The organism is Neobacillus sp. NPDC058068, from assembly GCF_042885335.1.
GTDB lineage: Bacteria > Bacillota > Bacilli > Bacillales > Cytobacillaceae > Neobacillus.
On the sequence record NZ_JBHVSI010000018.1, the window covers coordinates 10,833 to 63,266 of the forward strand.

At 39.0% G+C, this 52,434-nt stretch carries 81 protein-coding genes (1 of these 81 cut by a window edge); 68 read left to right on the forward strand and 13 right to left on the reverse strand.

Annotated features, from left to right (window positions below; all coding sequences use genetic code 11):
• Positions 1-287: 287 nt before the first annotated feature.
• Both ACFVSW_RS19935 and ACFVSW_RS19940 read right to left on the reverse strand, forming a co-directional pair.
• On the reverse strand, positions 288-488 hold the full coding sequence (locus ACFVSW_RS19935) for a YdiK family protein (RefSeq protein ID WP_387318357.1): 201 nt from the start codon (positions 486-488) through the stop codon (positions 288-290).
• Positions 485-1,207, reverse strand: a complete 723-nt coding sequence (locus ACFVSW_RS19940; protein WP_387318358.1) for a CPBP family intramembrane glutamic endopeptidase — start codon at positions 1,205-1,207, stop codon at positions 485-487. Before ACFVSW_RS19940 ends, ACFVSW_RS19935 begins: the two co-directional genes overlap by 4 nt.
• A 283-nt stretch (positions 1,208-1,490) precedes the next feature.
• Here ACFVSW_RS19940 and groES point away from each other — a divergent pair, with 283 nt between their 5' ends.
• Together groES and groL are read left to right on the forward strand one after the other, a co-directional pair.
• The gene (groES, locus tag ACFVSW_RS19945) at positions 1,491-1,778 is read left to right on the forward strand and encodes a co-chaperone GroES (protein WP_024027274.1); all 288 of its coding nucleotides are present in this window, start codon (positions 1,491-1,493) and stop codon (positions 1,776-1,778) included.
• A gap of 51 nt (positions 1,779-1,829) precedes the next feature.
• Complete coding sequence (gene groL / locus ACFVSW_RS19950) at positions 1,830-3,458, forward strand: chaperonin GroEL (protein WP_387318359.1); 1,629 nt, start codon at positions 1,830-1,832, stop codon at positions 3,456-3,458.
• Between the two features lie 80 nt (positions 3,459-3,538).
• Here groL and ACFVSW_RS19955 read toward each other — a convergent pair whose 3' ends face one another.
• The 4 genes from ACFVSW_RS19955 to ACFVSW_RS19970 all read right to left on the reverse strand — a co-directional run bounded on the left by ACFVSW_RS19955 (position 3,539) and on the right by ACFVSW_RS19970 (position 6,863).
• The gene (locus tag ACFVSW_RS19955) at positions 3,539-4,801 is read right to left on the reverse strand and encodes a tyrosine-type recombinase/integrase (RefSeq protein ID WP_387318360.1); all 1,263 of its coding nucleotides are present in this window, start codon (positions 4,799-4,801) and stop codon (positions 3,539-3,541) included.
• A gap of 226 nt (positions 4,802-5,027) precedes the next feature.
• A complete protein-coding gene (locus ACFVSW_RS19960; protein ID WP_387318361.1) occupies positions 5,028-5,930 on the reverse strand; it encodes a DUF4352 domain-containing protein in 903 nt (300 codons plus the stop codon).
• A gap of 58 nt (positions 5,931-5,988) precedes the next feature.
• The gene (locus ACFVSW_RS19965; protein WP_387318362.1) at positions 5,989-6,420 is read right to left on the reverse strand and encodes an ImmA/IrrE family metallo-endopeptidase; all 432 of its coding nucleotides are present in this window, start codon (positions 6,418-6,420) and stop codon (positions 5,989-5,991) included.
• A gap of 17 nt (positions 6,421-6,437) precedes the next feature.
• Positions 6,438-6,863, reverse strand: a complete 426-nt coding sequence (locus ACFVSW_RS19970) for a helix-turn-helix domain-containing protein (RefSeq protein ID WP_387318363.1) — start codon at positions 6,861-6,863, stop codon at positions 6,438-6,440.
• Positions 6,864-7,028: 165 nt separating this feature from the next.
• Between ACFVSW_RS19970 and ACFVSW_RS19975 the strand changes: the two genes are divergently transcribed.
• From ACFVSW_RS19975 to ACFVSW_RS20095, 25 genes are all read left to right on the forward strand, one after another.
• Entirely contained in the window at positions 7,029-7,253 is a 225-nt protein-coding gene (locus tag ACFVSW_RS19975; RefSeq protein ID WP_387318364.1) for a helix-turn-helix transcriptional regulator, read from the forward strand.
• A 13-nt stretch (positions 7,254-7,266) separates the two neighbouring features.
• The gene (locus ACFVSW_RS19980; RefSeq protein ID WP_387318365.1) at positions 7,267-7,575 is read left to right on the forward strand and encodes a hypothetical protein; all 309 of its coding nucleotides are present in this window, start codon (positions 7,267-7,269) and stop codon (positions 7,573-7,575) included.
• Positions 7,575-8,276 (forward strand): ORF6N domain-containing protein, encoded by a 702-nt coding sequence (locus ACFVSW_RS19985; protein WP_387318366.1) that lies wholly within the window; start codon positions 7,575-7,577, stop codon positions 8,274-8,276. The genes ACFVSW_RS19980 and ACFVSW_RS19985 overlap by 1 nt, the downstream gene beginning before the upstream one ends.
• A gap of 107 nt (positions 8,277-8,383) precedes the next feature.
• On the forward strand, positions 8,384-8,644 hold the full coding sequence (locus tag ACFVSW_RS19990) for a helix-turn-helix domain-containing protein (protein ID WP_387318367.1): 261 nt from the start codon (positions 8,384-8,386) through the stop codon (positions 8,642-8,644).
• A gap of 70 nt (positions 8,645-8,714) precedes the next feature.
• Positions 8,715-9,023 carry a hypothetical protein gene (locus tag ACFVSW_RS19995; protein WP_387318368.1) on the forward strand — a complete coding sequence of 103 codons (309 nt, stop codon included), beginning with the start codon at positions 8,715-8,717 and terminating at the stop codon, positions 9,021-9,023.
• A gap of 104 nt (positions 9,024-9,127) precedes the next feature.
• Complete coding sequence (locus ACFVSW_RS20000) at positions 9,128-9,286, forward strand: hypothetical protein (protein WP_387318369.1); 159 nt, start codon at positions 9,128-9,130, stop codon at positions 9,284-9,286.
• A 202-nt stretch (positions 9,287-9,488) separates the two neighbouring features.
• The gene (locus ACFVSW_RS20005; RefSeq protein ID WP_387318370.1) at positions 9,489-9,623 is read left to right on the forward strand and encodes a hypothetical protein; all 135 of its coding nucleotides are present in this window, start codon (positions 9,489-9,491) and stop codon (positions 9,621-9,623) included.
• An 87-nt stretch (positions 9,624-9,710) separates the two neighbouring features.
• Positions 9,711-9,935, forward strand: coding sequence for a hypothetical protein (locus ACFVSW_RS20010; RefSeq protein ID WP_387318371.1), 225 nt, complete (start codon positions 9,711-9,713; stop codon positions 9,933-9,935).
• Positions 9,914-11,902, forward strand: coding sequence for an AAA family ATPase (locus ACFVSW_RS20015; protein ID WP_387318372.1), 1,989 nt, complete (start codon positions 9,914-9,916; stop codon positions 11,900-11,902). Before ACFVSW_RS20010 ends, ACFVSW_RS20015 begins: the two co-directional genes overlap by 22 nt.
• Entirely contained in the window at positions 11,903-12,829 is a 927-nt protein-coding gene (locus ACFVSW_RS20020; protein ID WP_387318373.1) for a recombinase RecT, read from the forward strand.
• On the forward strand, positions 12,829-13,530 hold the full coding sequence (locus ACFVSW_RS20025) for an MBL fold metallo-hydrolase (RefSeq protein WP_387318374.1): 702 nt from the start codon (positions 12,829-12,831) through the stop codon (positions 13,528-13,530). Before ACFVSW_RS20020 ends, ACFVSW_RS20025 begins: the two co-directional genes overlap by 1 nt.
• A 12-nt stretch (positions 13,531-13,542) precedes the next feature.
• A complete protein-coding gene (locus ACFVSW_RS20030) occupies positions 13,543-14,571 on the forward strand; it encodes a hypothetical protein (protein WP_387318375.1) in 1,029 nt (342 codons plus the stop codon).
• Positions 14,546-15,340: an ATP-binding protein gene (locus ACFVSW_RS20035; protein ID WP_387318376.1), complete on the forward strand. Its 795-nt coding sequence runs from the start codon at positions 14,546-14,548 to the stop codon at positions 15,338-15,340. Before ACFVSW_RS20030 ends, ACFVSW_RS20035 begins: the two co-directional genes overlap by 26 nt.
• A 127-nt stretch (positions 15,341-15,467) precedes the next feature.
• Positions 15,468-15,602 carry a hypothetical protein gene (locus ACFVSW_RS20040; protein WP_387318377.1) on the forward strand — a complete coding sequence of 45 codons (135 nt, stop codon included), beginning with the start codon at positions 15,468-15,470 and terminating at the stop codon, positions 15,600-15,602.
• Positions 15,603-15,626: 24 nt separating this feature from the next.
• Complete coding sequence (locus tag ACFVSW_RS20045) at positions 15,627-15,854, forward strand: hypothetical protein (RefSeq protein WP_387318378.1); 228 nt, start codon at positions 15,627-15,629, stop codon at positions 15,852-15,854.
• On the forward strand, positions 15,854-16,099 hold the full coding sequence (locus tag ACFVSW_RS20050; protein WP_387318379.1) for a hypothetical protein: 246 nt from the start codon (positions 15,854-15,856) through the stop codon (positions 16,097-16,099). Before ACFVSW_RS20045 ends, ACFVSW_RS20050 begins: the two co-directional genes overlap by 1 nt.
• Positions 16,099-16,404 carry a YopX family protein gene (locus tag ACFVSW_RS20055; RefSeq protein WP_387318380.1) on the forward strand — a complete coding sequence of 102 codons (306 nt, stop codon included), beginning with the start codon at positions 16,099-16,101 and terminating at the stop codon, positions 16,402-16,404. The genes ACFVSW_RS20050 and ACFVSW_RS20055 overlap by 1 nt, the downstream gene beginning before the upstream one ends.
• A 54-nt stretch (positions 16,405-16,458) precedes the next feature.
• On the forward strand, positions 16,459-16,614 hold the full coding sequence (locus ACFVSW_RS20060) for a DUF6011 domain-containing protein (protein ID WP_387318381.1): 156 nt from the start codon (positions 16,459-16,461) through the stop codon (positions 16,612-16,614).
• The gene (locus tag ACFVSW_RS20065; RefSeq protein WP_387318382.1) at positions 16,601-17,086 is read left to right on the forward strand and encodes a DUF1064 domain-containing protein; all 486 of its coding nucleotides are present in this window, start codon (positions 16,601-16,603) and stop codon (positions 17,084-17,086) included. The genes ACFVSW_RS20060 and ACFVSW_RS20065 overlap by 14 nt, the downstream gene beginning before the upstream one ends.
• 60 nt (positions 17,087-17,146) lie before the next feature.
• Complete coding sequence (locus tag ACFVSW_RS20070; RefSeq protein WP_387318383.1) at positions 17,147-17,662, forward strand: hypothetical protein; 516 nt, start codon at positions 17,147-17,149, stop codon at positions 17,660-17,662.
• Between the two features lie 12 nt (positions 17,663-17,674).
• Positions 17,675-17,845 carry a hypothetical protein gene (locus tag ACFVSW_RS20075; protein ID WP_387318384.1) on the forward strand — a complete coding sequence of 57 codons (171 nt, stop codon included), beginning with the start codon at positions 17,675-17,677 and terminating at the stop codon, positions 17,843-17,845.
• A 34-nt stretch (positions 17,846-17,879) separates the two neighbouring features.
• Entirely contained in the window at positions 17,880-18,053 is a 174-nt protein-coding gene (locus ACFVSW_RS20080; protein WP_387318385.1) for a hypothetical protein, read from the forward strand.
• 15 nt (positions 18,054-18,068) lie between these two features.
• Positions 18,069-18,425, forward strand: coding sequence for a hypothetical protein (locus tag ACFVSW_RS20085; RefSeq protein ID WP_387318386.1), 357 nt, complete (start codon positions 18,069-18,071; stop codon positions 18,423-18,425).
• A gap of 14 nt (positions 18,426-18,439) precedes the next feature.
• Positions 18,440-20,017, forward strand: a complete 1,578-nt coding sequence (locus ACFVSW_RS20090; RefSeq protein WP_387318387.1) for a PcfJ domain-containing protein — start codon at positions 18,440-18,442, stop codon at positions 20,015-20,017.
• Positions 20,014-20,949, forward strand: a complete 936-nt coding sequence (locus tag ACFVSW_RS20095; protein WP_387318388.1) for a DUF3102 domain-containing protein — start codon at positions 20,014-20,016, stop codon at positions 20,947-20,949. The genes ACFVSW_RS20090 and ACFVSW_RS20095 overlap by 4 nt, the downstream gene beginning before the upstream one ends.
• A gap of 154 nt (positions 20,950-21,103) precedes the next feature.
• Here the strand turns inward: ACFVSW_RS20095 and ACFVSW_RS20100 are convergent, their stop codons facing one another.
• A complete protein-coding gene (locus ACFVSW_RS20100; protein WP_387318389.1) occupies positions 21,104-21,280 on the reverse strand; it encodes an aspartyl-phosphate phosphatase Spo0E family protein in 177 nt (58 codons plus the stop codon).
• Between the two features lie 153 nt (positions 21,281-21,433).
• On the opposite strand from ACFVSW_RS20100, the gene ACFVSW_RS20105 reads away from it, so the two are divergent.
• From ACFVSW_RS20105 to ACFVSW_RS20125, 5 genes are all read left to right on the forward strand, one after another.
• The gene (locus tag ACFVSW_RS20105) at positions 21,434-21,760 is read left to right on the forward strand and encodes a hypothetical protein (RefSeq protein WP_387318390.1); all 327 of its coding nucleotides are present in this window, start codon (positions 21,434-21,436) and stop codon (positions 21,758-21,760) included.
• Positions 21,761-21,821: 61 nt separating this feature from the next.
• Entirely contained in the window at positions 21,822-22,031 is a 210-nt protein-coding gene (locus ACFVSW_RS20110; RefSeq protein ID WP_387318391.1) for an XtrA/YqaO family protein, read from the forward strand.
• On the forward strand, positions 22,012-22,674 hold the full coding sequence (locus tag ACFVSW_RS20115) for a hypothetical protein (protein WP_387318392.1): 663 nt from the start codon (positions 22,012-22,014) through the stop codon (positions 22,672-22,674). The genes ACFVSW_RS20110 and ACFVSW_RS20115 overlap by 20 nt, the downstream gene beginning before the upstream one ends.
• A 245-nt stretch (positions 22,675-22,919) precedes the next feature.
• Entirely contained in the window at positions 22,920-23,153 is a 234-nt protein-coding gene (locus ACFVSW_RS20120; RefSeq protein WP_387318393.1) for a hypothetical protein, read from the forward strand.
• A gap of 53 nt (positions 23,154-23,206) precedes the next feature.
• Complete coding sequence (locus tag ACFVSW_RS20125) at positions 23,207-23,662, forward strand: sigma-70 family RNA polymerase sigma factor (RefSeq protein WP_387318394.1); 456 nt, start codon at positions 23,207-23,209, stop codon at positions 23,660-23,662.
• A 214-nt stretch (positions 23,663-23,876) separates the two neighbouring features.
• Here the strand turns inward: ACFVSW_RS20125 and ACFVSW_RS20130 are convergent, their stop codons facing one another.
• Positions 23,877-24,113 carry a hypothetical protein gene (locus ACFVSW_RS20130; RefSeq protein WP_387318395.1) on the reverse strand — a complete coding sequence of 79 codons (237 nt, stop codon included), beginning with the start codon at positions 24,111-24,113 and terminating at the stop codon, positions 23,877-23,879.
• 89 nt (positions 24,114-24,202) lie between these two features.
• On the opposite strand from ACFVSW_RS20130, the gene ACFVSW_RS20135 reads away from it, so the two are divergent.
• The 26 genes from ACFVSW_RS20135 (at position 24,203) to ACFVSW_RS20260 (ending at position 42,956) form a co-directional block, all read left to right on the forward strand.
• Positions 24,203-24,409 (forward strand): hypothetical protein, encoded by a 207-nt coding sequence (locus tag ACFVSW_RS20135; protein WP_387318396.1) that lies wholly within the window; start codon positions 24,203-24,205, stop codon positions 24,407-24,409.
• Positions 24,410-24,486: 77 nt separating this feature from the next.
• Positions 24,487-25,404, forward strand: a complete 918-nt coding sequence (locus ACFVSW_RS20140) for a terminase small subunit (protein WP_387318397.1) — start codon at positions 24,487-24,489, stop codon at positions 25,402-25,404.
• Complete coding sequence (locus ACFVSW_RS20145) at positions 25,376-26,719, forward strand: PBSX family phage terminase large subunit (RefSeq protein WP_387318398.1); 1,344 nt, start codon at positions 25,376-25,378, stop codon at positions 26,717-26,719. Before ACFVSW_RS20140 ends, ACFVSW_RS20145 begins: the two co-directional genes overlap by 29 nt.
• A 4-nt stretch (positions 26,720-26,723) precedes the next feature.
• Complete coding sequence (locus tag ACFVSW_RS20150; protein ID WP_387318399.1) at positions 26,724-28,103, forward strand: phage portal protein; 1,380 nt, start codon at positions 26,724-26,726, stop codon at positions 28,101-28,103.
• Positions 28,087-29,130: a minor capsid protein gene (locus ACFVSW_RS20155; RefSeq protein WP_387318400.1), complete on the forward strand. Its 1,044-nt coding sequence runs from the start codon at positions 28,087-28,089 to the stop codon at positions 29,128-29,130. Before ACFVSW_RS20150 ends, ACFVSW_RS20155 begins: the two co-directional genes overlap by 17 nt.
• Before the next feature lie 183 nt (positions 29,131-29,313).
• The gene (locus tag ACFVSW_RS20160) at positions 29,314-29,964 is read left to right on the forward strand and encodes a DUF4355 domain-containing protein (RefSeq protein WP_387318401.1); all 651 of its coding nucleotides are present in this window, start codon (positions 29,314-29,316) and stop codon (positions 29,962-29,964) included.
• Between the two features lie 27 nt (positions 29,965-29,991).
• Positions 29,992-30,351 (forward strand): hypothetical protein, encoded by a 360-nt coding sequence (locus ACFVSW_RS20165; RefSeq protein ID WP_387318402.1) that lies wholly within the window; start codon positions 29,992-29,994, stop codon positions 30,349-30,351.
• Positions 30,352-30,379: 28 nt separating this feature from the next.
• Positions 30,380-31,423 carry a major capsid protein gene (locus ACFVSW_RS20170; protein WP_387318403.1) on the forward strand — a complete coding sequence of 348 codons (1,044 nt, stop codon included), beginning with the start codon at positions 30,380-30,382 and terminating at the stop codon, positions 31,421-31,423.
• Positions 31,424-31,616: 193 nt separating this feature from the next.
• Positions 31,617-31,841 carry a DUF7210 family protein gene (locus ACFVSW_RS20175; protein ID WP_387318404.1) on the forward strand — a complete coding sequence of 75 codons (225 nt, stop codon included), beginning with the start codon at positions 31,617-31,619 and terminating at the stop codon, positions 31,839-31,841.
• A complete protein-coding gene (locus ACFVSW_RS20180; RefSeq protein WP_387318405.1) occupies positions 31,825-32,139 on the forward strand; it encodes a phage head-tail connector protein in 315 nt (104 codons plus the stop codon). The genes ACFVSW_RS20175 and ACFVSW_RS20180 overlap by 17 nt, the downstream gene beginning before the upstream one ends.
• Positions 32,126-32,461: a hypothetical protein gene (locus ACFVSW_RS20185; RefSeq protein WP_387318406.1), complete on the forward strand. Its 336-nt coding sequence runs from the start codon at positions 32,126-32,128 to the stop codon at positions 32,459-32,461. Before ACFVSW_RS20180 ends, ACFVSW_RS20185 begins: the two co-directional genes overlap by 14 nt.
• Positions 32,458-32,901: an HK97-gp10 family putative phage morphogenesis protein gene (locus tag ACFVSW_RS20190; RefSeq protein WP_387318407.1), complete on the forward strand. Its 444-nt coding sequence runs from the start codon at positions 32,458-32,460 to the stop codon at positions 32,899-32,901. The genes ACFVSW_RS20185 and ACFVSW_RS20190 overlap by 4 nt, the downstream gene beginning before the upstream one ends.
• Positions 32,901-33,254 carry a hypothetical protein gene (locus ACFVSW_RS20195; protein WP_387318408.1) on the forward strand — a complete coding sequence of 118 codons (354 nt, stop codon included), beginning with the start codon at positions 32,901-32,903 and terminating at the stop codon, positions 33,252-33,254. The genes ACFVSW_RS20190 and ACFVSW_RS20195 overlap by 1 nt, the downstream gene beginning before the upstream one ends.
• Positions 33,255-33,270: 16 nt before the next feature.
• A complete protein-coding gene (locus ACFVSW_RS20200; RefSeq protein WP_387318409.1) occupies positions 33,271-33,687 on the forward strand; it encodes a phage tail tube protein in 417 nt (138 codons plus the stop codon).
• Between the two features lie 72 nt (positions 33,688-33,759).
• A complete protein-coding gene (locus tag ACFVSW_RS20205) occupies positions 33,760-34,110 on the forward strand; it encodes a DUF6096 family protein (RefSeq protein WP_387318410.1) in 351 nt (116 codons plus the stop codon).
• Between the two features lie 44 nt (positions 34,111-34,154).
• Positions 34,155-34,514, forward strand: coding sequence for a hypothetical protein (locus ACFVSW_RS20210; protein WP_387318411.1), 360 nt, complete (start codon positions 34,155-34,157; stop codon positions 34,512-34,514).
• Positions 34,471-36,864 (forward strand): phage tail protein, encoded by a 2,394-nt coding sequence (locus ACFVSW_RS20215; RefSeq protein ID WP_387318412.1) that lies wholly within the window; start codon positions 34,471-34,473, stop codon positions 36,862-36,864. The genes ACFVSW_RS20210 and ACFVSW_RS20215 overlap by 44 nt, the downstream gene beginning before the upstream one ends.
• Before the next feature lie 11 nt (positions 36,865-36,875).
• The gene (locus ACFVSW_RS20220; RefSeq protein WP_387318413.1) at positions 36,876-37,226 is read left to right on the forward strand and encodes a DUF6711 family protein; all 351 of its coding nucleotides are present in this window, start codon (positions 36,876-36,878) and stop codon (positions 37,224-37,226) included.
• 14 nt (positions 37,227-37,240) lie between these two features.
• Positions 37,241-40,819 (forward strand): hypothetical protein, encoded by a 3,579-nt coding sequence (locus ACFVSW_RS20225; protein WP_387318414.1) that lies wholly within the window; start codon positions 37,241-37,243, stop codon positions 40,817-40,819.
• A gap of 5 nt (positions 40,820-40,824) precedes the next feature.
• A complete protein-coding gene (locus tag ACFVSW_RS20230) occupies positions 40,825-41,133 on the forward strand; it encodes a hypothetical protein (protein WP_387318415.1) in 309 nt (102 codons plus the stop codon).
• 23 nt (positions 41,134-41,156) lie between these two features.
• Positions 41,157-41,291 (forward strand): hypothetical protein, encoded by a 135-nt coding sequence (locus ACFVSW_RS20235; RefSeq protein WP_387318416.1) that lies wholly within the window; start codon positions 41,157-41,159, stop codon positions 41,289-41,291.
• Entirely contained in the window at positions 41,291-41,467 is a 177-nt protein-coding gene (locus ACFVSW_RS20240; RefSeq protein ID WP_387318417.1) for a hypothetical protein, read from the forward strand. The genes ACFVSW_RS20235 and ACFVSW_RS20240 overlap by 1 nt, the downstream gene beginning before the upstream one ends.
• Before the next feature lie 30 nt (positions 41,468-41,497).
• On the forward strand, positions 41,498-41,860 hold the full coding sequence (locus tag ACFVSW_RS20245; protein ID WP_387318418.1) for a spike base protein, RCAP_Rcc01079 family: 363 nt from the start codon (positions 41,498-41,500) through the stop codon (positions 41,858-41,860).
• Positions 41,860-42,420 (forward strand): hypothetical protein, encoded by a 561-nt coding sequence (locus ACFVSW_RS20250; RefSeq protein ID WP_387318419.1) that lies wholly within the window; start codon positions 41,860-41,862, stop codon positions 42,418-42,420. The genes ACFVSW_RS20245 and ACFVSW_RS20250 overlap by 1 nt, the downstream gene beginning before the upstream one ends.
• Position 42,421: 1 nt before the next feature.
• Positions 42,422-42,565, forward strand: coding sequence for a hypothetical protein (locus tag ACFVSW_RS20255; RefSeq protein WP_387318420.1), 144 nt, complete (start codon positions 42,422-42,424; stop codon positions 42,563-42,565).
• Positions 42,566-42,692: 127 nt separating this feature from the next.
• Positions 42,693-42,956 (forward strand): hypothetical protein, encoded by a 264-nt coding sequence (locus ACFVSW_RS20260; RefSeq protein ID WP_387318421.1) that lies wholly within the window; start codon positions 42,693-42,695, stop codon positions 42,954-42,956.
• A 153-nt stretch (positions 42,957-43,109) separates the two neighbouring features.
• On the opposite strand, the gene ACFVSW_RS20265 is transcribed toward ACFVSW_RS20260, so the two are convergent.
• Positions 43,110-43,238 (reverse strand): hypothetical protein, encoded by a 129-nt coding sequence (locus ACFVSW_RS20265; RefSeq protein WP_387318422.1) that lies wholly within the window; start codon positions 43,236-43,238, stop codon positions 43,110-43,112.
• 196 nt (positions 43,239-43,434) lie between these two features.
• Between ACFVSW_RS20265 and ACFVSW_RS20270 the strand changes: the two genes are divergently transcribed.
• The 6 genes from ACFVSW_RS20270 (at position 43,435) to ACFVSW_RS20295 (ending at position 47,345) form a co-directional block, all read left to right on the forward strand.
• The gene (locus ACFVSW_RS20270; protein WP_387318423.1) at positions 43,435-43,992 is read left to right on the forward strand and encodes a hypothetical protein; all 558 of its coding nucleotides are present in this window, start codon (positions 43,435-43,437) and stop codon (positions 43,990-43,992) included.
• 639 nt (positions 43,993-44,631) lie between these two features.
• Complete coding sequence (dcd, locus tag ACFVSW_RS20275; RefSeq protein WP_387318424.1) at positions 44,632-45,324, forward strand: dCTP deaminase; 693 nt, start codon at positions 44,632-44,634, stop codon at positions 45,322-45,324.
• Complete coding sequence (locus tag ACFVSW_RS20280; protein ID WP_387318425.1) at positions 45,321-45,677, forward strand: hypothetical protein; 357 nt, start codon at positions 45,321-45,323, stop codon at positions 45,675-45,677. The genes dcd and ACFVSW_RS20280 overlap by 4 nt, the downstream gene beginning before the upstream one ends.
• 21 nt (positions 45,678-45,698) lie before the next feature.
• Complete coding sequence (locus ACFVSW_RS20285; RefSeq protein ID WP_387318426.1) at positions 45,699-45,899, forward strand: DUF1653 domain-containing protein; 201 nt, start codon at positions 45,699-45,701, stop codon at positions 45,897-45,899.
• 52 nt (positions 45,900-45,951) lie between these two features.
• Positions 45,952-46,437, forward strand: a complete 486-nt coding sequence (locus ACFVSW_RS20290; RefSeq protein ID WP_387318427.1) for a phage holin family protein — start codon at positions 45,952-45,954, stop codon at positions 46,435-46,437.
• Positions 46,437-47,345 (forward strand): peptidoglycan recognition protein family protein, encoded by a 909-nt coding sequence (locus tag ACFVSW_RS20295; protein WP_387318428.1) that lies wholly within the window; start codon positions 46,437-46,439, stop codon positions 47,343-47,345. The genes ACFVSW_RS20290 and ACFVSW_RS20295 overlap by 1 nt, the downstream gene beginning before the upstream one ends.
• 42 nt (positions 47,346-47,387) lie before the next feature.
• Here the strand turns inward: ACFVSW_RS20295 and ACFVSW_RS20300 are convergent, their stop codons facing one another.
• The 3 genes from ACFVSW_RS20300 to ACFVSW_RS20310 form a co-directional block, all read right to left on the reverse strand.
• Complete coding sequence (locus ACFVSW_RS20300; RefSeq protein WP_387318429.1) at positions 47,388-48,146, reverse strand: hypothetical protein; 759 nt, start codon at positions 48,144-48,146, stop codon at positions 47,388-47,390.
• 314 nt (positions 48,147-48,460) lie between these two features.
• Positions 48,461-49,687 carry a hypothetical protein gene (locus ACFVSW_RS20305; protein WP_387318430.1) on the reverse strand — a complete coding sequence of 409 codons (1,227 nt, stop codon included), beginning with the start codon at positions 49,685-49,687 and terminating at the stop codon, positions 48,461-48,463.
• A gap of 270 nt (positions 49,688-49,957) precedes the next feature.
• Positions 49,958-50,236, reverse strand: a complete 279-nt coding sequence (locus ACFVSW_RS20310) for a hypothetical protein (RefSeq protein ID WP_387318431.1) — start codon at positions 50,234-50,236, stop codon at positions 49,958-49,960.
• Positions 50,237-50,387: 151 nt separating this feature from the next.
• On the opposite strand from ACFVSW_RS20310, the gene ACFVSW_RS20315 reads away from it, so the two are divergent.
• The 3 genes from ACFVSW_RS20315 to ACFVSW_RS20325 all read left to right on the forward strand — a co-directional run bounded on the left by ACFVSW_RS20315 (position 50,388) and on the right by ACFVSW_RS20325 (position 51,180).
• Entirely contained in the window at positions 50,388-50,609 is a 222-nt protein-coding gene (locus ACFVSW_RS20315; protein WP_387318432.1) for a WYL domain-containing protein, read from the forward strand.
• Positions 50,610-50,612: 3 nt separating this feature from the next.
• Positions 50,613-50,879, forward strand: coding sequence for a LexA family protein (locus ACFVSW_RS20320; RefSeq protein ID WP_387318433.1), 267 nt, complete (start codon positions 50,613-50,615; stop codon positions 50,877-50,879).
• 67 nt (positions 50,880-50,946) lie between these two features.
• The gene (locus tag ACFVSW_RS20325; protein ID WP_387318434.1) at positions 50,947-51,180 is read left to right on the forward strand and encodes a LexA family protein; all 234 of its coding nucleotides are present in this window, start codon (positions 50,947-50,949) and stop codon (positions 51,178-51,180) included.
• Positions 51,181-51,197: 17 nt separating this feature from the next.
• Here the strand turns inward: ACFVSW_RS20325 and ACFVSW_RS20330 are convergent, their stop codons facing one another.
• Entirely contained in the window at positions 51,198-51,416 is a 219-nt protein-coding gene (locus ACFVSW_RS20330) for a helix-turn-helix transcriptional regulator (protein ID WP_387318435.1), read from the reverse strand.
• A 291-nt stretch (positions 51,417-51,707) separates the two neighbouring features.
• On the opposite strand from ACFVSW_RS20330, the gene ACFVSW_RS20335 reads away from it, so the two are divergent.
• Positions 51,708-52,434, forward strand: the 5' portion of a protein-coding gene (locus ACFVSW_RS20335; protein ID WP_387318436.1) for an FtsK/SpoIIIE domain-containing protein. It continues 578 nt past the right edge of the window; 727 of the gene's 1,305 nt are visible here — the first part of the coding sequence; its start codon is at positions 51,708-51,710; the stop codon falls past the right edge of the window.

Consider the following 52,434-nt stretch of genomic DNA (forward strand, 5'->3'; position numbering starts at 1 on the left):
AAGGAAACGAGTTGCATTACCCGAAATGGTCGAAAAAGAGGTAGAGAGGTAAAAGGAAACGAGTTGCATTGCCCGAAATGGTCGAAAAAGAGGTAGAGCGGTAAAAGGAAACGAGTTGCATTACCCGAAATGGTCGAAAAAGAGGTAGAGAGGTAAAAGGAAACGAGTTGCATTGCCCGAAATGGTCGAAAAAGAGGTAAAGCGGTAAAAGGGAACGAGTTACATTGCCCGAAAAGAAGCAAAAATGCGAAAGGGATCCTGCACTCTAATGCATGGATCCCCTTTCGTTATTTTTTCAGTTGGTTCTTATATTTAAAATGAAAGAGTATCATTTTCAGCCCAGAGCCAAAATCAAAGGTCGCTAATAAAACAAGCAGGTAGCTAAAGAAGCCCCAGCCGTTTTTTTGTACATCATCGATGGCGAAGTAAGTAAATAATCCGCCTAACAGGAAGTAAATCAATCCGGAAAACAAGGGTGATCGTCTCATAGGAAGCCTCCGATAAAGTTTTGAACCGCCTCAGCCTCACGTCTTAGCCGGTCAATATCGTCCTTATAAACGGTTTGAACCAAGACAACAAGTGTGTTCATCGTGACATGGGCGAAAATCGGCACGATGATGCGATTCGTTCTGACATATAGAAAAGCAAATGCAAAGCCCATTGCTGAATAAATCAAAATATGCGCAGGGTCTTGATGCGCCAAGGCAAAGATCACTGAACTGATCAAAGCTGAAATAAAGAAGTTAAACCGTTTATGAAGGGCGCCAAAAATAATTTTTCGAAAGACGATTTCTTCTAAAATCGGTCCAATAATGCTCGTTACAATGATGGCTAACGGGAAAAGCTCGATGATCCGAAGAATATTCTCGGTGTTTTCAGAACCCGTTTTGACACCTAAGCGATTCTCAATCATGATGGCGATAGCTTGGGCAAGATAGGCTAAAAAGACGCCCAAAAACGCCCACATGACTGAGGTTCCGAAAGAACTTCCTCTTTCGCTAAAGCTATGTGCCTTTATTTCCTTTCGCAATAAAAAAAGAATAATGAGTAAGGCGAGCATAAAACTGGCAATGAGCCAAATAGGAACAGCAAGATTTTGGCTGATTCCTAAAAAGTTAAAACTAAACATCAATACAGGTAGTCCGATTAAGCTGGAAAACTGCATACCGATGTAGACAATGATGATAATCCAATATTCCCTCTTCAAATTATTGATCTCCTTTGATTCCATCCGTCATTTCCATATTATCTTTTTATTGTACTCATAAATACAGGAAAGTTTCAATTTTGAGCACCATCATAATTGGTTTTTTAAGGTATAGAAATTTCTGTATTTCACATCCTTTTAAAGTTGTAAAAAACGAAAAAAAATTATGCTTCAGACTTGCAAAAAATTTTCAGATTCTTTATTATAATAATTGTGTTAGCACTCAAGGATAGAGAGTGCTAATAAGTTAAAATTACATATATTTTTGAGGAGGTTGTTTGATTTGTTAAGACCATTAGGTGATCGCATTGTCATTGAGCTTGTTGAATCAGAAGAAAAAACTGCAAGCGGTATCGTATTACCGGATTCAGCGAAAGAGAAGCCTCAGGAAGGAAAAGTTGTTGCCGTTGGTACTGGCCGCGTCCTTGAAAGCGGAGAACGCGTAGCACTTGAAGTTGCTGTAGGCGACCGCATTATCTTCTCAAAATACGCTGGTACTGAAGTGAAATACCAGGGTACAGAATATTTACTACTACGTGAAAACGATATCCTTGCTGTAATTGGCGAGTAAGCGATTTTTTTAAAAATAAACGATTAAAAAATATGAGGAGGTTTTTGTACGATGGCTAAAGATATTAAGTTTAGTGAAGATGCACGCCGCGCAATGTTACGTGGTGTTGATACTCTAGCAGATACAGTAAAAGTTACTCTTGGACCTAAAGGACGCAACGTGGTTCTTGAGAAAAAATTTGGTTCACCGCTTATCACAAATGACGGTGTAACAATCGCGAAAGAAATCGAATTAGAAGATGCATTCGAAAATATGGGTGCTAAGCTTGTTGCTGAAGTAGCAAGTAAAACAAACGATGTTGCCGGTGACGGTACAACAACTGCAACCGTTCTTGCACAAGCGATGATCCGCGAAGGCTTAAAGAACGTTACAGCAGGTGCAAACCCAATGGGTATCCGTAAAGGAATTGAAAAAGCAGTTGCTTCCGCTGTTGAAGAATTAAAAACAATTTCAAAACAAATTGAAGGAAAAGAGTCAATTGCACAGGTTGCAGCTATTTCTTCTGACGATCAAGAAGTTGGCCAATTAATCGCTGAAGCAATGGAGCGCGTTGGCAATGACGGTGTTATCACAATCGAAGAATCAAAAGGCTTCACAACTGAATTAGATGTAGTTGAAGGTATGCAATTTGACCGCGGCTACACTTCTGCATACATGGTAACTAACACAGATAAAATGGAAGCTGTATTAGAAAATCCATATATCTTAATCACTGACAAGAAGATTTCTAGTATTCAAGAAATCCTTCCAGTTCTTGAGCAAGTCGTACAACAAAGCAAGCCATTATTGTTGATTGCTGAAGATGTTGAAGGTGAAGCACTTTCTACATTAGTAGTGAACAAACTTCGCGGAACATTCAATGCTGTAGCTGTTAAAGCTCCAGGCTTCGGTGACCGCCGTAAAGCAATGCTTGAAGATATCGCTGCTCTAACTGGCGGCGAAGTCATCACGGAAGAACTTGGCCGTGAATTGAAAACAGCTACAATTGAATCTTTAGGCCGCGCTTCTAAAGTTGTTGTGACAAAAGAAAACACAACAATCGTTGAAGGTGCAGGAGCTACTCAAGAGATTCAAGCTCGTGTGAACCAAATCCGCGTTCAATTAGAAGAAACAACTTCTGAATTCGACCGTGAAAAATTACAAGAGCGCTTAGCGAAATTAGCTGGCGGTGTAGCAGTGATCAAAGTTGGTGCTGCAACTGAAACTGAATTAAAAGAGCGCAAACTTCGCATCGAAGACGCATTAAACGCAACTCGCGCTGCTGTTGAAGAAGGTATCGTATCCGGTGGTGGTGTAGCCCTTCTTAACGTATACAGCAAAGTAGCTGAAGTCCAAGCTGAAGGCGACGTAGCAACAGGTATCAACATCGTATTACGTGCGATGGAAGAGCCAGTTCGCACTATCGCTCAAAACGCTGGCCTTGAAGGATCTGTCATTGTTGACCGCTTAAAGCGCGAAGCAGTAGGCACAGGCTTCAACGCAGCTACTGGCGAGTGGGTAAACATGATCGATGCTGGTATCGTTGACCCAACTAAGGTAACTCGTTCCGCACTTCAAAACGCAGCATCTGTTGCTGCAATGTTCTTAACAACTGAAGCAGTTGTTGCTGACAAGCCAGAAGAAAAAGCTCCTATGATGCCTGATATGGGCGGAATGGGTGGAATGGGCGGCATGATGTAGAAAAGTTGATGGGAATGTTGATATACCATTGGTTCGAGGCACTTTTATAGTGCCTCGACTTTAAAAAAATCACATTTCAATCACATTTCTTGCATTTTTTCGAAATTAAGAATGCTTCCGAAATGATTTTTTATCTTTTCGGTAGCATTCTTTTTCATTTTATCGGTGACATGCGTATAAATTTTCTGGGTCGTATTCATATCATCATGTCCGACTCTTTTCATAATCGTATTGATACCTACTTCAGCTTCGGCCAGCATACTAATATGAGTGTGCCTAAATATATGAGGAGTAGCATGTTTTTTTATAGATGTCTTTTTTAGCAATCGATTCATCCTGGTAATAATGTTTTTCTGAATGTATGGATAGCCATTTTCATGACAGAACACAAAGTTCTTATCATGATAATCAGAATATTTAGCTCTGTTAGCCAATTTGATCTTAGCTTGCTTCTTTTTATAAACTTTTAGCAAATCAATGATGCTATCGTCGATATCAAAGGTCCGGATGGATCCTTTAGTCTTTGGAGGAGTCAGCTCATATTGGCGCATGTTGTTATTCGGATTATACAACGTCTTAGTGATCCGGATTTCATTTGTTTCAAAATTGATATCAGCCCATTTTAGGGCGCATAGTTCACCGCTACGCATGCCAGAAAAAGCTAGTAGATAAAATATTTCTATGTCCTCATGAAGCCCAAATTGTTTTGTTGCATCGAGAAATTCGAACAGCTCATCTTTCTCCAAATATTTCTCTTCTATGGTATTATTCTCAATTTCCTCCACAGTTAATTTCTTTTCGGGAATTACAGCTCCAACGCAGGGATTGTCTCTCCTCAATTTTTCCTTAATGGCATATTTGAATATCATTCCAGCTGTCGTATGCACACCTTCTATTGTTGTTTTGGTATACGGCTTATATATTAAATCGCCATTTTTATCTTTGACGGCATATCCTTTATCATCTAAATCATTGAGCATTTTTTGGTGCATACGAGATGTCACTTTATCAATATTTACATGTGCATAGTGTTTAAGGATAATTTTAATTTCTTTCTCTCGAACGCGCACAGTACTTGCTTTCACTTTTCCCCTTTTATACGTATTCAACCATTCCCAAGCGATCTTATCAAAGGGTAACTTTTTAATCTTTTTTTCATCTATTCCGTGATCTTTGAGTTTTCTGATTGCCTCATCCACCCTGGCTTCGGCTTCTTTTTTTGTATCGCCTCGCCTAGCTACTTGATTTCGTTCTCCTGTTACTGGATCGGCTGGTCCATCTTTAACACAAACCCATTTATACCCTTGTTTATTTTTTGCTTTAACCTGTGTAAAGTAAGCCACGACAATGCTCCTTTCTTGATATCATTCAAATCTTTAACTTATATGGAATAATCCATACATTAGAATCACAACAATAGGAATGTATGTTCTGTTCCGTGTTTAAAAGAAAAGCCCAAAAGGGCATTTCTTAGCGTTAACACGAATAACCATCATTATCTCGATCCATTAAAGATAACGCTATCATGTGGAACACATCACTATCACTATTTAATTCCAAGCAATTAATTTATTTTAGGTCAAGAGTCCACATTGCCTTTGTGTCAGTTGCAAAATCTTTATAATAAATTTCATATGGTCCTTTTCCTGACACGCCAAAAGCACCGCGCCCAGAGGCATTTTTACCTGGCTGTAGTGTTTCCGTTAAATCGTCAATTGGGTATGATTCCATTTTTGTTCCATCTGCATCGTAAACTTCGAAATCAGATGCGCCAAAAAATAATTCTTCTTGAGTAGCATTTTGAACAGTTATATCAAACGTCAACACCTTCGCAGGTTGAGGATCTTGAAATTGATTTCTTTCGTCTGTATATTTGGCACCAGTAATAGTAATTACAGTTCCGGCGACATCTACTTTATCACCGATTTTGAACTTTCCGAGGTCTTTACCTGAAGAACTTGCACCTTTACTATCAAAATCAATAGGCTTGTTATTCTCCATAATTTTAAAGCCAGTTAAATCGAAAAATACTAATGTTGGTTCATCTTTTTTAAAATATGCAGAGTGCTTATAGACTTCACGTACAATTGCATCCATAATTGGTGCTATCATTGCATTGGTAAGATTATCACCATCAGAGTTATTTAAGGTAATTTCAATAATCCGATCATCTTTCATTGTTGCCTTATTAATAGTGATTTCTCCTGTTTTCTCATCCGGAGCAGTCATATTTTTTAAAAATTCTTTGAACTGTTTCTTTGATAAATTAACTTTTTTCCAATCCTCTGCACTCATTGACTCAAGATCTTTTCCTTTTAATGCCTCGAGGCCAGTGCCTTCTTCTTTTTCTGCATTCTCTTTAGAAGTTGCTGGTGCTTCTACCTTTTTCGCAGGCTTATTTTCTGAACCACACGCTGCTAGCAAAATACTTAATATTCCTAAAACCAAGACTAACAAAGCTTTTCTTGTCATTTCAATTGATCCCCTCTTAATAAATTTATGTATATATGGGTGTAATGCCCAGTGATACCTAAAATTTTTTTACATGAGCCAATTCCCGAGGTACCGAATATTGCTCACATATTTCATAGATTGATAGATTGCTATCTTGATATTCATTTATAACTGCATCTGGCATAAGCAATTCCACCGCAAAGCGGTTTGCTTCAATCTCAATGCGGTCAACAGATAATAGAGTATTGTTTCTTAAAAAAGGAGTATTAACTCTAGGATGTAGTTGAGCGTGCCCAAGTTCATGAGCACAAACGAATTTTTGCTCATCCTCATCTAAATTATTGTTAATAAAAATGTACTTGTTTCTCTTATCGTATTTATAGAAACCTTTTATCTCCTGATGCAGATTCCACAGTATAACTTGAATATTCCTTAATTCTGCTATCGCGAAAGGATCATTGGTCTTATGTGTGCCGGTTAATTGTTTTACAATGTCTTTGATCCACATGAAATCGCCCCAAATCCCTATTGTTCTTCATTTTTTCTGTGCTTTTTGGGAATGTACTTTTTATTAATCCTTTGGGTTTGACGAACTATATGTTCCATTGCTTCCATGAGGGATTCTACAGCTTCCTCGCTCAAAGGCTCACCGGAGAACAACAAACCGTCTTCTTTAGTTAGATCATTTTTTATTTCTTCCATGCGTTTGGCGATGTCTTTTTCATCTTTATCTGTTAGCGTCGAAGCATTAGATCCACCTAACAAATAATCAGTTGTTACATCAAAAATTTCTGCTAATTTTTGAGTTGAGGCGAGGTCTGGCTCCCTTTTACTTTTTTCACTCTCATAGTAACCATACGCTTGCCTAGTTATTCCTAATTTGTCCGCAATATCTTGTTGAGTAAGCTTTCTAGCTGTTCTCAAATCTCTTAATCGTCTTTGAAAACTCATTATAATTATCCCCTTAGCTCTATTGAATACTAATATTATACAGCAACAAATAGTTGCAAAACAAAAAGTAACGAAAAATTGCATAATAATATTGACAGTAACATTTTGTTGCGTATAATAAGAATTAAGAGATGCAACAAAACGTTGCCAATTGGAGGTGATTAGATGAGAAATTGGCTAGCGAAAGCTCGAAAACAAAAAATGCTAACTCATCAAAAGGTTGCGGATCTAGCCGGCGTAAAGCGTCAGTATTATGGAATGATTGAAAATGGCGAGCGAACTCCAAGTGTCGGAACAGCCAAGAAAATTGCTGGTATTTTAGAAGTTGAATGGACACTTTTTTTTGATGAAAAAGGTAACAAAACGTTGCGAAAAACAAATACAGCCTAAAGAGGTGATCTAGATGTTCACAATGCAATACGATGAAACCTTTATTGAAAAAATAGCTGAAAAGATTGCTGACCGTGCTACTGAAATCCTTGTTGAAAGAATCAGTACAATAAACGATTTGCCATTGGTTCTAACAAGGGAAGAAGCAATGAAAGTATTGCGGTGTGGTGCCACAACAATGGCTGAGCTTATGAGACGTGCTGATTTTCCAGTAACACGTGAATTCGGAGTAAAAATACCAACTCACATGCTCATGAGGTGGATTGAAAAAAACACTCGCTGGATGGAGCAGAACACTAGCTACTTTAAGGATGTGATTTAATGAATCACATACAACCAATTACTCAAGGTGGGCTACGAGTCTTAACCACAAACCAGCTGGCCGAATCATTCGGTGCGGATTCTAAAATAATCAATCGTAACTTTCAGCGTAACTTTGACCGTTATGCTCATGGTAAACATTATTTTGCTTTATCTGGTGAAGATTTAAGAACTTTCAAAGGGACACGTCAATTTGACGATAGCCTAAAGTTTGCATCAATTCTTTATCTTTGGACCGAAAAGGGAGCATGGCTACATGCGAAATCCTTAAATACTGACCTAGCATGGGATGCTTACGAGAAGCTAGTTGATGAATATTACATGATTAAAGAAAACGTTGTCCCTTTATCGAAAGACCAGGCACTAGTAACAGTCCTAAGAACTACAGCAGATCTTGTTGAGGATACACAAGCCATCAAAGAAGAACAGCATGAAATTCGAAAGCTTGTAACGCATCTTGATAACAAAGTCGAAGAACAAATCACTCTCACCAGTGGTGAACAGCGGCGGCTCCAAAAAGGGATTGCATATAAGATTTATGAAATCTGTGATGATCCAGAACAAAGACCAAGTTTATTCCGGGAACTACATCGTGAAATTAAAGACCGATTCGGTGTCGCTAGCTACAAAGATGTGAAGCAGAGAGAACTTCTAACTGCTTTACGCTACATAGAGAATTGGATACCGAGAAAAGTTTCCTAGCAATCTTTTAGTTTCTTCTTATATGTAAATTTTAAAACTTCTAGAACGCAGTGTCTGTTCCACTGCGGCACAGTTCCAAATTGGAACAAGAAAGGGAGGAGAATAACTTGGCATTTGGAGCAATATTGAAGCAATGCCGGGAGCGTGCAGGATTAACACAAGAACAGATGGCAGAGAAGCTGCATCGTTCCCGGAGTTGTATATCTAAATTTGAATCAGATAAAAAAGGTCTTGATGTAACAACTTTCATGCAATGGGCTGATGCTACATGTGCGAAAGAAGTGATGATTGCCGCTTTATGCGGCGTTGATCCAACAGTTATTGTGCAAAACATTCAAAACATAATGTCGCTGCTCGGCGTAGGTTGAGTACATACAACAGTGGTTAGACCAACAATTCAAGTCATTTAATTTTTCTATTAAAAAGGAGTGAAAAAAATTGGGAGCAAAAATTCCAACGTATCTTTTAAAAGATTGCTATTGGAAAGGAGTTATCCATCTTTTTCAAAATCACTATAAACTGCAAGACGTATTCAATACTAAATATTTTGACCTTGAAAATGGAAATATCAAAATCGCTTCTTTAAAAAAGCTTGCTGGACCTTGGTCTCAGTCCGAGAAATTCATGCTCAACTTAGCCTTACACCTATATAACGAGAGAAACAAGTTTAATCTTTCGGACATGGACTATTTGGATGATTACAATAAAAAACTTGCTATGGAAGCAATCACATTACGTTTTTTCTAAAGGAGAGTAGAAAAGTTGAGTAGTTCAAAAAGAGAAAAGTTGGAGCAGCTGATAAAAAAGCTAAAAGCACAGGGAATAAAAATAGATTGGGCGGTGAGGATTCGATGAAAGTACGGTTATTTACAAGTCCAGTAATGACAAAAAATGAAGTTCAGCTGTGGTGCAAAATAATCCGAGAAAATAAAGGCAAGGTAACGCTTTTCGAAATTCAGTTGAAGGCAGCTTCTAAGCAATTAGTGAAAAATGAAAAAGCAGCTAGTTAGGCGGCTACCTAATCTAACTGCTCGAATCAACACCAAAACCAGAATATAAATCCATTCTACCATACGGTAAATGGAGCGGCAAGGATTCGTTCCTTCCGTCATGGCAAGGGAGTGGATCCCCCCTATCCAGGTTTCTTCCTTGCTAAGACGGGCAGAATGAATGCCCGCGGTCTTTGAGAATTCAATAGAGAGGAGGTTTATCGTGTTAGACGTCTATGTTTGTGTGGGTGAACATGAGTTTGCCGTAAAAGATGGACAAGAACCGACATTATGCCCATTTTGTGGCATAAAAGAAATCGAATTCAGTCACGAGGTCGATGGTTTTGGAGAAATTTAGTAAAAGAAAAAAACTCCTGTTTGCGGCAGGAGTCTGAGGTTTAAAAAATGTTTTGTTACTCCTATTTTATCGGAAAGGAGGATGATTATGCAAGAAAAATTCCGGTCGTTAGAACTTGCGGTGAATCATATGGAATTTTTAATGCTTTTGCACCAAAGGGCTTTGATTAAAAACCCTAGCCATTATAGCGCTAGTTTTAAAAATGCCCAAAACCAAATTCTTAGGGACGTATTTCCAGCAATTCAGGAAGTGCGCGATGAAATAAAGAAGATTAAAGAGGAGGAATTACTTTGTCAAAGCAACTTAGGTTAGAAAGTTTGGAAATTAAAAATTTTAAAGGCATTCCATATTTTGCAATGACCCTTAACGGACTAAATGCTGCCATATTTGGTGATAACGCCACCGGTAAAACTACATTGTTCGATAGTTTTATCTGGCTCTTATTTGATAAGGACAGCCAAAACAAGAAAGACTTCTCATTAAAAACTTTGGATGGTTCCGGAAAAGAAAAGCACATGCTCGAGCATGAGGTAGAGGGCGTATTCTTACTTGACGGAAGGCAGCTAACTCTTCGAAAAGTGTATGCAGAAAAATGGACTCGTAAACGTGGATCTGCAACCGATGAATTCACTGGTCATACAACATCTTACTACATCGATGGCGTGCCTGTGAAGAAGAAGGAGTATGAAGATTTAATAAAATCAATTGTCCAGGAAGATGTTTTCAAACTTCTTACATCGCCATCATATTTTAATGAACAAGTTAAATGGCAGGATCGCCGGAAAACGTTACTGGAACTATGTGGTGATATTACCGACGATGAAGTAATTGCAAGTGATAATTCCCTAGCAGCTCTTCCTACAATTTTGCAAGGACGGACAATTGAAAACCATCGGAAAATTATCGCTGCTAGACGATCTGAAATTAATAAGGAACTGGATAAGATTCCTGTCCGCATTGATGAAATACTACGTAGTTTGCCTAAGTTGGATGATTTAGACAAGAACGGATTAGAGGCAGAAATTAGCCGTATCAATCATGAAATCGACGATATGCTGGCTCAGATCAGTAGCATTCGAAATGGTAAAGCGGTTTCTGATAAACAAAAAGCTATTCAAGAAATCGAGATTCAATTGATTCAAATTAAGCGTGATCATGATTCTGATTCTAAGGACCAAGTCTATCAATTGAAGGCTCGTATTCAGGAAGAGCAGTCCAATATATCAATCCTAAATTCTAAGTTAGAAAACGTTAAAAATAGCAAGCGGTATAACGATGAAAATATCAAGAGGATTGAAGAGAATCTTCAGCAATTGCGTACAGAGTGGCATGAGGTAGACTCTAAACAGTTTTCTCACACAGATGCTTGCGAGTGCCCGGCGTGCGGACAGGCCCTGCCTGAAGAACAACTGACTGCTGCAAGAGAAAAAGCCTTAGCTCACTTTAATCTTTCTAAAGCAAAAAGGATTGAGGAAATCAATTTAAAAGGAAAACAAGGTAAAGAGCGCAAGGAAGGATTCCTTCATGATAACGAAAAGCTGGCTAAAGAGTATGAGAAGTTGAATGGACAAATCGCTGAAAAGCAGGAAGCACTTGCAAAGTTTAGTTCGGAATTGACCCAGCAGGAAAGCTTAGTATCGGATATTCTCGACAATTCACAATATGTCGCCAAGCTTCAAGAAAAACAACGCATCGAGACTGAAATAAAACAGCTTCGTGAAATGTCTGAAAGTGCAGTCCAAGATATTCAAGCCGAAATACTTAATTCCAGGTCAAAGCGAGATCAGCTACAGAGTGAAGTCGGTAAATTCCTCCTGGTGGATCAATCGAATATGCGAATTGAAGAACTTTCAAAGCAAGAAAGAGCTCTCGCTTCTGAGTTCGAAAAACTCGAACATGAACTTTACCTAACTGAAGAGTTTATTCGGACAAAAGTAAATTTACTCGAGGCGAAAATCAACTCTAAATTCAAACATGCACGATTCAAATTGTTCGAGACACAGATTAACGGTGGCCTTACGGAAGTATGTGAAACAACATTCCAAGGTGTGCCGTACTCTTCGGGACTTAATAATGCCGCAAAGATCAATGTCGGTCTCGATATCATAAACACACTTTCTGAGCATTATGGTTTTATCGCTCCTATCTTCATCGATAACAGTGAGGCAGTCACTAAATTAATCACCACTAACGCCCAGACTGTCCGGTTGGTTGTTTCGGAAATAGACAAGCAATTACGCATTGAAAACCATTCTACCAACGAAAGTGAAGTGGCTTAATTGAGTAACCAAAACCAAGTCGCAATCATTCAAAAGGATATTACGGATGATGTAAACAAGAGTCTAACAAGGTTGCAGGACGATGGGTTAGTCCTGCCCCCTAATTACAATGCTAGTAACGCGTTAAAGAGTGCGTTTTTCAAATTACAAGAAGTTAAAGATCGAAACAGTAAACCTGCATTAGAAGTTTGTACTCGGGAATCAATCGCAAACGCTTTATTGGACATGGTTACACAAGGTCTAAGCCCAGCTAAGACACAATGTTACTTCATTGTTTACGGAAACCAATTGCAATTAAATAGGTCATATTTTGGCACACAGGCCGTTCTGAAGCGACTTAGCAATGTAAAAGATATTTGGGCAAACGTAATTTATCAAGATGACGTATTCGATTACGAAATCGACGGTGGTCGCGAAAAATTGTTAAAGCATGAAACAAGTTTCCTAAACAGGGATAAGGAAATTTTAGGTGCCTATGCAGTCGTAAAAACAAGTAATGACGAAGAAATTCTTTCAGTTATGACACGAAAGGAAATTGAAGCAGCTTGGGGACAGTCAAAAACAAGTCAAGCGGTTCACAAGAAGTTCCCGCAAGAAATGGCAAAGCGTACAGTTATCAATCGTGCTGCTAAAGCGTATATCAACACATCAGACGATAGTGATCTATTAGTCGAAGCCATTAATCGATCTACCGAAAATGAGTATGATAACGAGCGTAAAGAAATCAATCAAGAGTATGCTGCACAAAAGGAAATTGAACAAAAGGCTAATCAAGAGGTAATCGATATTAAAAGAAGTCAACCTTTAAAAAAGCAACCTGAAATTATTGAGGCTCCACAGGGAAAGCATACAACTCAGCAGACGCAAAATGAAGAAGCTAAGCAAGAGGCTTTATTTAATACCGTACCAAATGGGCCAGGTTGGTAATGATTGAAATTACAGCCCTCGCATCAAGCTCGAAGGGGAACTGCTACCGTGTTACAGATGGTCATACGCCCCTTCTCCTTGAATGCGGGATAAATTATCGGGAGATACAGAAAGGCTTTAATTTTCGGATGTCTGAGGTTGCTGGGTGTCTTGTAACACATGAGCACGGAGACCACAGTAAAAGTATCAAGCAGGTATTAAAGGCGGGAATTGACGTTTATACGTCAGCTGGTACTGCAGAAGCGATTCGAGTAGATCATCATCGCATTAAGCCAGTGGAGGCTGGAAAACAATTTACTCTAGGCACGTGGGCCATAATGCCTTTTGATGTACAGCATGATGTAAGCGAGCCCTTAGGGTTCCTTCTCGCCAATCAAACCGGAGAGAAGCTGTTATTCGCCACAGATACGTATTACATCAAATATCGATTCCCCGGGCTCACACATATTATGGTGGAGTGTAATTATTCGCGCGAAATCCTTATTGAAAACATTGTAAAAGGTAGAGTCCCTCGCGTGATGAAACAACGTCTAGAACGGTCTCATTTTAGTCTTGAAAACGTTAAGGAATTTCTAAAAGCTAATGATCTAACAAAGGTCCAGGAGATATGGTTGCTGCATCTGAGCGACTCAAACAGCGATGAGGAATTGTTTAAACGAGAGGTCCAAGAAATCACAGGGAAGCTAGTTTACGTACCTTAAGGAGTGGTCGGGGTGGATAATCCATTACATACATCGGGGTTTGTCGTCCAGCCCCGATTAAATTTCAAAAACCTGATAGATAAAATGCTCTATCAACACTTTGTAGACGCTGCTAATTATCAATCTAGCAAAAAATGTGATAGAGGGCAGCTAATCATATCGGCATTAAAACTATCAGAAGAAACTGGATGGACCCGTGGAATGATCAGAGGGTCGATCAAAAGATTATCGGACGCAGGTTACATTACATCAACAGCATTAACCCAAAATAGGGGTCTATTAATTACTATTCTAAGTTATGATGACTACCAAAATTTAGGTAATTACAGCAAAAAAATTAACCAACGGGAAAACCAACAAGAGAACCAACAAGCTAACCAACGGGAAGAATCTGAAATCCCTTGTGGGACAAGGAGTGGAGTTGTATTGAAAAAAGAAGATAACCAACGGAGTAACCAACAGGAAAACCAACGGCAAAACCATACCTTAACAGCATATATAAACAGCATTATAAACATCAATAAAACATTAAAAGAATATATTGCCGAAGCGAATTTGAAATCTCTCAATTTGGTTTCTGCCCAGGACATTGAAACCTTTGTTGATTTCGCTTCGCGAACCAACGCTCTCCCACAAGGGGTCAATCATAGAATACTTGTCTTATATTTTGATTCTATTCGGTTATCCCGGCAAACATGCACAATATCTGCAAACATCTTAGTTAAGTTTATCGATAAGATTCAAAAATATTCTGCTAATCAAATTAATTACGCGCTCTGGAAACACATTGAAGACCATGATGACAAGCGCGAATCTTACACGCTAGGTATCTTAAGAAATGTCAAAGAACCCGAAGCCAGGCGCGGGCTCATTAAGTTGAAAAATAGGCAAAGCGGGTGGAAAGACCATGAAGGGAATGAACGATATCCTACGGCAGTTGGAGAAAACGAATCCAGCACTAGCAAAGAGACTCAGAGACTCCAAGAACTCGCTAGACAAAAAGGGCTTGCCAAAGGTGGAGACGTTAACTTCGATTTCTGATGACTGTCCTTACAGGGAATGTGACGGCACAGGCTTGATTTGGATTAAGGACAATAAAGAAAACAGAGAATTCATGCGTGAATGCCGGTGCAAAGAAATAAAGGCGCTCGAAAGAAAGTTACGCGGAGCTAGGATCCCTGATGAATTTAAACAGACCACCATTAACTCGTTTGATATCAACCTTTATACCAAACAAGAGTCAAAAGAACGTGCTATTACTGCCAAAAGGATAGCGGGCAATTACGTTAAGAAATTCCCCCTCATGGTTGAGCAGGGAAAAGGGTTATACCTGTTTAGCAAGACGAAAGGCAGCGGGAAAACAAGGCTGGCCGCAAGTATTATGAACGCTTTACTGCAAGTCCATGATACAAAAGAGAACCCATTGTCTATTTATTACTCACCAGCTGCAGATCTTTTAGCAGAGATCAAAAGGACATTCGGTGAAGAGTCTCCTGTCTCATCGTCAGATATTATCGATGCTGTCAAAGGTGTGGATGTTCTGATCCTTGATGACATAGGTGTTGAAAAGGTTTCTGATTGGGTAGAGGAAACATTCACCAGAATCCTAGATTATCGGTTACAGCATAAAAAAGTAACCATTTTTACAAGCAACCTAGAGTTAGATGAATTGGATGAAAAGTATCCGCAAGGAAGAATAAGCAGCAGAATTGAAAAGATGACTTTTCCCGTGAAAATGCCCGACGAAAAAATTCGGAGCCTGTTGGCGCAAAAAGAGAACGAAGATTTATTAGACCTGTTGTTAGAATGACTGGAGGTATAAAACATTGATTCAATTAGTTGGTTTTAATGGTCCAGATGCTCACTCAATAATTTACTGGAACCAAGGTGGGCAGGATTGCGCAAAAACGGTTTGTTACTCGCAGGAGGATGAACAGGTGTCTCTTAATCGTTTTCACACACCTGGAGATTTCTACAGCAATTATGATCAAGCTACGGTAGTTAACCAAAATGGTGTGCCGCAGATCTATTGCCGAATGTACGGAAATCATGCTGCAACAATCGCAATCTAATAAACGGAAATGGGAGTGAACAGTATGGGAATCTTACTAGAAGCTGTCAAAAACCGGAAGAAAATCAGTCAGAAAGCTCCGTTAGAAGTCAAAAGGGAAATTGTGTTGGAAGAATTAAGGTCCATGAATGTGACTACATCTCGTGCCGGTCAACCGATTGAAGCCCTAGGATATGAGGAGCTCAAAGAAGAATGGGTAATCGCATCTATTCTGTGGGTGGACGTAGAAAATGAAAACGGTAAGTGGTTTTAATGCCTAGAGATTTAACAGTCAAAGCAAGAAAGAAACGGGTTATCGCTTGTGAAGATTTAGATTTTGTATGGGATGAACCTGAACTTGATGAAATGGCGAATATGTGGGAATCAGGAACTTCTGTTATGAGCATATCTAAGCATTTTAAGGCTAGGGATCCTGACGAAGTATTTATCGCTCTTTTTCACTTAGCCCGTGAGGATAAAATTTCAGACCGTTTTACAAAGCCGAAAGGAGAATATTGATGGGCAGTGAAATTAAATTTCGGGCAAAAGTGTTGCGCTCAAAAAACTGGATATATAGACAGCCTTTCCATATTAGAGGTACATGGTACATGTATAACAGCTTATGGGACATGGTTCCGATAGAACATAGGACGTTAGGGCAATACACTGGTCTTAAGGACAAGAACGGCAAGGAGATTTACGGAGGGGATATTTCTAAACGAGAAATATTTGCTTTCGGAGAACTCAGAACTTTTATTCGAGAAGTAAAAATGTATGAAGGATGTTGGTGGATTTGGGACGGCGGCAGTCCTGTTATGGAATGAAATGCACGAACTTGAAGTCATCGGCAACATATTTGAGGATGGTGATTTGCTCAAATGAACTGTCCAATATGCAACCGCCCGCTAAAGAGTCCTAAAAGTGTCGCCAAGGGCATTGGTCCAGTATGTGCCCGCAAGCTGGAAAACTTAAAGGATAATGCCGATAATGATCAACTGAAAATGGAGCTGAAGGAACGGGATGGCGGCAAATAAGTACGGAAATAAACAGGTCATCGTCGATGGCCATAAATTCGATAGCATTGCGGAATCAAAATATTATGGCCAGTTGCAATGGCTTAAACAAGCAAAACAGATAAAGGATTTTAAGCTTCAGCCCCGTTTCCTTCTGTTGGAGTCTTACAAAAAGAACGGAAAAACGGTTCGCAAAACAGAGTATGTAGCAGATTTTGAGATTCATAACCTCGATGGCAGCGTCGAAATTATTGACGTAAAGGGCGTTGAAACTCCTGTATTTAGGCTAAAGAAAAAAATGTTCGAAGCCCGTTACGAACACACTTTAAAAGTAGTCACCTTAGACGAAACGCACGGCTGGGTCGAGTTAGATAAACTCAAAAAGTTGAAAAAGAAACCAAAGAAGAAGGTGAAGCCAAGTGCGAAGAAAAAGGCAGCTGCAGTGGGTTATCCTCTCCCGAAAAGAACAAGGAAAGTTAGTAATGGTGTATGAACCACTTCGCAAGAAAGAGATATCCTGCAGGCTTAAGCGTGGCTGGGAGAAGGTGGGGTAATGCAAGAGGGAGTTTGTATTGACCCGGGCCATTCAGCAGTCCTGCAAAAAGGGACAAGCTATTATCTTTTCCCCAACGGTACCCAGCATTTTTATGTCTCGAAGTTTCCAAATTGGAACGCTCATAAAGGGTGCTTTCAAGCAAAATACTTTCAGATTATTGAAAAAGAATTGTGGCCCGAGGAGCCAGAAGTAAGGTCGTTTAGTTTAGATCCAGAGAAGGTCTACAAGGCTAATCTCATTTGGAGAAAACAGGGTTACAAATCTATTGAACTGAAAGAATACTTTGTTCGGCCGAGAGAAACACACGGGAGATTCTATCAAGATGGCAGTTTAAAAGTGCATAGGGGCAGCTTTCCTCTTCACTGGTTCACGGATTTTCTGACAGTGGATTTTGTAGAAAATGTTACTGAAACCACCGATTTCGTTATCGAATTCGATGAAAGTGAACAGTTTTTAATTGAAAGTGAACCGCTTATAGCAAATTATGAACAATTATCGTTGTTTGATTTTTAGGAGGGAAAACTAATGTATTTAGTATTATTTCGCAATATGGTATTTGGTGGATATAACTGCTCTAAAGTGTCCAGCTTGGATGAAGCAAGGGAAATCATTAAAAATCTTTATGAAAAAGGTATTAGGGACGTAGTTCTTACTCAAGAAGTTCCAGTGGAAATAGATGTTTCTGTGAAGTTTTAAAATGGCTAGTGGTTGCATCATGGGTGAATGCCCAGTGTGTAAGGAGCTAGTGTTTGAGGACGAGTGGAGTGAATTATCCTATCAGCGCTATGAAAAATTCATTCACGTTGGACAGTGTCATCAAAAATATAAAAAAACTGGAGAGTTACAAGAGGAAAATCGTCTTCTTAGAAAAGAACTTGCTGAATTTAGGAAATGGTTTGGATAAATAAGGAGGATTATGATGCAAAAAGCTATCGAAAAAATTAAAGCTGAAATGGATAAGGAAAAGAATTCTTATGTTCAAGTTGTCGGAGAGTTTATGTTGGGCCAAATAGAAAAGTATCCGGATGCTGCCGATCAGATCCTGGCTAAAGATAAAACAATTATGAAAAGCCTCGAGGAAATGCGCAAGGTTGCCTCTAAGAAAAAGGTCGGTAATATGGCCGTGCTTACGCCAGCTGAGGGTTTTGAAGTGGTCCTCAAGTATTTCGGAATTACAGCTAAGCCTTTAGCGTTTGATGTACCTGTCGCTCCACCGGTTTCAATGCCAAGTGTTCCGGCAACAGACTTCGATGTCAAACTGGATGACTTTCTGTGAGGGGGCATCTGGAAATGAAAAATACAACTGAACAAGAGGAGATATTTTCACACTTCACGACTGAATTAAGTAAATCCATAGTGGATTACGCTATTGCAGAGCCTTTTAAATCAAGTCGTTATATTTTCACTTGGAAAAACGGGAGCAAACAATATGGACATTGTACACACTGCCAAAACGAATTTGAAACATCAAATTTGAAACACAAGAGTCAGGTTATCTGTCCTGAATGTCAGTCACAATGCAAAGTCCAGGCAAGCGGGATTAGCCGTAAATACATGGTAGATGAAGTCTACTTTGTCTATTATGAAAAATCGGTAATAAATCCTGAAGCAATTATTGCCAGAGGGATTTATGCAATAAGAGATTACAGATTTGATTTTCGTTCGATAGATACTATGATTCAAACGAAGGCGCTTTATGTATTTGAGCCAGGCAAAAGCAAAATGCTTCACCGTCCGCATGTTTACTTTTCTCACATGGAAGGGATGGCTTATGTCAGCGGATGGAATAACAAAAAGAACGTGCGCTCGGAACTAAATACTTCAATGGCTAATAAGCCTTGTTACTGCTCGTATGAGAGCATAAAAGAAGCGGTTAAAGATACCCAGTTTCAGTATAGTACATGGGAAAGCTATCTTTCTGGTGATATGGTTCAGTTTTTCGATTTGTTTTCTAAATACCCTTGTATTGAATATCTAACGAAAATGGGCATGAAGGACATGGTAGATGCTAAGTTGTATGGCCATAAAACATATGGCGCCATTAATTGGAACGGTAAAACACTTCAAAAGGTTTTACGGCTATCTAAACAAAATCTACGAGAATTAAGGGAGAATAATAAATCGATTGGACCATTAGCATTAAGACTTTTTCAAATATCCAAGAAGGATCGTTCAAACCTTTCATTTGCTGAGATATATGAAATCATTATTGACTATGGATCACAATTCGAGGATCTACAAATTGTCCTTAGATATTCCACCTTGGGAAGGGCTAACAATTATATCAAAAAGCAGTTTAGCAAGGATCCTAAAAATAAGATTTACTATCATACATTCCAAGTGCTGCAGACGTGGAGGGACTATATTAAGGATTGCGTTCGATTAGAAATGGATCTCACTCAGGATAATGTGTTGTTCCCATCGAATTTACACCAGGCTCACCAAAATACTATCAAGCAAGTGAAAATTAAAGAAGATGCTGAATTAAACAAGAAGATTCAAAGACGCCTTAAGTCATTAGCAAGCTTCTGCTTTGAATACGCAGGCCTAATGATTCGGCCAGCTGCAGACTCTTTGGAATTGATTGAAGAAGGCAAGGCATTGCAGCACTGTGTCGGTACCTATGCTAACCGGTATGCAAAAGGAGAAACAAATTTGTTCGTTATTCGCAAAGCTAATGAGCCGGACAAGCCGTTCTATACCATGGAGATAAAAGACAATTCTATTGTCCAAACAAGAGGCCGTAAAAATTGCTTACCTACAAAAGAGGTCAAAGCATTTATCGATGCCTTCAAGTTGGCCAAACTTACAAAGAAACCAAAACAAAGAAAAGCTAAAACAGCAGAAAGGCAGGGTGTTGCGGTATGAGCGAGTTAATCGTAAGAACTCCAATAATGATAGCAACCGAGATTAATAGCATTAAGGAACAGACAAAGAAGATGCTGCTAGTTAATAGCATTGAAATCGGCCGCCGGTTGGTTGAAGCAAAAACATTAGTCCCCCATGGCGAATGGGGTAAATGGCTTGAAGAGTCGGTGGATTACTCGAAAAGCACTGCCAACAACCTCATGAAAATATTTGACCAATACGGTGCAGATCAGTTTTCCCTATTTGGCAGCGAAGCAAAATCCCAAGCGCTTGGAAATCTATCGTACACACAAGCAGTAGCTCTCCTAGGAGTGCCGGCAGAGGAACGAGAGACATTCGTAAAAGAAAATGATATTGATAGTATGTCTACCCGCGAATTGCAGCATGTAATCAAGGAAAAGCAAGAAATCGAGAAAAAATTAAAAGATGCTGAAGCGTTGGCCAAGAAGGAAAAGGCAGCCTGGGAAAAGTTGACCAAGGAATTTAATAAGTTGGAAACGCAGACCAGTGACCATGCCTTAATAGTGGACAAGCTTAAATCCGATTTAGAATTTGCAGTAGCTGCCGGCAATAACCAAGAGGTTGATAGTCTCCAATCCGCTTTAAAGAAAAAGGAAAATGAGCACTCTGAATCTTTAAAAAGGATTAAAGAGCTCGAGCGCCAGCTAAAAGACAAGCCCATCGATGTGCCGGCAGTTACCGTTGTTGAAAAGGTACCGGAAGAAATTGAGCAGGAACTTGCGGATCTCCGAAAGCAAGTTGGCCAGCAACCAGACAAATCAGTAATTAAGTTCACTGTCTGTTTCGAAACACTTGTAAAGGGATTTGGCGACTTACTAGCTGCCCTCTCTGATATTAAGAATCCTGAAGAACAGGAAAAATACAAAAAAGCAGTTACCGGTTTAATCAACAAAATGTCCGAAAGGCTGTAAATAGGCTAAACAATCGAACTTTATGACTATTTGGTTAATTAGTCTAATAGTCCTTTGACGTCAAAGACTCAAATTGCGAAATAAAAAGAGGCAAAATAACAGTAAAAAAGCCAGGAGACTCACGACTATATTCTTATACTTCATGAAGCATTGCTTAATTAATTTTTTTAGAAAAATGTCTCATATGGAGGTTTAGTAAGTTATCCAACTTTTGACTACACTTTAATGTTTCATAACTACTAATACCTGTGCTATTAGATAGTTCAACCATTTTCTTTTTCATTAATTCTATTTGTTTTAATAGTAATAATTCAAACAAAACTGTATTCATAATAGGTAACTTCTCCTAGTAAATTTCATTAAAAAACACACAAAAACAATTATAGGAGAAATTTATGATATTAAAAATAGTTTCGACAAAACATGTCAAAAAACAATTATTTAATACTCTAAAATAAGATGATATTACGAAAGGGAAGTTGAAATGGTAGTCGAACATGAGGAAGTACTTGAAAAAGTTAATAGTATCCTTGGCCATGATTGCAAAAATAAGAGTTTCTTAGAAACAATTAAGGCCTTGGTTGACCACATTGAAAAAGTGGATAAAGAATTTATCTCGATGTCCCAGTCGATTGCTGAAGATGACACGATGATTCAGCAGCTGCAGGAGGAAGCCGAAAAAGGAAAACATGCCATCAATGAAAATCGCCGGTTAAGAAAAGAATTATTGGAAGCTGAAGAACGGATAAAGGAATTAGAAAAACATGAATTAACATTTAAAAAACCAATTTATGCAGACATTGACGATTAAATAAAAAAAGCCAGGATCTCTCCCGGCCACCCAAAGTAATTATATCATGGGAGGGGTCCTTATGCGCCTACAAAATATTGAAATTAATCCTACTACTAATAGACTAGAAATTGATATAATGAATTATATGGAAGTGAATAAAAGTTTTGCCATTGTCGTGTGTGATGGGAAGGCTAGGCTTACTGAGCTGCCTGAACATGGAGAGACTAAGATTGTAACGCATCAGGGCAAAGTGAAACGGGTGAAGTTTGATGAAGGAGAAGATTTTTAGAATATTAAAGCAGTACGTGTTAACAGCTATTTTATTCATAGTACTAATCGGTATATCGGGATTTTTACCATATGGGAATTATTGTATTATCGCGATTTTATATATTGCTTTCAATTATTATATGATCTTAGGTATAGTGAGGATGTCAGGGAAGGTTAGATCTCAAGATAACCTATATGAATGGTTAGATGTTTTAGATGGATCAGAAAAACTTATAAAAAGACTTGTTATACATGAAAAAAATAAAGATGTAATGTCAAACTTAGAAGCTGTTTTTGATAAGATTATGTTCTTCACAAATAAAGATAAAAGAAAGCTATATTTATTAAAAGGGTATTTTAAAACTTTGGCTGATGAAGGACCATTTGACTTATTCTTTAAAACATTACGAACAATTATAGTTGCAATAAGTGCATGGGGAATTAATAAAGGTTTTTTATTTGCTATATCAAAGGAAAATGTCGGGAACTTAGAGAAAATTGTAAACCCGAATTATGTTGTTGCTTGGAATTACGCTTCAATTTTATTATTAGGAATTATTGCTTTAGCAGTGTTTATTAAAGTTTATTTTAAAGAAAAAACTAGAATAAAAATAATCCTTGAAATAATTGAAACTTGTATAGAAGACATAAAAGATAAATAAAAGACCCTACCAGCCATCTGGAGGACACTGAATGACGTATTTAGCGTTGTTTGGTGTCCTTTTTGTTTTGTAAATTAAAGACAACTTACCAGCAAGTTAAATCGGAGGTAATTCTATGAAGATCAAAAGACCGGAATGGCATTGTAAAAACTGCGTTTGGCTTAATAATGAGAATCTATGCCTGTTTGTCCGTTGCGTGAGATATGAAGGCTTTGTTGTTGATAAAAAGACTGGAGGTACCACGAATGGAAACAAATAAACTTGATGAACTTGCTATGGATTTGGCAGAAAAATATGGGGTTTCCATTGAAGAGGCACGGGAGGTAATTCGTAAGGCTACTATAGCATTCAAGGGATTGGCTGAAGCGTGGAAAACAATTTGGGATAGATTAAAAGAAGCGGCCATGGTGTTTGAGGAATTGCAAATGGAAAATAGTGGACCTCAAGAGCGTTGGCCAGTCGTTTGGGATACTAGGTAGAAAAGCCAGGTCATTTTGAACAAGCCTAAATTCATGGTACGGAAGGTGATTCGATGATGATGATAAATATTGCAGAACTTATTCGCGATTACCGGATGATGAAACGGGAAATTGAACGTCTGCAGAAAATTATTTACGGTAAATCCATCCCCATGCTTTCCTGGGGCGTGGCACAGTACGGAATTGAATCAACATTACCGAAAGGTTCTTCAGGTAAGAGTTATGAGGAATTAAGGGATATGGATATCCGTGAGCAGAAACAGATCATGAGGCTTGAAGAATATCAGCGAAGAGTATTTGCCATTGAAACTGCAGGCGATTATTTGGATAGGGAAATCCTTAAAATTGTTTACGATTGCATGCTTGATGGGATGACAAGGCAAGAAATCGCCATTCACTTGGAAATATCCCGTGATTCTGTGGACAAGCTTCGTTCCGACATAAAGGCGCAAATCGGCACAAATACGACTTTTTCCAAGATTTTGCACGGAGAAAAATCGGCATGTTAAACTTGGAGGCAGGACGGAGCGGCAGGTTATTCCCGCTGTTTCGCCCTCTCGGGCTACGGAAAAAGTCCACGGAATTTTTGTGTTGATTCTAGTAAGTTTACTGGACAAGCGATACATTTAGGCGTAAAAGGTATCATCTATTTTGAGCCTTTTTCTATTTTTATGAAAAAGGCTCTTTATGTTGTACAAATGGTGTATAAGTGAGAGATAAGTTTTAATATCTATTTTGTATTTTTATTTTTGAAACAATTTCTTTAGGAATAAATTCTTCTAAATCACTATACGATTTATACTCTAAAGTTTTTGCAAGTGAATAGTATTGACTGTACAATTCCCCAATATCTTTTATTTCAAATCTTGCGTTATCTAAGTGAATTTTTAATAATTCCATAGCTACATCTGCTGAATTTCTTTGAATAGGTGTTGGAGATACCTTAATATTTTCGGCCATAAGTCTCACCTCCTTTCTTACAATATTCGGCAATATAAAAGGGGATTCCTTCTATCTGTCGAATTTTATTCTAAAAGGAGGTGTGTAAATTGGCTTACTTTAATGTGCAATTTAACCTAGTTGATGGAAGTCAAAAGTTTTTTTATCAATACAAAGCAGTTAATTATAATTTTGTTGCAAGTGAAATAATGGGAGACCATGGGTGGTTTGGCACAAAAGGAGACATAGTAAATTTGTCCAACGTGCTTAGTTGCCAGATAATAGAGGTAGACGAAGAAGGCTATGAAATAGAGTAATATAGTTTAATGAAGCATCTCATTTGAGGTGCTTTTTCTTTTCTTAAACACAAATATCGGAGGTGGGTGAGATGTAGATGAACTGGGATGAAATAAGAAAAGATTTTGAAACATCAAAGATTACATTAGCAGCTCTCGCAGAAAAACATGATATAAAAATCGGTACTTTGAAAAGCAGAAAAAGTCGTGAAGGATGGTCCCGGGATCCAACGAAAAAGGATGCAACCAAAAAGCAGAAAAAAGATGCACCCCTAAAAAAGGTTGCAACCCCAAATAAGAAAGTTGCAACTCCAATTGAGCTACATCCAGATGAAGAAATCAACTTGGATAATTTTCTAGAAGACAGCGAGCTTACTGAGAAGCAAAGGCTTTTTTGTCTTTATTATGTTAAAAGCTTTAATGCGACACAAAGCGCTATTAATGCAGGCTATGTGCCAGTTAGTGCTCATGTTGAAGGAAGTCGCTTGCTAAGACATGCTAAGGTTTCGGCTGAAATTAAACGCATCAAGCAGATCATGACCAGCGAGCTCTACATCGAAGCTATGGACGTGCTCAACAAGTACATCAAGATTGCTTTCTCTGACATTACAGACTTCCTGACGTTTGGCCAAAAGTGGGTGCCGGTTATTGGTATGGCTGGACCCGTACTTGATGAGGATGGAAACCAAGTTATGGAAGAGGTAAATTATGTGGACTTCAAAGAATCCGGCACAGTTGACGGTACAATCATTTCCGAGGTCAAGCAGGGCAAAGATGGTGTTTCCATTAAGCTTGAGGACCGCATGAAGGCATTGGACAAGCTTTCACTTTACTTTGATTTGTTCCCGGATAAGTTCAAGCGGCAAATTGAGGAAGAGAAGCTTAAGATTGCTCATCATAAAGCGTTTGGTGCTAATGAAGAGGAAGAGTACGAGGATGATGGTTTTGAAGATGCGTTAAACGCAGTTACTTCGGAGGTGTGGGCAGATGACAGCACCGGCGAAGAAGATAGTTGACCTGTCACTGATCTCCAAGGCGCCAAAGAAAAAAAAGCCAGCTCCTTTCAAATTTAAGCCTTTTTCTCTAAAGCAAAAGAAGGTTCTTACCTGGTGGCGAAAAGGGTCACCTGTAGCCGAAAAAGATGGAATCATTTGTGATGGTTCTGTCCGTGCAGGGAAAACAGTTGTAATGTCACTCTCCTATGTTATGTGGGGCATGGAAACCTTTAACGAAGTCAACCTTGGAATGGCTGGAAAGACGATTGGTTCCTTCCGAAGAAATGTTATCACTCCATTAAAACGGATGCTGAAATCACGAGGATATAAGGTCAAAGATCACCGGGCAGACAATTTCCTCACCATAACCTATAAAGGAAAAACTAATTACTTTTATATCTTTGGCGGTAAAGACGAAGCGTCCCAGGATCTTATCCAAGGGATTACACTTGCTGGCATGTTTTTCGATGAAGTAGCGTTAATGCCTCAATCTTTTGTTAACCAGGCTACCGCGCGTTGCTCCATCGATGGCGCAAAATTTTGGTTCAACTGTAACCCGGCCGGTCCTTATCATTGGTTCAAACTTGAGTATCTTGACCAATTAAAAGACAAGAAAATGCTGCATATCCATTTCACGATGGATGATAACCTTTCACTATCCCAGCAAGTAAAAGACCGCTATAAGAGGATGTACAAAGGGATATTCTTTCAGCGTTATATCCTTGGCTTATGGGTCATGGCTGAAGGCGTTATTTACGATATGTTCAACCAAAAAAAGCATACCGCTCCTGTTTTGGATAGAAAATATACTAAACACTATGTCAGCATTGACTACGGCACGCAGAACCCGACAACCTTTGGCTTGTGGGGCTTTTTTGATGGTGTATGGTATAAAGTCAAAGAATATCACTATGACGGTCGGCAGAAGTCAAAACAAAAGACAGATCAGGAGTATCTTGAAGATTTACAGGAATTTTTAGAGGGAGCTAACAATCTTAGAGGGATTATCGTGGATCCGTCCGCCGCTTCATTTATTGCTTTGCTAAAAAAGAACCAGTTCATAGTAATAAAGGCTAAAAATGAAGTCCTTGATGGTATACGCAATCTTGCTACTGCGCTAATCGATGGCTTAATCAAGTATAACGAATGCTGCAAAGAAACATTTAGAGAATTTTCCTCTTACATCTGGGATGAAAAAGCAGCTGCCCGTGGCGAGGATAAGCCTGTTAAGCAGAATGACCACCAGCTGGATGCTGACCGTTATTTCGTCAATACGATACTCTTTGGTCAAATTAAAGCAAAAGTCGGTAAGAAATCTTCATTAGGATTGAGGTGATGAAATGGCTATTATTCGAGATCGAGATTTACTAGGGGATATAAACGATATTCCAATTAAACTTATCGTTAGTTGTATAAATGAACATAAAAAAGGCATTCCTCGTCTTAAAAAACTTGAAGACTATTATCTAGGTGAACATGAGATTTTGAAAAGGAATCTAGGTAGTGCTGCAGACTTACCCAATAACAAGCTGGTTGCCAATCATGCCAAATATATTACTGATATTGCCGTGGGTTATGTTACAGGAAACCCCGTTAAATACGAGGGAGAAAAGATTGAGGACCTAAAAAATACGTATGATGTCATCGATATTGTGTCACACGATGCCGAATTAGCCAAAGATTTATCAATCTTCGGCCGCGGTTTAGAACTTTACTTTATGACCAGTGATGATGTGCCGATACCTAAAGCTACAGTTATAGATCCACGTCAGATATTCTTAGTCGTAGACGATACGGTCGAATATAAATCCATGTTCGGAGTTCATTACTATGAGAAAAAGGATATTGACAACAATGTAGTCGGATGGAAAGTGAATGTTTACACTAAGGACCTTATCGTTATGTATGAGGGAAAGAATTTAAACGAATTTGAAATGGTGGATTTAAAGGACCATTATTTCGGTGATGTCCCGATTGTCGAATACTGGAATAATGAGGAGCAGCAGGGCGACTTTGAACAGCAAATCAGTTTGATTGATGCTTACAATGTGCTCCAATCGGACCGCGTGAACGATAAAGAGCAGCTCGTCGATGCAATATTAAAAATTAAAGGTATGAGCCTTGGTGATGATGAAAACGAAGCTTCTCAAACTATAAAACTCCTTAAGAAATTCAAGGTGCTCGAAATGCCGACCGCTGATGCGGACGCCGATTGGTTAACTAAGCAACTTAACGAAACGGAAGTAGAAGTGTTACGGAAAGCTTTAAGAGATGACATTCACCAATTCGCATTGGTCCCTATGCTGACCGATGAAAACTTCGCTTCGAATGCTTCTGGAGTGGCAATGAAGTACAAACTTCTTGGTCTAGAGCAGCTAGCAAAAAACAAAGAACGATATTTTGTCCAGGGGTTACGAGAGCGCCTAAAGTTGTTTGCCAATATTTTAAGGATTAAGGCTAAAGATGTGGATGTGTCGGATGTGAAAATCACCATGACGCGAAACCTTCCTGCCAATGATTTAGAAACAGCAAATATTATTTCCCTCTTGGATGGAAAGGTTAGTCTTGAAACGCTGATTTCACAACTTTCATTCGTTAACGACGTGGCGGAAGAAATTAAAAAGGTGATAGATTTGGAGACAGAACGACTCAAACGTCAACAAGAAGCATTTAGTATGCCGATGACTACGGATGTGACAGATCATGCAGCAGCGGTCTAATAGTTATTGGGCCAAACGCGCGGACCAGCGTATGGCCACCTATCACCGTAGCGCAGATGTTACAGTCCAAACTATTACTAAGTCGTACGATAAAGCGATTAAAGACATCCAGTCGGAAATCGAAAAGATTTTCTCCACCTATGGAACCAATGGTCATATAGATCCTATTACAGCGAAGAAGGTTCTTAACCAAAGGATCCCTAATCCATTTCTTAGTTTAGCCAAGATGGTTCTTCCAAAAGTGCAGAATGAAAAGGTGCGCCATTGGATCCTTAACCGAGTAAACGCTCCTGCCTACCGGGCACGAATTACTCGCCTCGAGGCTTTAAAGGAAAGTGTATTCCTGCAATCAAGATTAATTGCAGATGCTGAGATCACTGTCAGTACTGCTGGATATATCAAAACTATCAATGAGGCATACTACCGGACAATGTTTGATCTGCAGAAAGGTATCGGATTAGGTTTTGATTTTGGCTCCATGCCTACCAGGACAATCGAAACAATATTGAAGAATCCTTGGAGTGGCCAGCAATTTAGTAACAGAGTTTGGGACAATACCGATGTTCTTGCGGTTAGAATGAATGAGGTTATTACCGCGGGTTTTATGAGTGGAGCTGACATTAGGAAAATGGTGGCCGAGCTCGAAGATCTCTCTATGATGGGGAAGCATGCTGCTAATCGTTTGGTACGTACTGAAACAACTTACATGGCTAATGCGGCAGAAATGGAAAGCTATGAGGAGGCAGAAATTGAGGAATATCAGTTTATTGCTACCTTAGATAATCGGACCTCCCCGCAATGCCAAGAGAACGATTTGAAGGTGTTTGCAGTAAAAGATGCAAAACCTGGAATAAGTATGCCGCCGTTGCATCCATACTGCCGTTCAACAACGGTTGCTTATTTTGGTACTGAAACACGAAGCAACATTCAACGTCGGGCAAGAAACCCGGTAACAGGTAAAAATGAGTTAATCCCTGCTGATATGAATTATAAGGATTGGCATAAAAAATATGTTAAAGCTGCCTAAATTGGTGGCTTTTTATATTTGTAGAAAGCGAGTGGAAAACATGTCAAACAGTGTTCTAGTTACCTTAATCATCTGCTCAACAGTAGTGATTCTTTCACTTTTAGGTAGAAAAAAATAATACAAGAATATTAAGATGCAACTCACAGGCTTGAACTGTGAGGGGCAAAAAGGAGGAAAATCACAATGAATCAACCATTTTATAAAAGTTTGTTATTACCTTTAGACCTTCAGCTATTTTCCGAGACACCAGGAGCTCCGCCTCCTGAACCACCAGCGCCACCAGTACCGCCGGCTCCTCCTGCGATTGAGCTTCCAAAAACAGCAGAAGAGCTTCAAAAACTTTTGCAAAGCGAAGGCGATAAGAGGGTTACAGGTGCTTTAAAAACGGCCCAGGAAAAATGGGAGGCTGAATTTAAGGCTAAGTTAGAACTTGAAAAAGCTGAAGCGCAAAAGCTTGCAGGACTTAGTGCGGCGGATAAGGAAAAAGCGCTTCTCGAAAAATCGAAAAATGAGATTGAAGCAAGGGAGAAAGCCATCGCCGTAAAGGAACTCAAACTCGAAACGATTAACATCTTGAACGAGAAGAAGCTACCTATAACCTTGGCAGACTTTTTGCTTGCTGACGATGCGGAAAAAACAAAATCAAATGTTGATACATTCGAAAAAGCATTCCGTGAAGCCATAGAAGCAGGGGTAAACGAACGCCTAAAAGGTACACTTCCTAAACTAGGTACCGGTGGCATAACCGGAGATAACTACGGGAAAAAAGTCGCTGAGGCATATTCGAAGAAAAATGAAGGGCTGGAAAAAGCGCGACAATCTTATTTTAATTAATTTCAAAATTGAGGAGGATAAAACCTTATGAGTAAATTTGTACAGACAAGCTTCGGAAATAAAAAATCAATTTTAAAGTTTCCGGATCACTATGTAAATGTAGCAGTAACTTTGGATGATGCTGGTATCACGACCAACGCTGATGGAAAGAAAATCATCCCTGCAGGTACTATCCTCGGTGGCGGGGTGCTTGCCGATCCGTCAAAAAAAGCTAAGGCAGATAACACGGCAACGGCTGAGGGTGTCCTTTTTAATGACACTGATGTAACTTATGGTCCCGCGTCTGGAGCCATGCTGATTCACGGTTTTATTGACCTGAACAAGATCCCCGCTGCACCAATTGCTGCAGCAGTGACCGCTTTACCATTAATCAAGTTTTTAAAATAAAAATCAGTAACCTGAAAGGATTGATTACATGCCAACAATTTTCGATTTAGTAAATGCTGAAAATATTGCAACTTATTATCAAACGAACCCATCCAATGCAATCCCTTACCTAGGGTCAACACTATTTCCGGCCAAGAAACAGCTAGGGTTAGACCTAAGCTGGATTAAAGGTTCGAAGGGGCTGCCTGTCGCTTTAATGCCATCCGAATTTGATGCGAAAGCAACTGTCCGTGATCGAATTGGATTTGATAAGATCCAAACGGAAATGCCATTTTTCAGGGAATCTATGAAAATTGGAGAGAAAGACCGTCAAGAGTTAAACAAGCTTATGGGATCAAATCTAGATAGTATGATAATGCCTCTGATTAACAACATTTACGACGATGTTACGAACCTCGTGAATGGAGCCATGGTACAACCGGAACGGATGATCATGCAGTTATTGTCCACCGGTAAGATCCGTATAACTGCCAATCGATTAGATTATGATTATGATTACAAAATGTCAGCTGCACATAAAGAGACACTAACTGCTGGTGCCGCTTGGAGTAGCGTTGACAGCAATCCAATTGATGATATCAAACGATGGCAGGACACGGTTGAAGATGACACCGGCGTCCGTCCTGTTAATGCTATTTGTACACGAAAGACCTGGAATTACCTATTGGCTAACAAACGTATTCGTTTAGATATGAACCCTACCGGCGGGCAGAATATCATTATGACTGATGCTATGATGAAACAATATCTGCAAGCGAAATTAGGCGTGTCTACCGCTGTTTATAACAAAAAATTCATGACGGAAGGTAAGATTGCAACTCTCTTCTTCCCAGATGAAATTTTCACCCTTATTCCAGATGGCAACCTAGGAAATACTTTCTATGGTACTACCCCAGAAGAGTCCGATCTCATGGCTGGTAGTTCTGTGGCTGATGTTAGTATCGTAAATACCGGTGTAGCAATCACAACGGTAAAAGAGCCGCATCCTGTTAACGTAGAAACGATTGTTTCCGCAATTACTCTACCATCATTTGAAACTATCGATAATATTTTCATTGCGAAAGTAAACTAAAAACATGAAAAAGTGTTTTCCGTTTACACACCTATATCAATATGTTGGCAATAAAGATGGTAAAGGTAGAATAGGAGACGGGCCAACCGTCTTCTGGAAATATAGATGCGCCAAGTGCGGAAAAGAAACATGGAAAAACAAGTGAGCGAGGAGTTTTTCCTCTCTCACTTTCTGTTGAAAGGAGGCAACTTAAATGGCAAGCAAAAAGGATAAAGCTGAGGTAGCTGTTTATAATCCAGAGGAAATCGGAGCTGAAGTGGTACCAGAGACGGCTCACGTTGAGATGGCTTCCGTTGTTTTTAACACTAATGTGAAGCACAATGAAACTCGTTATGTAGTTGGCGAAAAAGTAGAAGTTTCTCAGGAAGATTACGAGGTTTTCTTGAAAGCTGGTGTAATCGATGGCGACAATGCTTGAAAAACTGAAAATCCAGCTTGAAATAAAAGATAATTCAAAAGATGATCTTCTAGACTTGTTGCTGGAAGATGTCGAGACCGATATTCTCACTTGGACGAATAGAAGCGAGCTCCCGAAAGCACTTGAATCTACTCAAAGGCAATTGGCTATTATTCGCTACAATATGATGGGCGTGGAAGGACAAACTTCCCACTCAGAGGGCGGTGTAAGCAGGTCTTTTGAAGACCTTCCGGCAGTCGTCAAGAAAACCATTTCTCAATTTGTGAAGGCTAAGGTGACACGCTATGGGTCGTCTTAGACAGCGAGATTTAAAACCATATACGGTAAAACGCCGTAAACCCATGCAGGATTCTGACGGGACGAAATACGAGGACTGGGAACCGATTGGCCATATAATAAAAGCTAATATTCTTCCTGCCGGTGGGAAGCTCATGGCAGAGATGTATGGAGAAAGACTTGCCTACATGCTTGTTGCTTACGTTGAATCTGGTACCGAATTAAAAGAAACAGATGGCATATGCGTCTATGTTCCACCAGATTCTAAACCCGATTATAAAGTTGTTGCGGCACCACCGTGGAGTTCCCACTCAGTAATCAGTTTGGAGGCGATTCGAAATTGACGATTAAAGGATTAGATAGCCTGCTGCGGAAATTAGATTCGCTTGGAGGGAACACCCATAAAGCCTTGAAAGTTGGTATCCATCAAGGTACGAAACTAGTCCAAGGTGATGCTAAAAGGCTGGTGGCGGTTGCTGAAATAGATGGCGGTGGCCTTCGGAATAGCATCCAAGGGGAAACGGAAGAAATAGATGGCAAGATTGTTGGAAAGGTTTCTACCAACAAAGAGTACGGGCCATATGTCGAATTTGGAACGGGCCAGCGAGGTATCGATTCGCCGTCTCCTCCTAAGGCAGATATACCACTTGATTATAGGCAGGATTGGGCTGGTATGGAGGCGCAGCCTTTTTTATTTCCGGCTCTTAAACAGAACGAGGAGAAAGTCAAAGAAATTATAAAAAATAACGTAGAAAAAGAGATTCGAAAGCTTGGTGGCAGCTGATGTATGATGTTAAGCCGCAGATCAAAAGCCTCCTAAAATCTATTCCCGATGTGAGTGTTTCAGATGTTTTCCCAAATGGACCAGCTGAAACCCCACGGATTACATTTTATGAATTGGCTAATGTCGATTCATTGAAGATCAATAACAGTCCAATTTCAACTATCGCAATACAGATTGATATTTGGCATACTCGTTCGACTGGGGTGCTAGCTGCTGCTGTTAATGATGTAATGAACAGCATTGGTTTTAGGCGAGAATTTGCAGCGGACGTTCCGGACCCCTCAGGCATAAAACGAAAGACCATGCGCTATGGCGGCAAGGTTGATGCGAGAAATCTACTAGTTTATCAATAAAGGAGAGTGGTTATAAATGGCTGGAGTTCTTACGAAAGAAACAAAGCTAAGCTATAAAAAATCTTCAACGTTTGAAGAAATTGACTTACTCATGGAAGTGCCGGATCTTGGAGGAGAACCAGAAAAGGTCGAGGTAACAACTTTGAAGGATTCAGTGAAAAAATATATCCCCGGTGTTCGGGATTTGGGTGATTTAGTATTCAAATTTTTATATGACAATTCTTCAACGACAAGCAACTATCGTGTGTTAAGAGGTCTCCAAGATGCTGGAAAACCGGTGGATTTCAAGGTTACTTATCCAGACAAAACTGAACATGCGTTTACCGCTTATGTAAATGTGAAAATGGATTCTGGCGCACCTAATGCAGCGTTGACGTTTTCGGCTGGTATGAGCCTACAAAGTGATATTGTTGTTACTAATCCAACGCCTTAATAGGATTTTTAATTTTAAATATCTATGACTAGTAAGCACCTGATTGGTGTTTTTATTTTGGGAGGAATATTGATGCTTTACACAACTCTACAAGTTGGAGAGCAGGAGTATAAATTACGTGCCCCTGCAGCTGCCATTATTGAGCTTGAGAAGAAACTAGGTGGGAAAAACCCTCTATCCGTGCTTATGACAGTAGAATCAGGGGAAATCCCATCAGTAGGTAACTTGCTACTTATCCTGCACGCAACTTTACAAAAATATCATCATGGTATGACATTTGAAAATGTTCTCGCTCTATATGATAACTATGTAGACTCCGGAAAGACTTATATGGACTTAATACCTGTTATGATGGAGGCGTTCAAAACAAGTGGTTTTTTCAAGGGGCAGGCTCCGGAGACGGTGAGCCTGTCAAAACCCTAACAGAATTATTTGAAAAGCTGTATCCAATCGCATGTGAGTGCGGTGTGGATGCAGCTTTTTTTTGGAATATGACTTACGGAGAAATAGTAGCCAGCATCACAGGATTCAACAAACGTCAAAAGACAGAATTTCAGATGAAATCAATTGTTGCCTATCGTCAAGCGGATTTAATAGCTTCACTTGTGAGCAACGTGCTTGGCAGTAAGCACCAACCACCAAGCATCCAGGAAGCTTTCCCTGGCATTTTCCCCGAAATAGAACAGCAACCTAAACAACAAAATTGGCAGCTTATGAAAGCGCGAATTGAAGCCTATGCAGCCGAAAAACGTGCAGCTGAAGAGCGAAAGCGAGGTGAGAATCGTGGCGACGACTCTGGAGGAATTGCAAGTCCTAATAACGTCTGAAACTTCAGGTCTAAGACAGGAACTTAATAATGTAAGACAGCAATTGGGAGAAACGGAAAGAGAAGTAAATAAGGCCACCGGTGCTATAGGTTCTGCAATAAAAAAAATAGGAGTTATAGTAGCTGGGGCCTTTGCTGTCAAAAAAATCGTCGATTATGGCAAAGCCTCCGTCCAAACATATAACGATGTTAGTGTCCAGGCAGCAAAGCTAGGTCAAGTTATGCGAAATACTATGGGGGCAACTGATGCTCAGATTGAGAGTGTCAAAAAATTGACTCAGGCCCAAGAAGGTATCGGGGTAATCGCGTGGGATACGCAAATGGCCGGTGCTCAGGAGTTAGGGACGTACCTTGAAAATGCAAAATCTCTTGAAACACTCCTACCAACGTTGAATGATATGTTAGCCCAACAATATGGAGTGGATGCAACTGCAGAGCAAGCGACCAATATCGGCACAATGATTGGAAAAGTAATGGATGGTCAGTTAGGCGCTCTGAGTCGATATGGTTATAGCTGGGATGAGGCACAAGAGAAAGTATTGAAGTATGGTAATGAGCTTGAACGCGCAAACATGCTCGCTGAGGTTATTGGCCAATCCGTCGGAGGAATGAACGCCGAACTTGCCAAAACGCCTGCAGGTCAACTCAAGCAATTAGAATTTACATTTGCAGGGATTAAAGAGCAAATCGGAGCGGGACTTACTCCCGTTATCGCTACAGTCTTGCCTTATATACAGCGATTAGCTAATTGGCTATTAAAGTTAGCTTCATATTTTTCGGCATTTATGCAAGCGTTTTTTGGTGTTGCCGCTTCTCCTAAAAAAGCAAGTATAGCAATTGGTGGCGCAGCTGAGGCGCAAGAATCCTATGGAAAATCAGCTGAAAAGGCTGGTAAGAAGGCGAAGAAGGCCGGAGAAGAGGCTAAACGCTCAATTGCCGGATTCGACGAAATAAATTCACTGTCGAAAGCATCTTCAGGCGGCGGTTCCGATGCAAGCGGAGGATCTGGTACCGGAGGTCCTGGTGATTTAGGTATCCCAAATTTAGCTCCAATTGATGCTGCAAGCGCACAAATCACAGCAAAAATGCAAGTGTTAGCGGCAAAAGTAAAGGGGTACCTTAAGGAAGTCAAAGAATTTTTTCAAGGGGTCGGGTCGTTTATTTCCAAGCACAAAGAGGTTATCATCAGTGCGATCTCTGGAATTGTTGCAGGCTTCGCGGCTTTTCAATTAATAAGTAAATGGACAAAGATTGTTTCAGCTGTCCAATTTGCTTTCGAAGGATTGTCGCTTGCAATAGCGGGCATTTCCTGGCCGATTGTGGCTGTAGCGGCCCTAATCGCCTTATTTGTCGGAAACCTTGTATATCTCTGGCAAACAAATGAAGATTTTCGGAATTCGGTGCTCGAAATTTGGCAGCAAATTAAATCTTTCCTTACCAAAGTAACAACAGATATGTGGAAAATTCTTAAAGACACGTGGGATAAATACGGATCCGATATCGTCAAAAATGTTAAAGGATTCATGAAATCCATCCAAGATATTATCCTCATGCTGTGGGATCACTGGATCAATCCTATTATGACTAGCTCCCTAAAAGCTTTGAGAGAGTTGTGGGACAAACATCTAAAAGGATTAGTAGCGCAGGTAATGGAGTTTGTTGGTAAATTAGTAACTGCGGTCCTCGAAATTTGGAATAAAGGCATACAGCCGTGGATTAATTACATGAAAGTTTTGGGTGACGTTTTTTCGACAATTTTTTCGGCGATTATAAAAACAGTCGGCAGTGCTGTTGGCGGAATTATCGACGCGACGAAGGGAATTATAAAAGCTCTAGGTGGCGTCATTGATTTTGTTTCTGGTGTTTTTACCGGAAATTGGTCGAAAGCCTGGCAGGGGGTCAAGGACATATTCGGCGGAATTTTTGGCGGATTATGGGCTCTTATAAAAATTCCTCTAAATAATATTATTGACGGGGTCAATACACTTATTTCTGGGCTTAACAAGATAAAGATTCCAGCGATGGACATCCCAGGAGTAGGCAAGGTTGGCGGATGGGGTATTAGCATCCCTAAAATACCTAAACTCGCTAAGGGTGGGTATATCGGTGCTAATCAGCCACTACTCGCTATGATTGGAGACAATCGTAATGAGGGTGAGATTGTAGCCCCTGAATCCAAGCTTTATGAGCAAACTTATAAAGCTATTAGTAATGCACTCTCTCAAAGCGGTGGTAGTGGAGGGAATATAGATTTAACCATCAATCTTGGCGGTACAACTGTATTTAGAAAATTAATCGATGGCATCAATCAGGCTCAAAGACAAGCAGGAAAAACATTAATAGAAATTTAAGGAGTGGTAATATGCTCAAGATAAATGGAGTGTCTATTTCCACTCCTAGTGAGTTTAAAGTAGAAATTAACGACCTAGATGGAGAAACCAATAGAAATGCAAATGGAGACTTAATTAGAGACAGGATAGCGGTAAAAAGAAAACTAATATGCAAGTGGCCGCCATTATCTATGTCCGAAATTTCAACTCTGTTAAAATCTGTTAAAGCTGTTTATTTTAATGTGGAATATCCTGATCCCGAAGAAGGGGCGTTTATCACTAAAAATTTTTATGTTGGTGATCGGGAATCACCTGTTTATCGTGTGAAATCTGATGGATCCATTACCTGGGAAAGCCTAAACATGAACTTTATCGAGAAGTAAAGGAGGGCGATTAAATGTACACTGTATCATCTGGATTTAAAACAGCCATTAAGCAGCCCTCCCGTATAATTTCCGCAAAGGTAGTCATTAATAATAATACTTATTTAGATGATAAGATTGTTAATTTATCATACGAAGATACGTCTAATCCCTCCACAAAGTTTGAGCTGGGAGCCGTGTCTGCTGCTATGATCAATCTGTCCCTTATCGGTGTGACAGAAGTATTTGAGACCGCCGCATTTAAGCCTTTTATCGGGTTAGATGTGGGCGGAACGATTGAATATGTCCCATTAGGCACCTTTTATGTGGATAAGGTCGAACGTAAAAAAGATGTGGTAAAGCTTGATCTGTACGATGGGATGCTAAAGTTAGAGCAAGCCTTTTTTAGTAGTTTGAGGTATCCTAACTCAATTACAAATGTGATTAACGAGATTTGCTCTAAGACTGGATTTCTGTTTGCTAGCACTCTACCAAACTACTCAATCCCGAAGCCTGATGGTTACACCTATCGAGAGGTAGTTGGCTTAATTGCTGCACTTTGTGGAGGGTTTGCTAAGTTTAATAGAGACGGTAAATTAGTGATTAAATCTTATTCAGCTGTCTCAGAATCTATTACAAGCGATAACTATATCGATTACCGCAAGAAAAAGGATAGACCATATCGCATTGATAAAATTACAGTGCAAGCTGGCGAAAACGTGTTAACAAAAGGCACGTTAAGAGCCGGAGGCAGCGAGATCACATTTGAGAATCCTTTTATGACCGATATCATTTTAACGGATGTTTTTAACAAATTAAACGGATTTGAATATTTGCCCGCATGGTTTAAAGCCCAGGGTAATCCGGCGCTTGAGTGCGGGGATATAGTCACTCTAACGACTGCTGATAATGAGATTATTAAAGTCCCTGTTATGAAGCAAAAATTGTCCTACTCTGGCGGCTTAACCATGGAAATAGACTCTGAGGGAGAGTCAGAAAACAGCAACCAATTTAGTAGTGGCGGCTCGATGTCGCGAAAAGTTGAACGTGTCGTTTATGAGCAAGCATTAATCCTTGAAGCATTAATCAATAAAGCTACCATCGATGATCTGCAGGCTACAGTGGCTCGCATTGACACATTATACGTAAAAACAGCCACTATCGAGACGTTACTGGCTGGTAATATCGGAGCGGATAATCTAGCGGCTGGTGCAATTCAAGCTGGTAGCGGAGTCATAGCGAAAGGAGCAATAGGTGACGCTGAAATTAGTAATCTATCGGCGGCTAAGATTAATACTGGGACTCTGGATACGTCCAAAGCTACCATTGCTGGTCCAAACGGTAGGATGACTATTAAGGGTAACAAGCTACAAATTTTCGACCAAAAGAATACGACTCTGTACGAGAGAATTATGTTGGGTATCGACGATGCTAACAATTCCGCGTTAACTCTCCGAGGGTCAGACGGTACAACCGTACTCCTGACTCAAGACGGGTTAACAAAGCAAGGGTTTACAGACGGGTACGGTAAAGTAGACAACGACTCCTTGGACCCAGCTAAAATCGACATCCAGAAGGTCGTAACCAGAATCAATAACGGTACAACGACTATCCAAAGCTCTAAGATTTATATGGACAATAAGACACTCGATGTCAGTTTCAAAACAATAAGCGATACAGTTACCGCTCAAGGTCAAACCATTAGCTCCCATACTTCCCAACTCTCGATTATGGACGAGGCGATTAAATCCAAAGTCAGCTCCCAACTATTCGAGGATTATGTTAATGGATTTATAATGGAGCTCAGCTTCACTCAGGACGATGTATACGACTTAAAAACTCGTTTAGAAACAGCTGAAACTACGATTGACCAAACTGCAACAGCTATATCGCTTAAAGCTAACAAGTCAGAAGTTTATACAACATCTCAAGTAGACGGGCTGATGAATGTTGTTACTACCCGAATAGCGACAGCGGAGGGTAAAATTGATGTACAAGCCGGTCAGATTACCCAACGGGTTACCAAGACAGAGTTTGAGAGTACAGCTTGGGCTTACAGAAACTTGGTTCCTAAATCAGACAAATTTCTTTCTGGTTCGGCTGCTGGGGGTATAACTCCTTCCATAACGTCACAAGGTTACTTACAAGTAGTGTCTACCGCTGGAAACTTAAACTGGCATACAGGTTGGATGTGGGACGGTTCTGGTGTAGAGGAGGCTTTCAATGAAGGTGACGATTTTGTAATAGCCTTTGAGATGCGCTCGACAGGACATACGTCCTTACCGACGATTTATCTCAAAGCTGGTATGGGGTATTACCCTATGAACGGTAAGATGAGTACAAACTTCTCGATAGTATGGTGTACGGCTAAATGGATTAAAGCCGGTGTATTCCAACCTTACCTTGGTTGGAGCGGCGTAGTCGGTACAACAATAATCAAGAACGTGTTTATTGCGAAGGGTACAAGACCTCCTACCTCTTGGGTGGCGGCTCCAGAAGATACCGATATAAGACTCACAACAGCCGAGGCGTCGATTGTAAACCAAGGAAACGCGATAACCCAAAAGGTTAGCCAAACGGATTACAACGGTAACACGATAGCATCTATGATTAACCAGACTGCTACAACGATTAAAATACAAGCTAGTAAAATCAACCTCGTTGGAGCAGTTACTGTCCTGAGCGATATTACAGGCAAACTCGGCTCTATTACGGCGGGTAATATTAGCGGCGTTACCATTTCTGGCTCTAGGTTTACAACTACTCAACAAGGAGGTACTTCAGGAGATACCTATGAACTTGACCTGTACGCCTCCAACTTAACTAGTAAGGCGACATATACTGGAACAATATTCGGTACTGTGGAAGACCAATTGGATATAATCCAAGGGCAACTATGGATTTCCCAGTATACGAAAGGAGTAAAGCGGTCTCACCTAATTGTTAACTCCAACTCTCTAGCCTACTTTGACGGAGCGAGCTTTGTGGAAATGAACCGTATCCAGTTCGGTAACAACTTTATCGACTTGAGCTCAGCTACAGACTTATACACAAAGAGAATTCAAGCCGATGGTAATATAATGTTTGATGTTACTTCAACCCAGAAACAAGTAAGAGCAACGCTTGGCCCAGACGGTGACGCTGGTTTCTATATGAGTAATACTAACCAAGGGCGAGTTGGTCTTCATGACTGGGGTATGAGCCGCTCTATATGGGTTTACGAACGTAGTCTCAACCAAGTATTTTTCACAGCCGAGGCAAAGTTTAACGGCGATATATTTGTAGAAACTTGGAGATTACCAGGACTAGGCGCGAGTTGGACTCAGTATGGAGGTTCGTACCCATACGCGGGGTATCTCAGACAACCTGACGGTTTGGTTATATTCCGAGGAGCTATCAAGGGCGGTACTTTCGGTAATACAATATTCACCTTGCCGGCAAGCCATAGACCGCAATATGATATGGCGTTTATGGGAGTTGACAATAATAACAACAGCGTAGTCATAATCGTAAGGGCGTCAGGCGCAGTAGTTGTACAACAAGGGATAGGATACACTGTAAATAACGCCTTTGTTTCTCTGGATGGAGTTAGATTCCAAACTAAAGTGGGGTGATGACTATGGAAATGTTGATTATCCAAATTGATGACGACGGATTCCCTGTAGATACGCTCTTACTGGACGTAGAGTTTGATAAGGAGGGCAAGCCTATCTTAGAACCTGGGCTTGTACCCTCCCATAAACCAGAGGAGATATTCCACAAGCCAAGATACGATAAAACACTCTGTATATGGGTTGAAGGGGCTAGCAAGGAAGAGATTGATGCAATACGGGAACACAATAAACCACAACCTAGCGAAATAGACAGACTGAAGGCAAGACTGGAGACAGCGGAAATGGCTTTAATCAGTCTTATGGACTTTCTATAAAAGGAGAATGGGAGATGAGTAATATGTATCAATTTGTACTAAACATGTGGGTATTCAATAAACTAACCGAGAAGCAGGTTAATAGTTATGCAGAAAAAGGATTTATTACTACAAAAGAGGCAGAGCAAGTATTAGCTACTCCAAAGGAGGATAAATAATGTCAGCAAATGTTGAATTAGTCGTGCAAGATTTATCTAATCAGATTGCCAATTTAAGCCGTGAAAAGGCTATTTTTTATGCCTTGGCGACTCAAAAAGAGCAGGAGAATCAGCAGCTAAGGCAAGAATTAGAGCAGTACAAAAATAATGAAGCAGCTGCCAAGGAACCTAAGTAGGTTCTATTTTTATTTAAGGAGGTTTTTAGATTGCCAGATATTAATAGATACCAACCATCTAGCGGTCGAAAGGTAAAAGAAAATGGTGATCTGGTCAACACAGCCGATATGATTGAGGCAATATATAAAGCTTTTGTCGTAAACAAGGACGCCGGTATGCAGCTTAATGGGAGTAAAGCGGTAAAAGCAGTTGCTATTGTCCCAAGTGATACAGTAGATATTCCTGTCACGGCAGGACTTTATGTCGGTACCGGCGGTGATATTAAAATGACTATGAGTGACGGTTCTGTAGTAACCAGAAAAAATGTTGCTGGTGGCGTAACACATCCATGGTCGATTAAACGTATTTGGGCAGGTGGTACAACGGCAAGTGATATGGTAGGAGATTACTGATGAATATTGGGATTGCATTAGGGATTCCCTTCATTTCAAAAGTCAAAAAGATATTAGCGAGAGACACCTTTAACAGGGCAGATTCTCCAGTTTTAGGAAAAGCTGATACTGGTCAAACGTGGGAGCAATTGTATGGAGTTTATGAAGTTAAAACCAAGCAAGTGTATGCTCCCGGAAGTAGTGCTTCAATAGCTGGTTTGAATGTAGGAAAACCTAACTATCGAATTATTTCAGACATATACTCAACATCTAATACTACGTTGGGACTTGCTTTTCGTATCGTTGACAAAGATACATTTTACGCTTGTAGGGTGTACCAAATGAACCTAGAAATATATAAATTTAACGGTGCAACTACGTTGTTAGGAAATTTTAATGGTGTTGGATACGGTCTAAAAACATTAAAAATTGAAGTCGTTGGCTCAACGTTTAAATGCTACATCAATAATCAATTAGTGCTAACGGTGAACGATTCCGATTTAGCAAACGCAAATAAAGTCGGTTTCAGAGGTGCTGGTGTTGAGAGCTACGCAAAAAATATAATCGTGGAGGAGATTTAATATGGGTGTAATTGTTACGGTTCCAAAAGAGGTTGTAGACCATCCAGAATTCGGGAAATTAACAAGACCGCATACACACGCAAAATCATGGCAAGTAATTGAAGAAAGAGAATATGAATTTGTAATTGAAATACTAGAAGAATAGTGCGGCTTACGGCGTTCGTTATGTAAACAGGATACATGTAACAATTGCTACTTCAACTAAAGGTGCATTTGAAGAAGGAATTGTTAAATTACTTATAGAATATAAGTTATCGTAAAGGAGTGGTTTTATGAATAACCTGTTTACAGTAAAAGTATGGGACAAAGACCTAATATGTGAAATGTGTTCAAATGATAAATGGGATAAAAATATATTGAAAATTGAAGTTGAAAGACCTGAAAATGGGGGGGAGTATAGGGAAGAGGAGAGATACAAATTTGAATGTCCTAATTGTGGTAACTGTAAACTTTTTGGTATAGTTTCCACATTTAATGAATCTAAAAAGGGAGAAGAAATTAATTTAAAAACTACACCAGTTTCACATGAATTTTAAGAACAAATTTTAATTTGCTAATTTTATCAAGTAACGATTGCTTTAAATTAAGAACTGACTGCCAATTATGGCAGCTTTTTTATTATCTAACTAACGACGTTCTAGGATGTCGAAACCAGATGTTTAATAATTAATATTGATTGGGGGTTAATATTAATTTTCTTCTGATAAGCATTGATCTTTAAAGTTTTCTAGTTCGTCACTTGAAGAACTAAAAGTTATATCGGCAGACAATTCACCGAATACGGTGTCTAAAGAAATGTGTATGTTTTCTAATTCCATAATTTTTCACCTCCTTTAGGACAAGTATTTCCAAAAGGAAAATACAATAAACATTCAATTAATCAGACTAACCTCGTTCTTAAGCTACACCTTAGTGCGTGTAAAAGAGTCTCAATTTTAGGAATAATGCGGGTTCATCTTAAAAGGTATTCTCCTCTCTTTGACGAATTATTATTGAGGAGAGGAGAAGATGTAAATGGACACAGTAAAACAATTGAGATTAACTTATATTCACCATGGACTTAAAGAGTCTAATAATAGATTGAAAGAAGCCTTAAACGCTTCTGAACCTAACAGTCTACCTATAACCACCTCTTTGAGTGAGGTGGTATTCTGGCTGAGTGTCGCTGATGAGTGGCACTTTAAAAATAGGAATACTAATGACTCATACACAAAATTAAGGGAAAAGGAAATAGGGGGACAATGTCTATTAGGTTTAAGACATGCCTTTAACTCGTTAAAACATGAAATGTCTTTCATAAAACTAATTCGGCCAGCAGAAGCTAGACCTTTGTTTGAAGGTAGCAGTTTTTTCATTGAAGACTACTCTAAAGAAATCATTTGGTTAAAAGCTAGAGGATTAATTGATAAAAGAAAAAAGAAGGATAAAACAAACCTAAGAAATTATAGAAAATATTTAGAAGGAAAAAACGTTCGAAAAACTATAGAAGAAGCAACAAGATTTATGCATGAACGTTTCATGGAAACTAAGATCGAACATTACCAAAATAATATATTTACAGTTCCTCACTAATGGCGTTCGAAACGGGTGATGTATGCGAAATTGGGGAAACCAGGGCTCACTATTTATACAACATTTGTTACACCTTTTACTGTAATGCCATAACAACTATGTTAATATTTAGAATAAACAACGTAACTTTTAACATTGGGGTGATTAAGCTGGTTCGTATTTCATCGCTGAGCAAAGTTGAAAAGATTATTTATGCTTTTACAATTTTGTCCTTGTTTTTTTTTGCTGGAGTTAGGTGGGCTGGAAAATCGGATTCATTGTTAGGTACAATCAGTTTATCTTTTTTGTCACTAAGCGGTATCGTTTTACTTTTAACATCCATCCACAAGAACAAAACAAAAAAATGAATGAATAAGGGAATGAACGTGGTTGATGGGAGATTTATTTGTTTCTGAAGTCTCCCATTTTATTAGTTGCTCTAGAAATAAAAACAAAAGAAACAGAGATTAGTGTAAGATTAGGCTGCCATATTAGGTGGCTTTTTCTTATGCAACTAATGGCGTTCTTAAGCTGCATATGAAAAGGGGGCATAATAGGTCTGAGTTTTCCGAAAAGTAAAAATTGCGAAAATTTTATAGAAAATCTTGTAATCAAATCTAAAATGCTTCATAATTATTCCATAAGAGGGAGGTGGACATTATGATGTTAAGTGACAGAGAGTTAATTCATTTAGCAGTGAATCATAAGTTAGTGGATCCTTTCATAGAAAAAAATTGTCAGGGAGCAACCATTAATATTACTCTTGATTCTCAGGTTAAAGTATATAACTCAGAAAAGCCTATCATCTTAGGAGCCAAAATACCCCCTGAAGATTATGACACAGTAGATATTTCGGAAGAAGAATTTTTCTTAATGCCGAACCAATCTGCGCTTATACAATCTATTGAGGTTTTTAATATACCTGATGATATGAGTGCTTTTATCTATGAAAGATATGGGGTAAAGCTTACAGGTTTAATGATAAGCCCTGCTAGCTATATGAACCCTGGATATGAAGGAAGATTAAGCTTTTTAGCAATTAATCATATGAATGTTCCTATAAGATTGGTTCCTGGAATAGAATTTAGTCAAGTTGCTTTGTTTAAACTTTCTTCAAAAGCAATAAAGCCGTATCCAAAACAAAGAAATGCTTCTTATCTTGGATCTAGAGACGTAAATACCTCAATGTTACATCTTGATACTGAAATTCAGGGATTTTTGTCATCCAGAGGGATTGATGATGTTTCCAATGAGACCGCAAAAGATTTAGGCGATTATTTAATGGGACATATCAAAGATGCTGCAAAGGATATCGCTGATATGCTTCGTAAGGAGTATAAAACAAATCAATGAGTACCGATATCAGAGAAATAGTTAAAAGACATGTTGAAGAAGAGTCGCTAAAAGGTTTTTTAGCAGAAAACTATGATTTAACAGATGCTACTGAAAAACAAAAAATACTAGATTTTGCGAAGGAAATGACCGACCGGAAGGTAAAGAATATTCTAGATACCTTTCTTGAAGATATAATGCGTGGTTCACCTGAAAGAAAAAGAAAAAGAATCTTTAAGTTATTCTCTGCCATTATTACTTTACTCTCCAGTGGTGGATTGGCACATGCAATTAATTTAGAGAATGTAGGGTATGCTACAATATGTGGGTCGATGCTGCTTATCGTCCAAATATTTGCTATATTCAACGAGTAATACCGGAGAGTAGGGGTTAAGATGGGTAAAAAATTTAGGCATTACAAAGGAACAATATATGTGGTACTTACTTCTGCTATTCACTCAGAAACGGCAGAAGAACTCATTATATATCAGAATGATAAAGGCGAGACATTTGCTCGGCCACGTGAAATGTTCTTTGAAGATGTTATATTGAAAGACGGTACAAGAGTAAAAAGATTTGAAGAAATAATCGAGTAATAAGAAGAGTCCATCACGGGCTCTTTTTATTTTGTAAACAGGAGAGTGAGTTATGTTCGGTAAATTAACAGATGTTTTTCAAAAAATGCTCATTAATAAAAGTCTTGTGTTGGGAGCCCTCACCGGTACGGTAGGGGCTTTTTTTGATGCTGTATTCGAGGCAAAAGGTTTTGAAAAAATGCACGCTTATATAGTAGCACTTTTAGCAATCATGGTCGCTCTCGATTACGTCGTTGGGGTCCGCGTTGCTAAGAAAAACGACAAATATAAGAGTAGTGTGGGCAACGACGCTGTAATCAGGGACGGTCTTATTTTTGCCATTGTGACTATGGCATGGATATTTGATCAGCTACTAGGCACAGGGGCTTTAATCTTTGCTGTCCTTGCATTCGCTTTTATCTATCACAACGCACAATCATTTGGAGCAAATCTTTATGTTTTAGGCTGGGATAAGTATTTTCCGATGTGGCTTTTCCGGATCCTTGAGTCCGAGATAAAAGCAAAAATTAAAAAATATACAGATAGAGGTGATAAGTAATGGAAATCATTCAAAAGCTCATTCCTGCCACTAATACAAAGACACGTCCCGGTAAAGCAATGGTCCCAAAATATATTACCATCCATGAGACTGATAATGATAACAAGGGCGCTGATGCCCTCGCACATGCTAAGTTACAAGAGCGAGGTAACGACCGCACAGCATCCTGGCATTTAACTGTTGATGATAAAGGGTGTTATCAGTCTGTGCCGTTCAATGAGGTTGCCTATGCAGCTGGTGACGGTGCAAATGGACCAGGTAATACCACATCCATTCATATTGAAATGTGCGTGAACTGCGATGGCAATTATCAAAAAACCGCGGAAAATACAGCTGGTGTTGTTAAGCAGTTAATGAGTCAGTTTAATATCCCATTAGAAAATGTCGTGCAACACAACAAATGGAGCGGCAAAAACTGTCCAAGCATTATGAGATCAGGTAAGGCGGGTATCACTTGGCCACAATTCCAGGGGATGTGTAAGGGCAACCAAACTGGCTGGGTAAAAGAAGCTAGCCAATGGTGCTATTACGCAGGCGGTGTCAAAAAGTCAGGATGGTTGCTGGATAACGGCAAATGGTTCTATCTCAATGCCTCAGGTGTCATGCAAACAGGCTGGGTGAAGGTAAATACTAAATGGTACTACCTCGATGGCAGCGGTGCTATGAAAACAGGATGGATAAAAATTGAGGGTAAGTGGTATTATTGCGACACATCAGGTGCTATGAAAACTGGGTGGCTGCTCGATGCCGGCAAGTGGTACTATCTTAAAGTTGATGGGTCCATGGCAACCGGCACCATTGAGGATAAAGGTAAGCTTTACCATCTAAATTCCGACGGATCCATGCTGGCTGATACCAGGATTAATGTCACTTTAAATGTGGATAAAAGTGGAGCATTAAAGCCGTAATTAAAAAGCCCATGTCTCTTAAGTGAGCGACATGGGCTTTTTCTAAATATCTAATTTTCCATAAACACTTTCGATTTTTGACTTTCCATCTTCTAAAGTATTTGAGTCAATAATACCGTTTTTATGCAGTTCAACGAGTGAATGGAATAATTGATGATGATAAGGCGACTTTTCGTCTGTGTCTGTATAATCATCTTTAAGTTCATCCACAATTTGATAATATTTCTGTTTAATTAGAGTATAAAAATTATTCTCTTTTAAACTAGCAAGCTCTATAATTGTAAATCCAATAATAATTTTTTCATAATGATGCCACAATGCTAGTTTTCTCCGTTTACCTTCCGAGTTCATCCACATTGAATTTCCCTTGCTGAAAGATTTGTACGATGAGAATATTCCTAGTCTGGAACCTTTATCCCTTAATAATTCATACAAGTCAGCTACTTCTCTTGAACCAATTGATTTGTTGTGATTTTTTGACTCGCCAATCATTCTTAGTCCCACATAATGGTTTATAAAGGCTGGGGTTACTCCGTCAATAAATTCCACAATATGATCAATTTGGTTATCAGTACTTCTAACATTTTCATAAACTCGAATATGCTTAAAACGATTGTAAATATAGGTCATTAGCTTCTCGAGTGTGTCACCCTTTTCTTTCTTACTTCCTGATTCAAAAGCTGTATTAACAGCTAAAATCATTTTATCGAATTTGGAGAAGTCTCTTTTTGGAATGGGTCTCCAGATTTTATTATCTGGTGAGTTATCAATATAAAGATTGTATCCAATCCCATTATCCATACAAATCACCAATATAATCAGAGGAATTCATTTTATAAAAGACTCTTATATCATTTTTTGATAACGCAGAAGTACAATGCTGACATTCTTCATTTTTTCTTAAAAAATCGATCATGTCATCTTCATCTTCAAATTCATACCCGTGGACTAAGTCTGGGTCCAAGTTATTGCATTTAACAACAAAGTTAACTTTTATCATTGATCTCTCTACCATAGAATTTAAAATGGTAACAATTTGGCGAATCGGTATTTTTGTATTTCTTGATAAATAATATGGAGAGACACTTTCGTTTTCCCGGAGAATTGTTAGAAGGTCACTCAGATTCTGTAATTGTATCGGAGAAATCTTCAAATTCTCCGTTTGGTTTATATTTAATAAGGTTAGATAAAACATCGTCAACTATCTCCTTTGGGGTCCCAGAGTTATTGACCCTCTTTAAAGAAATAAAATTATAAGCTTTGGAAATCTTATATGGATAATCTTTCCCATTTTCAGAATAAGTAATACCCAATGATGATACCATCGTGTTCTCCATCATCATTTTAACAATTATTCTCGAATCGGCATAGTTGAGAGGCTTACCATTAGAATTCGCCATAAAAGATACAATTCCTTTTCCAGCTTCATGAAAGAAAATAGAAAAAGGCTTTTCTTTTTGGACTTGCTTGTAAATTTCAATTAACTCTGATTCGTAGCTGTTGATTAAAGACCTTTCAAACCTTTTGATAAAACTATCTTTATTAAAACCGTTCTCTTTTGAAATTAATATTTTTACAAGCTCCGGCATCTGTGTTTTCTTAAAGTCTGATAATTTTTTCACTATTAGAGGGTTGTTGTGATCAAAATACTCATCAACAATTTCCGCCATTGCATTAAGAATCCAATCAGGATTGTTGTAATTAAAAGCTAATATTTTTTTCTTGAAAAAGTCCATAAATGTTAATGCGATACTATCCCAACCAGTTTTATCCTTGCTAATATTATTAACAGAATGGATATTGTGGGTAGGGTGCAAGGAGAGCCTAAAGTGATTTAATTTATAATCTACCACCAAATAACCTAGATAAACATCTTGTTCTAAGTAAGGATTGTTATCCTCATCCTTTAAAGAAAGGTATGCTGGGGCAGCAAGAGTTATGATGATTTGCTCTTTGATTTCATCCTCAAAAGTATGGATTATTTTAAGGCCTTTAACCTGATCAATACTGGTTTCCAAAATATCACCGGTCAACTTTTTTATTTTTCTGCTTAATGCGTCAATGGGATTTTTTTGGAGAACATTATCTAACTCAGGTTCAAAAATATAAACGGTGTTGTTACCGTTCATGTGTAAATGATTAAGCCAGGAAATAAAGTAATCAAAGTTAATTTCATGCATCATTAATGCGTGAATAACTTTGTCTCTCTTTTCTTTTAAAGAGCCTCCAAGCTTTACATTGAACTTTTCTTTTAAAATATTGAAGTGATTACCTCCAACTTTGTCTAGAAAGAAAAATAGATTCTTGAGCTGTTGTTCGCTTAAATCCATATAGCCGGTCATTCAAAATCCCCCCAGTATGCTTTCTAATATAAAATAAAGCTAAAAGGGCTCAGTCTAGACATTTCTATGTATTCTATGATAGATTAATAGTGAATTTTATTTAAAAAGGCGACTGAGCCTAACACGTTCTTATGTGGGACGTGTATTTTTTTGTATTTTTCTGATAGATTTTGTCAAAGTTTATCATACCACCATATTTGTCAATTTCCAATACTTTTACAAAGCACTAGTGAATAAGTACAAAAACCCCTCAATCACGAGGGGCAATACTTATTTCTTTTCTCTATATAGAGCAAATCCTTCTCCCTCGTGAACCAGTTCCTGCTCCTTTTCTTCTCTGTTTAACGCTAGTTTTAGTCTAACAGTCGCCATTTCCTTCGCTTGTTCAGGTGTGCTGCCGTAGCAATTCGTTACAGTCCATTGTCCGTCAGATGCAGCAGCCATATATGTATCTCCATAATCAAAAACTACATATTTAATTTTTCCTCTACGATAATAATAAAGCCAGTACCAAAATTCGCGTATCCACCACGGTAATAAAAGCCACATTTTTATCATCTCCTTTATTTCCTAAATTCGACAATTAATATTAAAAGCCTATTCGACTTTATGACTTATTTGTTACAAATACCCATCTATTTACAGGAACATTTGTTTGGTTTATAATAGGAACAAGGGTTCGATAAAGGGGGTCTTGTCGATGAATGTTTTGCTAAATAGAGCACTGGAAACCGGAGAAGTGCTTGAAATGATTTACATGTCCGAAAAGGGGGAGTTATCTCAGCGAAGGATAAAGGTTCTTGATATATCTGATGGATCCATTCGTGCTTTATGCATGTTAAGACACAAGCGACGGACTTTTAAGTTTTCAAACATTTTATCGATTGGACCTGTCCGCAAAAATTATTATAAGGGGGCATAGCTAATGTATTATGGAGAACTAGGAATTTCTGTGAAAGAAAGAACCAAGCAACGGGAAGAAGAAATTTTGAGCATCATAAAACAATATTGGAAAAAGTATAATTATTCTCCAACGGTTAGAGAAATAGCGAAGAAGGCGAGTATCACTTCAACCAGCACCGTGCTTAAATATTTAAATAAGCTGCAGGAAAAAGGCGTGATTGAGTGGCAGAATAAGAAACCACGAGAAATTAAAATAATTGAAGAACAAAGGAATGTTTCTGCAAGTTGACAATGCTTTAACATTTCCAAGCGCTTGGAATTTTAGTTAACATTCCAATATGGAAGAGGTATCAATTATGTGTAAAATAACCAAAAAACAATTGGATATACTCGCTGTCATTAAGTCATTTATTGCTCAACATGGTTACCCGCCTTCTTATCGTGAGATAGCTAGTTTGGTAAATCTGGTTTCGGCCTCCACAATTAAGGGGCACCTGGAATCATTACGGAAAAAAGGATTAGTTGATTGGGAAATCGGACGGCCAAGAACACTACACCTAATCGATCAAAAGGAAAGCTCCGCTACTTAATGCGGAGCCTTTATTATTTACATCCATAAATCATCTGGAGCATTATGACCAAGTTGCTTCAATGCTTTTTTTATCTTGTTAATTGTTTCATACTTTGGCAGATATTCATTGTCATTACAAATCCTCGATATTGTCATATCCCCAACCCCAGCCTTCTTAGCAAGTTCGCCTTGTGTAATGTCTATTTTGTCTAACCATTTACCAAACTTACTACGTTTTTTACCTAATCCAAACATCATACTCACCTCATCATTTTTTATCCACATTTTGTCCACATTTACCAAAAGTTAAACGCGTGAAAAAAATGGTAATAGTGGACAAACCGTCTAGAATAATCATTTATCAATACCCGAAAGTGTTCGCGATACTATTCGTTCACCCTATGCGTTTGAAAATTCGCCAGGTGAATCAGAAAACGAATAATCGAATTTGCAAAATACCCCACAATGACAAGGGAATTCATGCTAAGTGTTCGATGCGTTTTCCCTGCAACTATTTATCAAATAAATAAAAAGGAGGAGTGGCGTGTGTTGTTTGAAATATCAACATCATTAGTAATGGGTGGGCTTGTTGGATATTCTTATTTGAAAAAGTCGGGTCTCTCGGATGCGGATAAAATTCAAAGGATCTGCCTAAATTGCGGATTGACCGTGAAAGAGGAAGATGATCTTAAAACAATTCAGTTATTTAGGAAGCAAAGACATGAGTGGGGAACGGAGTATGTGTACAGAATTCCATTGGGACTTTCATTTAATGATTTCGAAAAAAAGATTAATCATTTAAGGGACGGTCTCAATAATAAAAGGTCAGCTTTTGAAATCAAGGACTTGAAACAAATAAATTTCCATGAAAATGTGATTAGACAAATCAAAGCCATTATTAGGAATCGGAAGCATCTTCAAAAGGACATTGAACTTTCGTATGACGGCATGCTTCACATAAGAGTGTTAAGTAATCCATTACCAGTTAATCTTCCTTTTCAGAATGAAATGTTGGGAAAATGTATCGATTGGGAAGTACCACTTGGCCAAACGAGATATGGATTTATCCATCACGACATGGAACGTGGCCATATAACTTTAGCCGGTGCAACTAGGAAAGGTAAGACAGTATTTCTAAAACTTTTGATTACTACCCTTACACATCAGAACCCTGAAAATACAAAACTTACACTCATCGATCTAAAAGGCGGTTTGGCATTTTCGCGGTTTAAGGATGCAAAACAAGTTGAGACAGTTGCTACCGACTTGGATA

What these genes read in the sequence shown, in the direction of transcription:
- ACFVSW_RS20160 (WP_387318401.1), top strand. Translation starts at nt 29,314, where the DNA reads ATGAATCAACCATTTTATAAAAGTTTGTTATTACCTTTAGACCTTCAG.
- ACFVSW_RS20225 (WP_387318414.1), top strand. Translation starts at nt 37,241, where the DNA reads ATGTACACTGTATCATCTGGATTTAAAACAGCCATTAAGCAGCCCTCC.
- ACFVSW_RS20285 (WP_387318426.1), top strand. Translation starts at nt 45,699, where the DNA reads ATGGGTAAAAAATTTAGGCATTACAAAGGAACAATATATGTGGTACTT.
- ACFVSW_RS20265 (WP_387318422.1), bottom strand. Translation starts at nt 43,238, where the DNA reads ATGGAATTAGAAAACATACACATTTCTTTAGACACCGTATTCGGTGAA.
- ACFVSW_RS20070 (WP_387318383.1), top strand. Translation starts at nt 17,147, where the DNA reads ATGCAAGAGGGAGTTTGTATTGACCCGGGCCATTCAGCAGTCCTGCAA.
- ACFVSW_RS20255 (WP_387318420.1), top strand. Translation starts at nt 42,422, where the DNA reads ATGGGTGTAATTGTTACGGTTCCAAAAGAGGTTGTAGACCATCCAGAA.
- ACFVSW_RS20140 (WP_387318397.1), top strand. Translation starts at nt 24,487, where the DNA reads ATGAACTGGGATGAAATAAGAAAAGATTTTGAAACATCAAAGATTACA.
- ACFVSW_RS20235 (WP_387318416.1), top strand. Translation starts at nt 41,157, where the DNA reads ATGTATCAATTTGTACTAAACATGTGGGTATTCAATAAACTAACCGAG.
- ACFVSW_RS20130 (WP_387318395.1), bottom strand. Translation starts at nt 24,113, where the DNA reads ATGGCCGAAAATATTAAGGTATCTCCAACACCTATTCAAAGAAATTCA.
- ACFVSW_RS20250 (WP_387318419.1), top strand. Translation starts at nt 41,860, where the DNA reads ATGAATATTGGGATTGCATTAGGGATTCCCTTCATTTCAAAAGTCAAA.
- ACFVSW_RS20100 (WP_387318389.1), bottom strand. Translation starts at nt 21,280, where the DNA reads ATGAATACAGTTTTGTTTGAATTATTACTATTAAAACAAATAGAATTA.
- ACFVSW_RS20025 (WP_387318374.1), top strand. Translation starts at nt 12,829, where the DNA reads ATGATTGAAATTACAGCCCTCGCATCAAGCTCGAAGGGGAACTGCTAC.
- ACFVSW_RS20230 (WP_387318415.1), top strand. Translation starts at nt 40,825, where the DNA reads ATGGAAATGTTGATTATCCAAATTGATGACGACGGATTCCCTGTAGAT.
- ACFVSW_RS19970 (WP_387318363.1), bottom strand. Translation starts at nt 6,863, where the DNA reads ATGAGTTTTCAAAGACGATTAAGAGATTTGAGAACAGCTAGAAAGCTT.
- ACFVSW_RS20310 (WP_387318431.1), bottom strand. Translation starts at nt 50,236, where the DNA reads ATGTGGCTTTTATTACCGTGGTGGATACGCGAATTTTGGTACTGGCTT.
- ACFVSW_RS19965 (WP_387318362.1), bottom strand. Translation starts at nt 6,420, where the DNA reads ATGTGGATCAAAGACATTGTAAAACAATTAACCGGCACACATAAGACC.
- ACFVSW_RS20115 (WP_387318392.1), top strand. Translation starts at nt 22,012, where the DNA reads ATGAAGGAGAAGATTTTTAGAATATTAAAGCAGTACGTGTTAACAGCT.
- ACFVSW_RS20145 (WP_387318398.1), top strand. Translation starts at nt 25,376, where the DNA reads ATGACAGCACCGGCGAAGAAGATAGTTGACCTGTCACTGATCTCCAAG.
- ACFVSW_RS19975 (WP_387318364.1), top strand. Translation starts at nt 7,029, where the DNA reads ATGAGAAATTGGCTAGCGAAAGCTCGAAAACAAAAAATGCTAACTCAT.
- ACFVSW_RS20075 (WP_387318384.1), top strand. Translation starts at nt 17,675, where the DNA reads ATGTATTTAGTATTATTTCGCAATATGGTATTTGGTGGATATAACTGC.
- ACFVSW_RS20325 (WP_387318434.1), top strand. Translation starts at nt 50,947, where the DNA reads ATGTGTAAAATAACCAAAAAACAATTGGATATACTCGCTGTCATTAAG.
- dcd (WP_387318424.1), top strand. Translation starts at nt 44,632, where the DNA reads ATGATGTTAAGTGACAGAGAGTTAATTCATTTAGCAGTGAATCATAAG.
- ACFVSW_RS20185 (WP_387318406.1), top strand. Translation starts at nt 32,126, where the DNA reads ATGGGTCGTCTTAGACAGCGAGATTTAAAACCATATACGGTAAAACGC.
- ACFVSW_RS20120 (WP_387318393.1), top strand. Translation starts at nt 22,920, where the DNA reads ATGGAAACAAATAAACTTGATGAACTTGCTATGGATTTGGCAGAAAAA.
- ACFVSW_RS20065 (WP_387318382.1), top strand. Translation starts at nt 16,601, where the DNA reads ATGGCGGCAAATAAGTACGGAAATAAACAGGTCATCGTCGATGGCCAT.
- ACFVSW_RS20195 (WP_387318408.1), top strand. Translation starts at nt 32,901, where the DNA reads ATGTATGATGTTAAGCCGCAGATCAAAAGCCTCCTAAAATCTATTCCC.
- ACFVSW_RS20125 (WP_387318394.1), top strand. Translation starts at nt 23,207, where the DNA reads ATGATGATGATAAATATTGCAGAACTTATTCGCGATTACCGGATGATG.
- ACFVSW_RS20045 (WP_387318378.1), top strand. Translation starts at nt 15,627, where the DNA reads ATGGGAATCTTACTAGAAGCTGTCAAAAACCGGAAGAAAATCAGTCAG.
- ACFVSW_RS20050 (WP_387318379.1), top strand. Translation starts at nt 15,854, where the DNA reads ATGCCTAGAGATTTAACAGTCAAAGCAAGAAAGAAACGGGTTATCGCT.
- ACFVSW_RS20150 (WP_387318399.1), top strand. Translation starts at nt 26,724, where the DNA reads ATGGCTATTATTCGAGATCGAGATTTACTAGGGGATATAAACGATATT.
- ACFVSW_RS20305 (WP_387318430.1), bottom strand. Translation starts at nt 49,687, where the DNA reads ATGACCGGCTATATGGATTTAAGCGAACAACAGCTCAAGAATCTATTT.
- ACFVSW_RS20010 (WP_387318371.1), top strand. Translation starts at nt 9,711, where the DNA reads ATGCAAGAAAAATTCCGGTCGTTAGAACTTGCGGTGAATCATATGGAA.
- ACFVSW_RS19985 (WP_387318366.1), top strand. Translation starts at nt 7,575, where the DNA reads ATGAATCACATACAACCAATTACTCAAGGTGGGCTACGAGTCTTAACC.
- ACFVSW_RS20290 (WP_387318427.1), top strand. Translation starts at nt 45,952, where the DNA reads ATGTTCGGTAAATTAACAGATGTTTTTCAAAAAATGCTCATTAATAAA.
- ACFVSW_RS20090 (WP_387318387.1), top strand. Translation starts at nt 18,440, where the DNA reads ATGAAAAATACAACTGAACAAGAGGAGATATTTTCACACTTCACGACT.
- groL (WP_387318359.1), top strand. Translation starts at nt 1,830, where the DNA reads ATGGCTAAAGATATTAAGTTTAGTGAAGATGCACGCCGCGCAATGTTA.
- ACFVSW_RS19935 (WP_387318357.1), bottom strand. Translation starts at nt 488, where the DNA reads ATGAGACGATCACCCTTGTTTTCCGGATTGATTTACTTCCTGTTAGGC.
- ACFVSW_RS20110 (WP_387318391.1), top strand. Translation starts at nt 21,822, where the DNA reads ATGCGCCTACAAAATATTGAAATTAATCCTACTACTAATAGACTAGAA.
- ACFVSW_RS20320 (WP_387318433.1), top strand. Translation starts at nt 50,613, where the DNA reads ATGTATTATGGAGAACTAGGAATTTCTGTGAAAGAAAGAACCAAGCAA.
- ACFVSW_RS20095 (WP_387318388.1), top strand. Translation starts at nt 20,014, where the DNA reads ATGAGCGAGTTAATCGTAAGAACTCCAATAATGATAGCAACCGAGATT.
- ACFVSW_RS20000 (WP_387318369.1), top strand. Translation starts at nt 9,128, where the DNA reads ATGAAAGTACGGTTATTTACAAGTCCAGTAATGACAAAAAATGAAGTT.
- ACFVSW_RS20200 (WP_387318409.1), top strand. Translation starts at nt 33,271, where the DNA reads ATGGCTGGAGTTCTTACGAAAGAAACAAAGCTAAGCTATAAAAAATCT.
- ACFVSW_RS20105 (WP_387318390.1), top strand. Translation starts at nt 21,434, where the DNA reads ATGGTAGTCGAACATGAGGAAGTACTTGAAAAAGTTAATAGTATCCTT.
- ACFVSW_RS20315 (WP_387318432.1), top strand. Translation starts at nt 50,388, where the DNA reads ATGAATGTTTTGCTAAATAGAGCACTGGAAACCGGAGAAGTGCTTGAA.
- ACFVSW_RS20155 (WP_387318400.1), top strand. Translation starts at nt 28,087, where the DNA reads ATGCAGCAGCGGTCTAATAGTTATTGGGCCAAACGCGCGGACCAGCGT.
- ACFVSW_RS20170 (WP_387318403.1), top strand. Translation starts at nt 30,380, where the DNA reads ATGCCAACAATTTTCGATTTAGTAAATGCTGAAAATATTGCAACTTAT.
- ACFVSW_RS20295 (WP_387318428.1), top strand. Translation starts at nt 46,437, where the DNA reads ATGGAAATCATTCAAAAGCTCATTCCTGCCACTAATACAAAGACACGT.
- ACFVSW_RS20085 (WP_387318386.1), top strand. Translation starts at nt 18,069, where the DNA reads ATGCAAAAAGCTATCGAAAAAATTAAAGCTGAAATGGATAAGGAAAAG.
- ACFVSW_RS19980 (WP_387318365.1), top strand. Translation starts at nt 7,267, where the DNA reads ATGTTCACAATGCAATACGATGAAACCTTTATTGAAAAAATAGCTGAA.
- ACFVSW_RS20205 (WP_387318410.1), top strand. Translation starts at nt 33,760, where the DNA reads ATGCTTTACACAACTCTACAAGTTGGAGAGCAGGAGTATAAATTACGT.
- ACFVSW_RS20165 (WP_387318402.1), top strand. Translation starts at nt 29,992, where the DNA reads ATGAGTAAATTTGTACAGACAAGCTTCGGAAATAAAAAATCAATTTTA.
- ACFVSW_RS20240 (WP_387318417.1), top strand. Translation starts at nt 41,291, where the DNA reads ATGTCAGCAAATGTTGAATTAGTCGTGCAAGATTTATCTAATCAGATT.
- ACFVSW_RS20260 (WP_387318421.1), top strand. Translation starts at nt 42,693, where the DNA reads ATGAATAACCTGTTTACAGTAAAAGTATGGGACAAAGACCTAATATGT.
- ACFVSW_RS20055 (WP_387318380.1), top strand. Translation starts at nt 16,099, where the DNA reads ATGGGCAGTGAAATTAAATTTCGGGCAAAAGTGTTGCGCTCAAAAAAC.
- ACFVSW_RS20280 (WP_387318425.1), top strand. Translation starts at nt 45,321, where the DNA reads ATGAGTACCGATATCAGAGAAATAGTTAAAAGACATGTTGAAGAAGAG.
- ACFVSW_RS20175 (WP_387318404.1), top strand. Translation starts at nt 31,617, where the DNA reads ATGGCAAGCAAAAAGGATAAAGCTGAGGTAGCTGTTTATAATCCAGAG.
- ACFVSW_RS20180 (WP_387318405.1), top strand. Translation starts at nt 31,825, where the DNA reads ATGGCGACAATGCTTGAAAAACTGAAAATCCAGCTTGAAATAAAAGAT.
- ACFVSW_RS20270 (WP_387318423.1), top strand. Translation starts at nt 43,435, where the DNA reads ATGGACACAGTAAAACAATTGAGATTAACTTATATTCACCATGGACTT.
- ACFVSW_RS20220 (WP_387318413.1), top strand. Translation starts at nt 36,876, where the DNA reads ATGCTCAAGATAAATGGAGTGTCTATTTCCACTCCTAGTGAGTTTAAA.
- ACFVSW_RS20330 (WP_387318435.1), bottom strand. Translation starts at nt 51,416, where the DNA reads ATGTTTGGATTAGGTAAAAAACGTAGTAAGTTTGGTAAATGGTTAGAC.
- ACFVSW_RS19960 (WP_387318361.1), bottom strand. Translation starts at nt 5,930, where the DNA reads ATGACAAGAAAAGCTTTGTTAGTCTTGGTTTTAGGAATATTAAGTATT.
- ACFVSW_RS20060 (WP_387318381.1), top strand. Translation starts at nt 16,459, where the DNA reads ATGAACTGTCCAATATGCAACCGCCCGCTAAAGAGTCCTAAAAGTGTC.
- ACFVSW_RS20300 (WP_387318429.1), bottom strand. Translation starts at nt 48,146, where the DNA reads ATGGATAATGGGATTGGATACAATCTTTATATTGATAACTCACCAGAT.